Annotated in this window: 57 protein-coding genes and 1 riboswitch (2 of these 58 cut by a window edge); of the genes, 26 read left to right on the top strand and 31 right to left on the bottom strand. The window is 62.8% G+C overall.

The genetic code is table 11. The features are described 5' to 3' along the window. The 5 genes from PC358_RS26165 to PC358_RS26145 all read right to left on the bottom strand — a co-directional run. A protein-coding gene (locus tag PC358_RS26165; protein WP_014589498.1) for an OmpW/AlkL family protein crosses the window boundary here: on the bottom strand, positions 1 to 549 show its 5' portion. Its footprint begins 135 nt before the window's first position; 549 of the gene's 684 nt are visible here — the first part of the coding sequence; it begins with the start codon at positions 547 to 549; its stop codon lies off the left edge, out of view. A 109-nt stretch (positions 550 to 658) separates the two neighbouring features. Next, on the bottom strand, positions 659 to 1231 hold the full coding sequence (locus PC358_RS26160) for a DUF3299 domain-containing protein (protein WP_033703461.1): 573 nt from the start codon (positions 1229 to 1231) through the stop codon (positions 659 to 661). Positions 1232 to 1239: 8 nt separating this feature from the next. Beyond that, positions 1240 to 2505, bottom strand: coding sequence for an ABC transporter permease (locus tag PC358_RS26155; RefSeq protein ID WP_033703459.1), 1266 nt, complete (start codon positions 2503 to 2505; stop codon positions 1240 to 1242). Continuing rightward, complete coding sequence (locus PC358_RS26150; RefSeq protein WP_033703458.1) at positions 2505 to 3215, bottom strand: ATP-binding cassette domain-containing protein; 711 nt, start codon at positions 3213 to 3215, stop codon at positions 2505 to 2507. The genes PC358_RS26155 and PC358_RS26150 overlap by 1 nt, the downstream gene beginning before the upstream one ends. Next, complete coding sequence (locus PC358_RS26145) at positions 3216 to 3791, bottom strand: DUF2796 domain-containing protein (protein ID WP_033703457.1); 576 nt, start codon at positions 3789 to 3791, stop codon at positions 3216 to 3218. It lies immediately after the preceding gene. Between the two features lie 133 nt (positions 3792 to 3924). Between PC358_RS26145 and PC358_RS26140 the strand changes: the two genes are divergently transcribed. Continuing rightward, a complete protein-coding gene (locus tag PC358_RS26140; protein ID WP_033703455.1) occupies positions 3925 to 4269 on the top strand; it encodes a hypothetical protein in 345 nt (114 codons plus the stop codon). Between the two features lie 99 nt (positions 4270 to 4368). Beyond that, positions 4369 to 5919 (top strand): hypothetical protein, encoded by a 1551-nt coding sequence (locus PC358_RS26135; RefSeq protein WP_033703454.1) that lies wholly within the window; start codon positions 4369 to 4371, stop codon positions 5917 to 5919. 15 nt (positions 5920 to 5934) lie between these two features. Here PC358_RS26135 and trxA read toward each other — a convergent pair whose 3' ends face one another. Genes trxA through PC358_RS26120 form a run of 3 tightly spaced genes read right to left on the bottom strand, consistent with a single transcriptional unit; the run spans position 5935 to position 7951 of the window. Next, complete coding sequence (gene trxA / locus PC358_RS26130) at positions 5935 to 6807, bottom strand: thioredoxin (protein WP_033703453.1); 873 nt, start codon at positions 6805 to 6807, stop codon at positions 5935 to 5937. Positions 6808 to 6838: 31 nt separating this feature from the next. After that, a complete protein-coding gene (locus tag PC358_RS26125; RefSeq protein WP_033703452.1) occupies positions 6839 to 7498 on the bottom strand; it encodes a class I SAM-dependent methyltransferase in 660 nt (219 codons plus the stop codon). Continuing rightward, positions 7499 to 7951, bottom strand: a complete 453-nt coding sequence (locus tag PC358_RS26120) for a YbaY family lipoprotein (RefSeq protein ID WP_033703450.1) — start codon at positions 7949 to 7951, stop codon at positions 7499 to 7501. A 105-nt stretch (positions 7952 to 8056) separates the two neighbouring features. Here PC358_RS26120 and nrdR point away from each other — a divergent pair, with 105 nt between their 5' ends. The 12 genes from nrdR (at position 8057) to PC358_RS26060 (ending at position 16790) form a co-directional block, all read left to right on the top strand. After that, positions 8057 to 8521: a transcriptional regulator NrdR gene (nrdR, locus tag PC358_RS26115; protein WP_016393425.1), complete on the top strand. Its 465-nt coding sequence runs from the start codon at positions 8057 to 8059 to the stop codon at positions 8519 to 8521. 2 nt (positions 8522 to 8523) lie between these two features. Then, positions 8524 to 9654 (top strand): bifunctional diaminohydroxyphosphoribosylaminopyrimidine deaminase/5-amino-6-(5-phosphoribosylamino)uracil reductase RibD, encoded by a 1131-nt coding sequence (gene ribD, locus PC358_RS26110; protein ID WP_033703449.1) that lies wholly within the window; start codon positions 8524 to 8526, stop codon positions 9652 to 9654. Positions 9655 to 9696: 42 nt separating this feature from the next. Then, on the top strand, positions 9697 to 10362 hold the full coding sequence (locus PC358_RS26105) for a riboflavin synthase (protein ID WP_033703448.1): 666 nt from the start codon (positions 9697 to 9699) through the stop codon (positions 10360 to 10362). A gap of 18 nt (positions 10363 to 10380) precedes the next feature. Next, the gene (gene ribBA / locus PC358_RS26100) at positions 10381 to 11472 is read left to right on the top strand and encodes a bifunctional 3,4-dihydroxy-2-butanone-4-phosphate synthase/GTP cyclohydrolase II (protein WP_033703446.1); all 1092 of its coding nucleotides are present in this window, start codon (positions 10381 to 10383) and stop codon (positions 11470 to 11472) included. Between the two features lie 91 nt (positions 11473 to 11563). Then, complete coding sequence (gene ribH, locus PC358_RS26095) at positions 11564 to 12040, top strand: 6,7-dimethyl-8-ribityllumazine synthase (protein ID WP_003255395.1); 477 nt, start codon at positions 11564 to 11566, stop codon at positions 12038 to 12040. After that, positions 12037 to 12537: a transcription antitermination factor NusB gene (nusB, locus tag PC358_RS26090; protein ID WP_033703445.1), complete on the top strand. Its 501-nt coding sequence runs from the start codon at positions 12037 to 12039 to the stop codon at positions 12535 to 12537. Before ribH ends, nusB begins: the two co-directional genes overlap by 4 nt. 18 nt (positions 12538 to 12555) lie before the next feature. After that, on the top strand, positions 12556 to 13524 hold the full coding sequence (thiL, locus tag PC358_RS26085; RefSeq protein ID WP_033703444.1) for a thiamine-phosphate kinase: 969 nt from the start codon (positions 12556 to 12558) through the stop codon (positions 13522 to 13524). Continuing rightward, on the top strand, positions 13521 to 14024 hold the full coding sequence (locus tag PC358_RS26080; RefSeq protein WP_033703443.1) for a phosphatidylglycerophosphatase A family protein: 504 nt from the start codon (positions 13521 to 13523) through the stop codon (positions 14022 to 14024). The genes thiL and PC358_RS26080 overlap by 4 nt, the downstream gene beginning before the upstream one ends. Positions 14025 to 14040: 16 nt before the next feature. Then, a complete protein-coding gene (locus PC358_RS26075; RefSeq protein ID WP_033703442.1) occupies positions 14041 to 14784 on the top strand; it encodes a substrate-binding periplasmic protein in 744 nt (247 codons plus the stop codon). A gap of 160 nt (positions 14785 to 14944) precedes the next feature. Further along, positions 14945 to 15562 carry a GTP cyclohydrolase II gene (gene ribA / locus PC358_RS26070; RefSeq protein ID WP_033703440.1) on the top strand — a complete coding sequence of 206 codons (618 nt, stop codon included), beginning with the start codon at positions 14945 to 14947 and terminating at the stop codon, positions 15560 to 15562. Next, entirely contained in the window at positions 15559 to 15978 is a 420-nt protein-coding gene (locus tag PC358_RS26065; RefSeq protein ID WP_033703439.1) for a hypothetical protein, read from the top strand. The genes ribA and PC358_RS26065 overlap by 4 nt, the downstream gene beginning before the upstream one ends. Beyond that, positions 15978 to 16790, top strand: coding sequence for a cobalamin-binding protein (locus PC358_RS26060; protein WP_033703438.1), 813 nt, complete (start codon positions 15978 to 15980; stop codon positions 16788 to 16790). Before PC358_RS26065 ends, PC358_RS26060 begins: the two co-directional genes overlap by 1 nt. Here the strand turns inward: PC358_RS26060 and PC358_RS26055 are convergent. The 8 genes from PC358_RS26055 to PC358_RS26020 all read right to left on the bottom strand — a co-directional run bounded on the left by PC358_RS26055 (position 16768) and on the right by PC358_RS26020 (position 25431). Then, positions 16768 to 18642, bottom strand: coding sequence for a TonB-dependent receptor domain-containing protein (locus PC358_RS26055; RefSeq protein ID WP_033703437.1), 1875 nt, complete (start codon positions 18640 to 18642; stop codon positions 16768 to 16770). The two genes, PC358_RS26060 and PC358_RS26055, sit on opposite strands and share 23 nt — an antisense overlap. Before the next feature lie 124 nt (positions 18643 to 18766). Continuing rightward, entirely contained in the window at positions 18767 to 20662 is a 1896-nt protein-coding gene (gene dxs, locus PC358_RS26050) for a 1-deoxy-D-xylulose-5-phosphate synthase (RefSeq protein ID WP_033703435.1), read from the bottom strand. A gap of 96 nt (positions 20663 to 20758) precedes the next feature. Continuing rightward, on the bottom strand, positions 20759 to 21646 hold the full coding sequence (ispA, locus tag PC358_RS26045) for a (2E,6E)-farnesyl diphosphate synthase (protein ID WP_033703434.1): 888 nt from the start codon (positions 21644 to 21646) through the stop codon (positions 20759 to 20761). After that, on the bottom strand, positions 21643 to 21885 hold the full coding sequence (locus PC358_RS26040) for an exodeoxyribonuclease VII small subunit (RefSeq protein WP_033703432.1): 243 nt from the start codon (positions 21883 to 21885) through the stop codon (positions 21643 to 21645). The genes ispA and PC358_RS26040 overlap by 4 nt, the downstream gene beginning before the upstream one ends. Positions 21886 to 21999: 114 nt before the next feature. Next, a complete protein-coding gene (gene ribB, locus PC358_RS26035) occupies positions 22000 to 22650 on the bottom strand; it encodes a 3,4-dihydroxy-2-butanone-4-phosphate synthase (protein WP_033703431.1) in 651 nt (216 codons plus the stop codon). An 80-nt stretch (positions 22651 to 22730) separates the two neighbouring features. Continuing rightward, positions 22731 to 22872: riboswitch (FMN riboswitch) on the bottom strand. 161 nt (positions 22873 to 23033) lie between these two features. Next, positions 23034 to 23924 carry an alpha/beta hydrolase gene (locus PC358_RS26030; RefSeq protein WP_033703430.1) on the bottom strand — a complete coding sequence of 297 codons (891 nt, stop codon included), beginning with the start codon at positions 23922 to 23924 and terminating at the stop codon, positions 23034 to 23036. 30 nt (positions 23925 to 23954) lie between these two features. Continuing rightward, complete coding sequence (locus PC358_RS26025; RefSeq protein WP_033703429.1) at positions 23955 to 24899, bottom strand: FecR domain-containing protein; 945 nt, start codon at positions 24897 to 24899, stop codon at positions 23955 to 23957. Further along, positions 24892 to 25431, bottom strand: a complete 540-nt coding sequence (locus tag PC358_RS26020) for a sigma-70 family RNA polymerase sigma factor (protein ID WP_033703427.1) — start codon at positions 25429 to 25431, stop codon at positions 24892 to 24894. Before PC358_RS26020 ends, PC358_RS26025 begins: the two co-directional genes overlap by 8 nt. A 188-nt stretch (positions 25432 to 25619) precedes the next feature. On the opposite strand from PC358_RS26020, the gene PC358_RS26015 reads away from it, so the two are divergent. The 8 genes from PC358_RS26015 to PC358_RS27620 all read left to right on the top strand — a co-directional run bounded on the left by PC358_RS26015 (position 25620) and on the right by PC358_RS27620 (position 34017). Beyond that, positions 25620 to 28559 carry a TonB-dependent receptor gene (locus PC358_RS26015; protein WP_227696731.1) on the top strand — a complete coding sequence of 980 codons (2940 nt, stop codon included), beginning with the start codon at positions 25620 to 25622 and terminating at the stop codon, positions 28557 to 28559. A 248-nt stretch (positions 28560 to 28807) separates the two neighbouring features. Next, complete coding sequence (locus PC358_RS26010) at positions 28808 to 30025, top strand: tyrosine-type recombinase/integrase (RefSeq protein ID WP_033703424.1); 1218 nt, start codon at positions 28808 to 28810, stop codon at positions 30023 to 30025. A 680-nt stretch (positions 30026 to 30705) separates the two neighbouring features. Further along, positions 30706 to 30927 (top strand): hypothetical protein, encoded by a 222-nt coding sequence (locus PC358_RS27820; RefSeq protein WP_156056815.1) that lies wholly within the window; start codon positions 30706 to 30708, stop codon positions 30925 to 30927. 63 nt (positions 30928 to 30990) lie between these two features. Next, a complete protein-coding gene (locus tag PC358_RS27515; protein WP_077068787.1) occupies positions 30991 to 31257 on the top strand; it encodes an AlpA family transcriptional regulator in 267 nt (88 codons plus the stop codon). Next, the gene (locus PC358_RS26000) at positions 31254 to 31604 is read left to right on the top strand and encodes a recombinase family protein (protein ID WP_050506190.1); all 351 of its coding nucleotides are present in this window, start codon (positions 31254 to 31256) and stop codon (positions 31602 to 31604) included. Before PC358_RS27515 ends, PC358_RS26000 begins: the two co-directional genes overlap by 4 nt. Before the next feature lie 202 nt (positions 31605 to 31806). Next, positions 31807 to 32388, top strand: a complete 582-nt coding sequence (locus PC358_RS25995) for a recombinase family protein (RefSeq protein ID WP_033703422.1) — start codon at positions 31807 to 31809, stop codon at positions 32386 to 32388. A 2-nt stretch (positions 32389 to 32390) separates the two neighbouring features. Further along, complete coding sequence (locus PC358_RS25990; RefSeq protein ID WP_050506189.1) at positions 32391 to 33038, top strand: helix-turn-helix domain-containing protein; 648 nt, start codon at positions 32391 to 32393, stop codon at positions 33036 to 33038. A 118-nt stretch (positions 33039 to 33156) separates the two neighbouring features. Further along, on the top strand, positions 33157 to 34017 hold the full coding sequence (locus tag PC358_RS27620; protein ID WP_156056813.1) for a hypothetical protein: 861 nt from the start codon (positions 33157 to 33159) through the stop codon (positions 34015 to 34017). Between the two features lie 64 nt (positions 34018 to 34081). Here the strand turns inward: PC358_RS27620 and PC358_RS25980 are convergent, their stop codons facing one another. The 10 genes from PC358_RS25980 to exaC all read right to left on the bottom strand — a co-directional run bounded on the left by PC358_RS25980 (position 34082) and on the right by exaC (position 45731). After that, positions 34082 to 36121 (bottom strand): DUF262 domain-containing protein, encoded by a 2040-nt coding sequence (locus PC358_RS25980; RefSeq protein ID WP_033703421.1) that lies wholly within the window; start codon positions 36119 to 36121, stop codon positions 34082 to 34084. A gap of 466 nt (positions 36122 to 36587) precedes the next feature. Continuing rightward, positions 36588 to 37289: a LexA family transcriptional regulator gene (locus tag PC358_RS25975; RefSeq protein ID WP_033703420.1), complete on the bottom strand. Its 702-nt coding sequence runs from the start codon at positions 37287 to 37289 to the stop codon at positions 36588 to 36590. A 178-nt stretch (positions 37290 to 37467) separates the two neighbouring features. Then, positions 37468 to 37995: an inorganic diphosphatase gene (gene ppa / locus PC358_RS25970; protein WP_016497835.1), complete on the bottom strand. Its 528-nt coding sequence runs from the start codon at positions 37993 to 37995 to the stop codon at positions 37468 to 37470. Positions 37996 to 38087: 92 nt separating this feature from the next. After that, positions 38088 to 38903 (bottom strand): M90 family metallopeptidase, encoded by an 816-nt coding sequence (locus PC358_RS25965; RefSeq protein ID WP_033703418.1) that lies wholly within the window; start codon positions 38901 to 38903, stop codon positions 38088 to 38090. Positions 38904 to 38911: 8 nt separating this feature from the next. Next, the gene (locus PC358_RS25960) at positions 38912 to 39559 is read right to left on the bottom strand and encodes a DedA family protein (protein ID WP_033703417.1); all 648 of its coding nucleotides are present in this window, start codon (positions 39557 to 39559) and stop codon (positions 38912 to 38914) included. Between the two features lie 189 nt (positions 39560 to 39748). After that, positions 39749 to 40207, bottom strand: coding sequence for a GNAT family N-acetyltransferase (locus PC358_RS25955; RefSeq protein WP_033703415.1), 459 nt, complete (start codon positions 40205 to 40207; stop codon positions 39749 to 39751). Between the two features lie 108 nt (positions 40208 to 40315). Next, entirely contained in the window at positions 40316 to 41134 is an 819-nt protein-coding gene (gene eutC / locus PC358_RS25950) for an ethanolamine ammonia-lyase subunit EutC (RefSeq protein WP_033703509.1), read from the bottom strand. Positions 41135 to 41142: 8 nt separating this feature from the next. Continuing rightward, a complete protein-coding gene (locus tag PC358_RS25945; RefSeq protein ID WP_033703413.1) occupies positions 41143 to 42537 on the bottom strand; it encodes an ethanolamine ammonia-lyase subunit EutB in 1395 nt (464 codons plus the stop codon). A gap of 49 nt (positions 42538 to 42586) precedes the next feature. Then, positions 42587 to 44035 carry an ethanolamine permease gene (gene eat / locus PC358_RS25940; protein WP_033703412.1) on the bottom strand — a complete coding sequence of 483 codons (1449 nt, stop codon included), beginning with the start codon at positions 44033 to 44035 and terminating at the stop codon, positions 42587 to 42589. A gap of 175 nt (positions 44036 to 44210) precedes the next feature. Beyond that, positions 44211 to 45731, bottom strand: a complete 1521-nt coding sequence (exaC, locus tag PC358_RS25935) for an acetaldehyde dehydrogenase ExaC (RefSeq protein WP_033703411.1) — start codon at positions 45729 to 45731, stop codon at positions 44211 to 44213. Positions 45732 to 45987: 256 nt separating this feature from the next. On the opposite strand from exaC, the gene PC358_RS25930 reads away from it, so the two are divergent. From PC358_RS25930 to PC358_RS25915, 4 genes are all read left to right on the top strand, one after another. Beyond that, positions 45988 to 47910 carry a sigma-54-dependent Fis family transcriptional regulator gene (locus PC358_RS25930; protein WP_033703410.1) on the top strand — a complete coding sequence of 641 codons (1923 nt, stop codon included), beginning with the start codon at positions 45988 to 45990 and terminating at the stop codon, positions 47908 to 47910. 66 nt (positions 47911 to 47976) lie between these two features. Then, on the top strand, positions 47977 to 49326 hold the full coding sequence (mpl, locus tag PC358_RS25925; protein WP_033703409.1) for a UDP-N-acetylmuramate:L-alanyl-gamma-D-glutamyl-meso-diaminopimelate ligase: 1350 nt from the start codon (positions 47977 to 47979) through the stop codon (positions 49324 to 49326). After that, positions 49323 to 49952, top strand: coding sequence for a flavin prenyltransferase UbiX (ubiX, locus tag PC358_RS25920; RefSeq protein ID WP_033703408.1), 630 nt, complete (start codon positions 49323 to 49325; stop codon positions 49950 to 49952). Before mpl ends, ubiX begins: the two co-directional genes overlap by 4 nt. Next, on the top strand, positions 49949 to 50236 hold the full coding sequence (locus PC358_RS25915) for a YceK/YidQ family lipoprotein (RefSeq protein WP_033703407.1): 288 nt from the start codon (positions 49949 to 49951) through the stop codon (positions 50234 to 50236). Before ubiX ends, PC358_RS25915 begins: the two co-directional genes overlap by 4 nt. Before the next feature lie 9 nt (positions 50237 to 50245). On the opposite strand, the gene PC358_RS25910 is transcribed toward PC358_RS25915, so the two are convergent. The 5 genes from PC358_RS25910 to PC358_RS25890 form a co-directional block, all read right to left on the bottom strand. Further along, positions 50246 to 50890 (bottom strand): oxidoreductase, encoded by a 645-nt coding sequence (locus PC358_RS25910; RefSeq protein ID WP_033703405.1) that lies wholly within the window; start codon positions 50888 to 50890, stop codon positions 50246 to 50248. A gap of 27 nt (positions 50891 to 50917) precedes the next feature. Further along, entirely contained in the window at positions 50918 to 52651 is a 1734-nt protein-coding gene (locus PC358_RS25905) for a C13 family peptidase (RefSeq protein ID WP_033703404.1), read from the bottom strand. 129 nt (positions 52652 to 52780) lie between these two features. Next, complete coding sequence (locus PC358_RS25900; protein WP_227697288.1) at positions 52781 to 53845, bottom strand: 2,3-butanediol dehydrogenase; 1065 nt, start codon at positions 53843 to 53845, stop codon at positions 52781 to 52783. 54 nt (positions 53846 to 53899) lie between these two features. Beyond that, the gene (locus PC358_RS25895) at positions 53900 to 55006 is read right to left on the bottom strand and encodes an acetoin dehydrogenase dihydrolipoyllysine-residue acetyltransferase subunit (protein ID WP_033703402.1); all 1107 of its coding nucleotides are present in this window, start codon (positions 55004 to 55006) and stop codon (positions 53900 to 53902) included. Beyond that, positions 55003 to 55261: the end of an alpha-ketoacid dehydrogenase subunit beta gene (locus PC358_RS25890; protein ID WP_016497851.1), read on the bottom strand. It continues 764 nt past the right edge of the window; 259 of the gene's 1023 nt are visible here — the last part of the coding sequence; its start codon lies off the right edge, out of view; it ends in the stop codon at positions 55003 to 55005. The genes PC358_RS25895 and PC358_RS25890 overlap by 4 nt, the downstream gene beginning before the upstream one ends.

Here is a 55261-nt window from a genome sequence, read left to right as displayed (position 1 = left end):
GTTGACCAGCAGGTTGTCGGTCAGCATGTAGTCCATGCCCAACTGGCCAGCGATGCCCACCGAATCCTGCAGTTTCAGGTTGCTGAAGCCCTGTTGCTTGCGTGCGCTGCTCAGGTCTTCATCGAAGAACAGGGTGTAGTTGATGCCCACGCCGGCATACGGCTGGAACCTGGAGTTGGGTTCCATCGGGTAGTACTGCAGCGACAGAGTCGGTGGCAGTTGCTTGATGTCGGCCAGCTTGCCGTCCAGGCCGCCGCCCAGGCCCTTGACGCCGACGGTGTGCTTGAACGGGGTGGCCGCCAGCAACTCCAGGCCGATGTGGTCGGTGAGCATGTAGGCGAAGGTCAGGCCCAGCTGGGTGTCGCTGTCCAGGGTCGCCTTGGTGCCCGACACCTTGTTGCCATCGAACTTCAGGTCGCCGCTGCTTTCGTTCGGCGCGGTAGTGATGGCGCCGGCGCGCAGAATCATATCGCCCGCCTGGTAGGCGTGGGCGGCAGGGGCGGCAAGGGCGAGGGCCACAAGCGAGGCGCCAAGCAAGGACTTGTTCATGGAAGCTCCCAGAGGACATTAATAATCGAGTAGTCCAATGGTACGGAGGCGTCTAAACAGAAAGTTTGATCCAGCTCAAAGAAGCGTCGTAACGAATTCGAAACAGTTCTCACTTCAGCTCATAAGCGTATATTTTCTCGGCTTCCATCTGGTATCCGGCGTCGGCCAGCTCGCTGCTGGAGGCTCTGACCTGCAGTTTTCCCTCGATCCAGTAGGGCTGATAGAGGTCTTCGACGCGCACGCCCATCTCGCTGAAAATATGCACGATCTGATTCGACGGCGGCGGGGGCACGTGGATGCAGGCGCCGTAGTAGGGCACTAGCAGAAACTCGGTGGTGCGGCCTTCCTCGCTGACTTCCAGCGGCACGATGTAGCCGGGCAGTTTGATCTGCTGGCCGTCCAGGCTTTGCACCACCGGTGCATTCGGCGCCTGCTGGTGGGCGGCGGGGGCCGACTCGGCAGACAGGGCGTCGCTCAGTTGTGACAGGTCGTGCAGTGGCGCCAGCTGCGGCGGGATGACGGGTGCGCCTTCGGGGATCAATGCGGGCCAGTCGAGTTCGCGAGGGTCGGTGGCCCAGGCAGGTAACGCCAGCGTGAGCAGCACAAGCAGGACGATCTGCACGGCGTGCACTGGCCGCTTCGCGGGTATACCCGCGAAGCAGGCGGTGAGGTTTGAGGTCATGACGGTTCTCAAAGGTGAATCGACAAGCCATCGGCCAGCGACTGCCGGTAGGCACGCCAGGCCGGCACGCTGCCCATCAGCAATGCTGCGCCGAGGATGATAGCCAACAGCGTCCACTCGTGCGCACTGGGCATGGCCAGTGGCAGGAACAAGCCGTAGTTGGCCTGCACATAGCCCTGCGCCCCGGCGATGCCAGCGTACAACAGCCCCAGCCCGGCCACGGTCCCCACCACTGCCAGCGACAGCGCCTCGAGTACCAGCAGCCCTGCGATATGCCAGGGGCGGGCACCTACCGAACGCAAGATCGCCATCTCCCGACGGCGTTCGTTGAGGCTGGTAAGAATGGCCGTGAGCATGCCGATCAACCCGGTCAGCACCACGAACAGCGAAACCACGAACAGCGCCTGCTCTGCGGTACCCATCAGGCTCCACAGTTCTTGCAGGGCAACCCCGGGCAAAATCGCCAGCAAGGGTTCGTTGCGGTACTCGTTGATTTCCCGTTGCAGGCTGAAGGTGGCGATCTTGCTGTTCAGGCCGAGCATGAATGCGGTGATGGCGGCGGGTTGCAGGTCCATGGTACGGGCCTGTTCGGCGCTGATGCGCCCCGCGCCACGGGCCGGCACGCCGTTGTGCCAGTCGATGTGAATGGCCTCCATGCCGCCCAGGCTGATGTGCAGGGTGCGGTCGACCGGGGTGCCGGTGCGTTTCAGCACACCGACCACGGTGAAGGGTTTGTCGTCGTGTTTGACCAGGCTGATGGCCGCCACGCCATGCGCCAGCACCAGTTTGTCGCCGAGCCGGTAGTGCAGCGCCTCGGCGACCTCGGCGCCGAGCACCACTTCGAACGGGTCGTCGGCGAACGCACGGCCCTGGCTCAGTTCCAGGTGCTGCCTGCGGCCATACTGGTAATGGCTGAAATAGTCGCCGGTGGTGCCCATCACGCGATAGCCGCGGTGCGAGTCGCCGAGCGAAATGGGGATCGCCCACTTTACCCGTGGGTCCTGGGCATAGTGCTGGTAGCTGTCCCAACGGATGTTGTTGGTGGCGTTGCCGATACGAAACACCGAATACAACAGCAGGTTCACCGACCCCGAGCGGGCGCCGACAATCAGGTCGGTGCCGCTGATGGTGCTGGCGAAGCTGGCGCGGGCCTCGGTGCGTACCCGCTCCACGGCCAGCAACAGGCACACCGACAAGGCGATGGCGAACGCGGTAAGGAAGGCGGTGAAACGGCGGTTGGCCAGGCTGGCCAGGGCAAGACGAAGCAGGTACATCAGGCCTCCCGGGGCTTGGCGGCGCGGTTGAGTTCGGCCAGGGACAGGTGCCGGTCGAACAGGGGGGCCAGGCTCTGGTCATGGCTGACGAACAACAGGCTGGCGCCGGCCGCGCGGCACTCGTCGAACAACAGGCGGATGAACGCTTCGCGGGTGTCGGCATCAAGGGCCGAGGTCGGTTCGTCGGCGATCACCAGTTCGGGCTGGCCGATCAGCGCCCGTGCGGCGGCAACCCGTTGCTGCTGGCCGATCGACAGGCTGTCGGCGCGACGGGCGAGCAGGGCCGGGTCACCCAGGCCCAGATGGGCAAGCAGCGTGGCGGCAGCGTTATCGACGCTGCCATGGCGCTCGGCCGCCCGTGTGGCTCGGCTACGCGAGAAGCGGCAGGGCAGCTCGACGTTTTCGCGCACCGAAAGAAACGGCAGCAGGTTGAACTGCTGGAAGATGTAACCGGTGTGGTCGACCCGGAAGCGATCGCGCGCGCCCTGGCCGAGGCTGCCGAGGTCGTGGCCAAGCAGGCGAATGCTGCCCTGGTTAGGCAGGTTCACCCCGCCCAGCAGGCCCAGCAGGGTGGTCTTGCCACTGCCGCTTGGGCCTTTGAGAAACAGCGCCTCGCCGGCCGCCAGATGAAAGGCGGGAATATCCAGCAGGGCCGGCTGACCTGGCCAGGCGAAGACCAGGTCATGCAGTTCGATCAGCGGCTGGCCCATTCAGAACGCGACCGCAGCCTTGGCAGGCGTTGCTTCCACGCCTTTCTGGCCTGTTGGGCCGATCAGTTGTACGTTGATCTTCTGGGTTGCCGGGAAGGCTTTGAACAGGGGGGCGAGGTCGATCTGGGTGAGCGTGTCCGGGTTCGCGCAGGTCAGTTGATAATGCGCACCGATGTCGCTGTGTTGGTGGCCGTGCTCATGTTCGTCGCCATCGTCGTCGGCTTTCGGCGCGTCGCCGAACAGGGGGCTTTCCAGCGCTTGTGCATCGTCCTTGCAGCCGGCAGCCGCGGCCAGCCCGAACAGTTGCAAGGGGTGTTCGAGTTGCTGGCGCACGGCGGCCACCTTGGCCTTGTCGGCATCGCTGCTGGCGGCATGTTCAAAGCCGACCAGGTTCATGGCCGGGCTGTCCAGCTCCAGCTCCAGGGTATTGCCATCCAGCACGGCATTGAGCTTGGCCACGCCGTGCTCGTGGGCACCGAGGGTGCCATGGGCGTGATCATGGTCATGGTCATGGTGGGCATGCGCCATGGAAAGGGGCAGCAGGGCGAAGGGCAAGGCGAGCAGCAGGCGACGCATGGAAGGCTCCAGGAGCAGGCTGGGAATGATTTGGTAATGTTATAACAACTTTTCTCTGCGCCGCCAGCCTGTGTGGTGCAGGTTTCATGTTGCTGTAGCATGGCCACATTGACCTGTGCTCAAGGAAAAGATCGTGCGAATTCGCGGAAAGATTGGAGATTGGCCGGTGGATTTGTCCATCGAGTTGGAGCCGGCAGAATGGGCGCAGTTGGGCGGACAGCTCGCAGTGCCAGCGGTGCCCCGAGAAACGCCTGACGAAGTGACGGGCGCGCCGCGCCAGGACGACCGCATCTGGGCCGCAGCGCAAGCGTTGCTGCGCCAGGCGGGGCAACTCAATGGCCCGCAACTGCTGGACCGTCTTGAAGCACTGGGCGAAAGCCCGGCGCAGGCCAAACGGCTGTTGGTCCGTCTGCGCCATTGCGCGCAGGTCAAGGTGACGAGTGGTGCAGATGCCCCCGTGTTTACCTGGCTTGGTTAGCCCGCAGCTCGACCCGCCTCGGACCTGGTAAATCTGCCAGTAGTTGCATCGCTGCTTGTGTTCTTAGAATAGGCCTCGCCCGTTCAGGAGCATCGGCAGATGAGCGATGAAATGCGGTCTCAGTACGATTTGTTCGGCTGGAAAGTACGGCTTGATTTCTACTCCAGGCCAGTCAATTACAGTTATGCGGTGTGGCATCAAGGCGTGGGTGACACGCGCCCTGAAGACACCGAAGCCTTTGACTTCGAGCGCGTCATCAGCCCGGGTACAAGCTGGGAGCATTGCACGGGATTGCTCGGCCTGCCTTGGCTCGAGTTTCAACCCTATCCTCATGAACGGCCCATCCTCATTCGCCGGAGGCTGGCCAGGTTCGTGCGTACTTCCATACGCAGGGATCTTGGCGAAGTCATCCGCAAAGTCAGCGAGCTCATAGCCGTAGAGGCGGGCGAACCCTACTATTTGCATCAGCAGTTCCACTTCGATGCGTTTGTCGGCACGCTGGATGCCGAGAAGGTCCTCAGGCTCCAGGTGGCCAAGGGATCGACTTTTGCTTTGGGTTATCTCGACTCCTTGAAGCGCGACGAAGAAGCCGCAGAGGGTTTTCGCGCGCGATTTGAAGCGTTACCGGACGAGCGTCGGGTCATCAGGATGCGCCGGCTGTCCATCGAACCTGGGAGTGACTGGCTGATCAAGCCACTGTATTTTGCCATTCGCATGGTGCCTGAACGGAGCCGATGGGACCCCTTCACCATGGCCTGCAACCTCTATATGACCTACCAGGCAGAGCCTGGCGGCCGCATTCCGGTGGACGGTGCCTGGGTGCTCGGCGAAGAGGGTCATGTTGCCCAGGCACTCGTGGATGACCGTATCATCCCCAGCGTCGCACCGCCCAGCCGGCACTTCATGGGGCTTGCCAGCCTGCTCTACCCGGAAGGCGGGATCAGAAGTCTCAGCGTTGGCAGGTCCGCGCCCGTGAGCTTCGTTTGGTACAAGGACCGGTTTTTCAGTCCACCAGCGGCCGTCAACTCGGAGGGCATGTATCACGCCGAGCCGTTGATCAAAGTCGTGGATGGTGTGCGCAGCCGGACCCATGTGGCGCTGACGCCGCAAACGCTGCCCGGTGTGTCATGGCAGCTTGGCGAATCTTCCAAGGGGCGTTACGAGCCTGATCGTTCGGGCTGCTGGTACTGCCCGCCGGCAGATCCTCAACCTGAATACGATCAGGATGGCAAGACGCAGAAACCCTGTGCACTCAAAGCCAGTCTTGGCGAGCTATTGACCATCGATGTGCTGGAAAGCCGTTACTACGGGCGTGTTTTTCAATCCACCTTCGTGATTGTCAACGCGTTCCCTACGCATTTTTTCAGGGTGCGCAACCACAACGGGCGTGTATCGCTAAGGTTGTACTACATCGGCATCGGGGGCGCTCAGGTAGAGGTCGACCCCCAGGTGATAGAGTGGCAAGTGGTCGCCGGGGATGGTCGCATGGCCCAGGATGGGACGTTCACCCCAGGCCACAGCAGTACATTCTCGGTGGTTCAGGCCATTGAGCCGGATGAACGACAGCGTTACTGGTATTGGGCTTTCATCGTGATCCCTGTCCCACTGATGGATGTCGACACCTTCGTCGCCATGAGCGACTCACGATAGCAGTGGCTTGTCGCTTCAATACATCGCGGCGAAAAGCTTGCGCCGATACGCACCGACCAAGGGGTGATCACCGCCCAGTAATTCGAACACCTGCAGCAGCGTCTTGTGTGGCAGACCATTCTCGTACCCGCGGTTGCGCTGGAACAGCTTGAGCAGGCTTTCCAATGCTGGCTCGTACTGCTGACGCGCCAGCTGTTGAATGCACAGTTGGTAAGTGGCTTCATCATCCAGCGGATTCTGCGCCAGGCGGCTCTTGAGGTCGGCAACTTCTGGCAGGCTGGCGGCCTGGCGCAGGAAGGTCAGTTGCGCCTTGGCACCGGCCAGGGCAGCCTTGTGCTCGTCGGTCTTGACCGCATCCAGCACGACCTCGGCTTCACCCAACTCACCGCGTTCGGCCAGGCAACGGGCGTACAGGATCAGCGCCTCGGCATTGCTGTTGTCTTCGCCAAGCAGCGCCTGCAGCAGCGCTTCGGCTTCGGCAAAACGGCTCTCGGCGAACAGCGCCTTGGCCTGTTCCAGTGGCGAAGCGGTAGGGGCGGCCGGCATTTGCACGTGCGGTTCGAGCAGTGCGCGGATCGCCGACTCCGGCTGCGCACCGGCAAAACCATCGACCGGCTGGCCGTCCTTGAACAGCACCACGGTCGGCAGGCTGCGGATGCCGAACTGGGCGACCACCTGCTGTTCTACGTCGCAGTTGATCTTGGCCAGCAGCAGCTCGCCCTGGTAACCCTCGGCGATCTTCGCCAGCAAGGGCATCAGCGCCTTGCACGGGGCGCACCACTCGGCCCAGAAGTCCACCAGCACCGGCTTGTGGAAAGAGTTCTCGATGACCAGTTGCTGGAAGGTGGCATCGGTGGCGTCGAAAATGTACGGCGTGTCTTGGCTCATCGCGACTCTCGCAAACTCGTGAATGGCACCACTATAAAGGCTCGCGGCTAGCGTGGTACAGGCTGACCCGGCGGAATTCGTGGGGCTCGGCCAGGTCTGGGAGGGTCAGTGCCTCGAGCACGCCCAATTGCCGGTACAGCGGGTGGCAGAAGTCGCGAACCCGTGAGTCCGCCACCAGGGCCTGGCGACCACGGCCGAGGAAGGCGTCGAGCAGGGGCAGGTTGGCGCGGTCATACAGCACATCGGCGACCAGGATCAAGTCGAAGCGGTCGTCCTCGGCGAAGAAATCGCTGCTGTAACCCAGCGCCACCCCGTTCAGCGCGGCGTTGGCGCGGCAGGCGTCGAGGGCCAGCGGGTCGAGGTCGCAGGCCACCACTTCCAGGGCGCCAGCGCGGGCTGCGGCAATGCCGACGATACCGCTGCCGGCGCCAAAATCGAGCACGCGCTTGCCGGCCACCCAGTGCGGGTGTGCAGCCAAGTAACGGGCCATGGCCAGGCCGCTGGCCCAGCAGAAGCTCCAGTAGGGTGGCTCTTCGAGGATGCGCCGGGTTTCTTCGCTGCTGAATGCGCGGTCCATGTTCTGGTCGTCGATCAGCCAGAGCTTCAGTTCGCATTCAGGCAGCTCGCTGGCCACCAGGCGCGCTTCGCCGATCAGGCCGCTGAGGGCCTGTTGCAGTGCCAGGGGTGCCACTTACGGTGCCTTCTCGAAGCGCAGCGGCCCGGTGGCCTGGGTCTGTGCCTGGGTAATGCGTACCGGCGGAAGGTGCATGATCAGCTGGCCAGAGCGGCTGGCACGGCCACGCAGCTCTACCCGGGCACCGGCCGGAAAAGCCTCGGGGTTGAAGCGCAACTGGTAAGGCAGCGCCTGCCCGGTGCCGCTCAGGTTGCTGCTGGCCAGCAGGCGTTGCGGGCGGTCGCGTTCGTCGATGACCAGCAGGGCCAGCTCCACATCGGCCCCGGCCGGGACTTCCAGCAAGGTACCGCTCAGTTCGCGCTGGTAGGCGGGCAGCGGGCCAAGGGGCTGGGTTTTCTTGGCCGATTTTGCTGGCGCGGGCGCCTGGGCCTGTTCGGGCTTGGGCCGGTCGCTACCGCAAGCGGCAAGCAAGGCGGCGCAGCACAGCACGACGAGCGCTCGATGGTGCATTGGGTCATCCTTCAGGGGCAGATTTCCCTGGATGTTAACCCCTTTGGCTTGTCTTGCCAGTGGGATGCGCTACCATGGCCCTCCCTTTTTTTGTTGCCTGCCACCATGCACTGTCCCTTTTGCGGTGCCAACGACACCAAGGTCATCGACTCTCGTCTTGTCGCCGAGGGCGAGCAAGTGCGCCGCCGTCGCGAGTGCGTCGCCTGCGGCGAACGTTTCACCACCTTCGAAACTGCCGAACTGGTGCTGCCGCGGCTGATCAAGCAAGACGGCACGCGCCAGCCCTTCGACGAAGACAAGTTGCGTGCAGGCATGCAACGGGCACTGGAAAAACGCCCGGTCAGCGTCGAACGCCTGGAAGCGGCGCTGGCGCACATCAAGAGCCGCCTGCGCGCCACCGGCGAGCGCGAGGTCAAGTCGCTGGTGGTGGGTGAACTGGTGATGGCCGAGCTGCGCAAACTCGACGAAGTGGCGTATATCCGCTTTGCCTCGGTGTACCGACGCTTCCAGGACCTCGACGAATTCCGCGAAGAAATCGACCGCCTGGCCCGTGAGCCAGCCAAAGAGTGAGCATGCCCAGCCAGACCGCGATTCTCGACGCCCACTACATGGCCCGTGCCCTGGAACTGGCTCGCAAGGGTGTCTACAGCACCCACCCCAACCCGCGCGTGGGCTGTGTGATCGTGCGCGATGGCGAGGTGGTGGGCGAGGGCTGGCACGTGCGCGCCGGTGAGCCGCATGCCGAGGTGCATGCCCTGCGCCAGGCCGGTGAGCGTGCCCGCGGCGCCTGCGCCTATGTCACCCTCGAACCCTGCAGCCACCATGGCCGCACGCCGCCGTGCGCCGAAGCTCTGGTCAAGGCCGGCGTGGCCCGCGTGGTGGCGGCGATGCAGGACCCCAACCCACAGGTAGCGGGGCAGGGGCTGCGGCGCCTGGCAGCGGTGGGTATCGAGGTCCACAGCGGCGTGCTCGAAGCCGAGGCTCGGGCCCTCAATCCAGGCTTTCTCAAGCGCATGGAGCACGGCCTGCCGTTCGTCAGGGCCAAGCTGGCCATGAGCCTGGACGGCCGCACCGCCATGGCCAGCGGCGAAAGCCAATGGATCACCGGCCCCGCCGCCCGTGCTGCGGTGCAGCGCCTGCGCGCCCGTTCAAGTGTGGTGCTCACCAGCGCCGCCAGCGTGCTGACCGATAACGCACGCATGACCGTGCGTGGCGCAGAGCTTGGCCTGGATGATGAAACCCGTGCCCTGGCATTGAGCCGCCCACCGCTGCGCGTGCTGATCGATGGCCGCCTGCGGTTGGCGCTGGATGCGCCGTTCTTCCTGGCTGGCCCGGCCCTGGTGGTGACGGCTGCCGCAGCAGATGCGCGGTACGCCGAGGCGGGCCACGAGCTGCTGAGCCTGCCAGGCGCCGATGGCCAGGTCGACCTGCCCGCGTTGATGCGTGTGCTGGCCCAGCGTGGCGTCAACGAAATTCTGCTGGAAGCCGGCGCAGGCCTTGCCGGTGCGTTCGCCCGGCAAGGCCTGATCGACGAGTACCAGTTGTTCGTCGCCGGTACCTTCCTGGGCTCCCAGGCCCGCCCGCTGCTGGAGTGGCCCCTGGCAACGATGAGCGAAGCGCCGCGACTGAAAATTACCGAAATGCGCGCTGTGGGCGATGACTGGCGGGTCACGGCCATCCCCCTGCCGGCGTCCGGCGTATAATGCCAGGCTTGCCCTGCGCAACCCGTTCTTGAGGAAGACCCCATGTTCACCGGCATCATCGAATCCATCGGCACTGTCCGCAGCCTGACCCCCAAAGGTGGTGACGTGCGCGTCTACGTCGAGACCGGCAAGCTCGACCTGGGTGACGTCAAGCTCGGCGACAGCATCGCCGTCAACGGCGTATGCCTGACCGCCGTCGAACTGCCGGGCGATGGCTTCTGGGCCGACGTCAGCGTCGAAACCCTCAAGCGCACCGCCTTCATCGACCTCAAGAGCGGCAGCAAGGTCAACCTGGAAAAGGCCCTGACCCCCACCACCCGCCTGGGCGGCCACCTGGTCAGCGGCCACGTCGACGGTGTCGGCGAAATCATCTCGCGCAGCGATAACGCCCGCGCTATCCAGTTCCGCGTGCGTGCACCCAAGGAGCTGGCCAAGTACATCGCCCACAAGGGTTCGATCACCGTCGACGGCACCAGCCTGACGGTCAATGAGGTCAATGGCGCCGAGTTCGAGCTGACCATTGTCCCGCACACCCTGTCCGAAACCATCATGGCCGACTACCGCGCAGGGCGTCGGGTAAACCTTGAGGTCGACCTGCTGGCCCGTTACCTGGAGCGTCTGCTGCTGGGCGACAAGGCTGGCGAACCGAGCAAGGGCAGTGGCATTACCGAAAGCTTCCTGGCCGCCAACGGCTTCTTGAAATCCTGATTGAGAAGGGGGTGCCGAGTGGCGCTCAACAGCATCGAAGAACTGGTCGAAGACATCCGCCAGGGCAAAATGGTCATCCTCATGGATGACGAAGACCGCGAGAACGAAGGCGACATCATCATGGCGGCCGAGTGCTGCCTGCCTGAGCACATCAACTTCATGGCCAAGCATGCCCGTGGCCTGATCTGCATGCCGATGACCCGCGAGCGCTGCGAAACGCTCAAGCTGCCGCTGATGGCGCCGCGTAACGGGTCCGGCTTCGGCACCAAGTTCACCGTGTCGATCGAGGCTGCCGAAGGTGTCACCACCGGCATTTCCGCTGCCGACCGCGCACGTACCGTGCAAGCTGCCGCTGCCAAGGACGCCAAGGCCGAGGACATCGTCAGCCCGGGCCACATCTTCCCGCTGATGGCCCAGCCGGGCGGCACCCTGGCCCGCGCCGGCCACACCGAGGCCGCTTGCGACCTGGCGCGCATGGCCGGCTTCGAGCCGAGCGGCGTGATCTGCGAAGTGATGAACGATGACGGCACCATGTCGCGCCGCGCCGAGCTGGAAGTGTTCGCCGCCGAGCACGGCCTGAAGATCGGCACCATCGCCGACCTGATCCACTACCGCATGATCCACGAGCGCACCGTACAACGCGTCTCCGAGCAGCCGGTGGAGAGCGAGCTGGGCGAGTTCAACCTGGTCACCTACCGCGATGCGGTGGAAGGCGACGTGCACATGGCCCTGACCCTGGGCAATATCTGCGCCGAAGAGCCGACCCTGGTGCGCGTGCACAACATGGACCCGCTGCGCGACCTGCTGCTGGTCAAGCAACCGGGCCGCTGGAGCCTGCGCGCCGCCATGGCTGCCGTGGCCGAAGCTGGCAGCGGCGTGGTACTGCTGCTGGGCCACCCGCTGGACGGCGACGTGCTGCTGGCGCACATCCGCGAAAGCGCGGGCGATGCACCGACCAAGGTACCGACCACCTACAGCACCGTGGGTGCCGGTTCGCAGATCCTGCGCGACCTCGGTGTGCGCAAGATGCGCCTGATGAGTTCGCCGATGAAGTTCAATGCGATATCCGGATTCGATCTGGAAGTTGTAGAATACGTGCCCTCCGAGTGACTTGAGGCGGCATTGACGCCCTCTACTCGAGTCCAGACCCCTGCCGAGGCCGCTTGTATGCGGCCTCGCTCTTGAACATGAGAACATCGGAATGACCCTGAAGACCATCGAAGGTACCTTCATCGCCCCCAAAGGTCGCTATGCTTTGGTGGTTGGCCGCTTCAACAGCTTCGTCGTCGAAAGCCTGGTAAGCGGTGCCGTTGATGCCCTGGTACGCCACGGTGTCAGCGAAAGCGACATCACCATCATCCGTGCCCCGGGCGCGTTCGAAATCCCGCTGGTAGCACAGAAGGTCGCCCAGCAAGGCGCGTACGACGCGATCATCGCCCTGGGCGCCGTGATCCGCGGTGGTACCCCGCACTTCGAGTACGTGGCGGGCGAATGCACCAAGGGCCTGGCCCAGGTGTCCATGGAGTTCGGTGTTCCGGTGGCCTTCGGCGTTCTGACCGTCGACTCCATCGAACAGGCCATCGAGCGTTCCGGCACCAAGGCTGGCAACAAAGGTGCTGAAGCTGCCCTGTCCGCTCTGGAAATGGTCAGCCTGCTGGCGCAGTTGGAGGCCAAGTGATTAGCGACGAAAGCGATCGTTTCAACCCGCGCGATCCAAAACCTGCGGATGCCGGCAAGCCCTCGAAAAGCGCCAAGCGCCGCGAAGCCCGTAAGCTCGCGACTCAGGCGCTGTACCAGTGGCACATGGCGCGTCAGTCGGTAAACGAGATCGAAGCGCAGTTCCGGGTCGATAACGATTTCACCGATGTCGATGGCGCCTACTTCCGCGAGATCCTGCATGGGGTCCCGGCCAAGAAGGACGAGATCGACGCGGCCCTGAAGCCTTGCCTGGCGCTGGCGCTGGAAGAGCTCGACCCTGTCGAACTGGCTGTGCTGCGGTTGTCCACCTGGGAACTGATGATGCGCGTCGATGTACCGTATCGCGTGGTGATCAACGAAGGTATCGAGCTGGCCAAGGTCTTCGGTGCCACCGACGGCCACAAGTTCGTCAACGGCGTGCTGGACAAGCTCGCCCCTTCGCTGCGCGAAGCGGAAGCCAAGGCGAACAAGCGCTGATCCCGGCGCTGGCCGACCATGGGTGAGTTCGAGCTGATCAGCCATTACTTCGCCGCCGCGCCCTGTGCGCAAGGTGGTGAAGGTGTGGCCCTGGGCATCGGTGACGATTGCGCGCTGCTGGATTTGCCTGCGGGCGAGCAACTGGCGGTGTCCACCGACACCCTGGTGGCCGGCGTGCACTTCCCTGCGGTCTGCGACCCCTTGTTGCTTGGCCAGCGCTCGCTGGCCGTGGCCGCCAGTGACCTGGCGGCGATGGGCGCCACCCCCATCGGCTTCACCCTTGCCCTGACCTTGCCCGATGTCAGCGCCGACTGGCTGCAAGCCTACGCTGACGGCCTTAACCGTATGGCCCGGCGTTGCCAGCTGAGCCTGATTGGCGGTGACACCACCCGCGGCCCCTTGAGTATCACCATGACCGTGTTTGGCCGCGTGCCGGCCGGGCAGGCGTTGCGCCGTGGTGGTGCTCGCCCGGGTGACCTTCTGTGCGTGGGGGGGGAGCTGGGCAACGCCGCCGGCGCCTTGCCGTTGGTCCTGGGCCAGCGCCAGGCCGAGGCCGCACTCGCCCAGCCGCTGCTCGATCACTACTGGTCGCCTTCGCCGCAGTTCGCCCTGGGGCAGCTGTTGCGCGGGCGAGCCAGCGCGGCACTGGACATCTCCGACGGCCTGCTGGCCGACTGCGGGCATATTGCCAAGGCTTCCCGCGTGGCGCTCGAGGTGAACCTGGAGCAGGTGCCGATGTCATCCGCTCTGCAGGGTTTGCTCGGCCATGAGGCCGCCGTGCAGGCGGCCCTGACCGGTGGCGACGACTATGTGCTGGCGTTCACTTTGCCGCCGGCGCAGCTTTTATCCCTGCAGGCGCAAGGCCTGGCGGCGTTTCATGTCATCGGGCGCGTGCTCGAGGGCCAAGGCGTCAGCCTGCGTGACCGGCAGGGCCAGGACATCACCCCGCGGCAACGCGGCTATCAACATTTTAGGGAGACACCGTGACCGATCACCCCAATCAGGTGCCTGCGGAGTTCGTTCCGCCCTCGGTCTGGCGCAACCCCTGGCACTTCATCGCCTTCGGCTTCGGCTCCGGCACCTTGCCCAAGGCGCCGGGCACCTGGGGCTCGCTGGTGGCCATACCGTTCATTCCGCTGTGGCAGATGCTGCCAGACTGGGGTTACTGGCTGCTGCTGGGCGTGACCATGCTTTTCGGCTTCTGGTTGTGTGGCAAAGTCGCCAATGACTTGCGCGTGCATGACCATGAGGGCATTGTCTGGGACGAGATGGTGGGCATGTGGATCACCCTCTGGCTGGTGCCGGAAGGCTGGCAATGGTTGCTGGCGGGGTTCCTGATGTTCCGCTTCTTCGACATCCTCAAACCATGGCCGATTCGCTGGATCGACCGCCATGTGCATGGCGGGGTCGGGATCATGCTCGACGATGTCCTGGCCGGCGTGTTCGCCTGGCTGGGTATGCAGGTTCTGGTGTGGGCGGTTGCCTGAGACAGGGAGCGCGTAGATGGCCATAAGGACTGTGCTGTTGGCAATGCTGCTGGGCTTTGCTCCCTGGGTGGGGGCGGCCGAAGGTGTGCCGAAGCAGGTCCATCTGGTCAGCGAAGAATGGCTCGACTACACCAACGCCGACGGTAGCGGGGTTGCCTGGGATGTACTGCGCAAGGTGTTCGAGCCTGCCGGGGTCAAGGTCGTTACCCAGAGCGCGCCTTACAGCCGTGCGGTGGGGCTGGTCAAACGGGGCGAGGCCGATGCCTGGGTCGGCTCCTACAAGGACGAGGCTGACGACAACCTCTACCCGCGTTGGCACTTCGACATGGACCATATCTACGCCCTGGGGCTGGTCGCCAAGCCTGTGCCCACACCCAGCACGGTCGGCCGGTATCGCCTGGCCTGGGTGCGCGGCTACGACTACGCCAGCTATCTGCCCAATGCGCACAACTTCCGCGAAATCCAGCGCCGCGAGGGCATTCTGCCGATGCTCGAACATGACCGAGTGGACTTCTACATCGATGCGCTGACCGAAGTCGACTACGTGCTGGGCCAGGCTTCCGAGCCTGCGCGTTTTCGTAAAACCCATGTCGCCGAGCTACCGCTGTACCTGGCATTTGCCCACAACGAAAAGTCCAAGGCGCTGCGCGACCTGTTCGACAAGCGCATGGCCGAGCTGGTGCGCAGCGGTGAATTGAAGCCGATTTTCGAGCACTGGAAACAGCCGTATCCGTTCACCACCGACAGCCAGCCGCAGTGAGCGCTACCCGCTCCCATACAGGTTCGGCGTCTTGAGGGCGGGCCTCTGCTAAGCATCGAACTTTTCGATCTTAAGCGACGGTATTCAGCCAGCGCACAGGTGCCGACCTGCTGATACAATCGCCGCAACAGAAATTTCCTACTTATGCCAGGAGCACAACGTGCCCGTCGTCTTTGTTGCCGCCTCTAAACTCCCGACGCCCTTTGCGACCTTCACCATGCATGGCTTTCTCGACGAAGCCACCGGCCGTGAGCATGTGGTGCTCAGCCTGGGTGATATCGCGGACGGCGAGCCGGTGCTGGGGCGCCTGCATTCCGAGTGCCTGACCGGCGATGCCCTGTTCAGCCAGCGCTGTGACTGCGGCTCGCAACTGGAAGCTGCCCTGCAGGCTATCGCCCGTGAAGGCCGTGGCGTGCTGCTGTACCTGCGCCAGGAAGGCCGCGGCATTGGCCTGTTGAACAAGATCCGCGCCTACGAACTGCAGGACGGCGGCGCCGATACCGTCGAAGCCAACGAACGCCTGGGCTTTGCCGCCGACCAGCGCGACTATGCCATCTGCCTGCCGATGCTCGAGCACCTGGGGGTGAAGGCCCTGCGCCTGATGACCAACAACCCGCGCAAGGTCAAGGCCCTGACCGACATGAACATCGTCGTCGCTGAACGTGTGCCGCTGCATACCGGGCACAACCCGCACAACCGTTACTACCTGGCCACCAAGGCCGGCAAGCTCGGCCACATGCTGGGCAACGAACACCAGGGCGAGGTGCCCCAGGCGTGACCCGCGCCGAGGTCAAGCGGCGCCTGGCCCTGGCCTGGTGGCAATACCTGGCGATAGGCCTAATGCCGCTGCCGGTGATGGCCTGGGCTTTTGGTGGCGGTGATCCATTGATCCCGGTGCTGGCCATGCCGTTGTTCATCGCCGGTGCGGCGACCATGTTCCTCAGCCTGCCGCGCTTTGGCGCTTACAAGCGTGCCTTGATCAGTACCGCCAAGGTGCTCGGCAGCAGCGAGGAGCCGGCAGCCTGGATCGAGCTGGCGCGGGTGCGGCGCCTGGCCATGCTGTATGCCTGCTTCCCTGCCTGGGTCGCCGCGCTGTCGGTGCTGGTGGGGCTGGAGGCGGTGCCGCAGATTCTTCTGGCACTGTCCACGGTGGTCGTGCTCTACCTGTACCGCATTCCTCGTCAGCTGGGCTGATGCGCGTCTTCCTCTGGCTGCTGGCGCTGTGCGCCTGTGCCGCCAGCGCGGCTGAGCCGCTGCGGGTGGTCAGCCTGGCGCCTTCGATGAGCGAGATCATGCTCGAGCTGCAGGCCGATGACCTGTTGGTCGGCATGCTCGACGGCGGCGAGCGCCCGCCAGCGCTGCAGGATGTGCCTTCTGTGGGCCGTCTGGGGCAACTGAACATGGAGCGCCTGCTCAGCTTGAAGCCTGACTTGCTGCTGCTGTGGCCGGGCAGTGTCGCGCCAGCGCAGCGTGATCAGCTCAAGCGCCTGGGCATCGCCGCGTTCAGCGCCGAGCCCCATAGCATTGACCAATTGATCGATCAGATCGAAGCCATCGCCCAGCGCGTCGGCCGTGACCAGCAGGGCCGGCATTATGCGCAAACCTTGCGCGACAGGCTGCGGCACCTGCGTCAGCAGTATCGGCGTGAGCAGCCGCTGCGGGTGTTCTATCAAGTCTGGGACAAGCCGTTGTACACCCTGGGTGGCCGGCAGGTGGTCAGCGATGCCCTGGCCGTGTGCGGCGCACGCAATGTTTTCGCCGATCTGAGCCAGCCGGCGCCCCAGGTGAGCGTGGAATCTGTATTGCAGCAGGACCCCCAGGTGATTCTGGCGGGTGACCAGGCGCAGCTGGCAAGTTGGGAGGCTTGGCCACGTCTGAGTGCTGTGGCTGGGGATCGTCTGTTGGTGGTGCCGGACAAGGGCTTGGAGCGGCCCAGCGGGCAGATGATCGAGGCCACCGCGCGCCTGTGTGCGTTGCTCGACGCTAGAGCGCCGGCGTCCAGGTGACGCTCAGCAACACGGTGCGGCCTTCCTCGCGGTAACCGTGGCTGGCGCCCTCGTAGCTGTACCGGGCACGGCTGTGGCTGTGGTCCAGCAGGTTGTCCAGCTTCGCTTCCAGTTTCAGCTCATCCGTTGCTGCCCAGCTACCCCGCAGGCCGAGCAGGCCGAAGCCGGCGAGCTGGTTGCGGTTGGCTTCGTCATCGTAGCTGCTGCTGACGGCTTGCCAGCTCCCGCCCACGCTGAACGGCCCGAATGCGCGGTCCAGGTCCAGGCTCACGGTACGGCGGGCACGGCGGGCGAGGGTATGGCCGCTGTCGCGGTCACGTGGGTCGATCAGCGCCAGCCCCAGCTGGCTGCGCCACGCGCCCCATTGCTGATCGAGTGACAGTTCAAACCCGTTGACCCGCGCCGAGGCGACATTGCGTGGGATCGAGTCCTGGCCAAAGATGATCGCATCGCGCAGGTCGGTGCGGTACAGCGAGGTCTCCAGCCGGCTGTCGGCGGCAAGCTGGCTGCGCCATTGCAACTCGTAGCTTCGGGAATGCTCCGGGTTCAGGTCGGGGTTGCTGAACTGTGGGTAATACAGGTCATTGAATGTCGGTGCCCGGAAGCCTTCGCTGTAGGACAGCAGCACATCATTGTGCGCGTTCAAGGGCACGGTAAGGCTACCGCTCCAGGTGGTCTGGCCGCCGAACTGCTGGTTCTGGTCGCGGCGCACCCCCAGTTCGGTGGAGAACCGCTCGCCCTTGTACCGATGCTGAATGAAGGCGGCGCGGTTCCAGCGACTGTCCTTGTTGAAATCGGTGTTGGCGTGCACGCGGTCTTCGTACCAATCGCCGCCGATCAACAGGTTGTGCTGCTCACCCAGGGCCAGGTCGTTTTGCCAGGTAACCTGATCGCGATAGGTGTTGAACACGGAGTGCTCATCGCTGAGCTTGTCGCGTTTGTCGTCACGGTTTTCGCTGTGGGCAAGCTCCAGGCGTGAATGCCAGGTGTTGTTGAGCTGGGCGTCGAAGTAAGTGCCCAGGCTGCTGACGCTGAAGTCGGTGTAGGGTTTTTGCTCATAAGAGAGGTTAGTGGTTTGATCAAAGCGTCCGTACGGATTGTCGTATTCACTGCGCCCGCGGCTGTCGAGCAGGTTCAGGCCGGCCTCGAAGCGTTCGCCGAAGGTGTGGCTGAGGCTCAGGTTGAGTGACTTGTTGCGGTACGCATCATGATCGCCGTCGCTGGCAAAGGAGGGGCCGGTGGCGTCAATGCCGGCAGTCTCGTCCAGGCTGGCGCCCAGGTTGAAACGGGTGGCGTCGTCGCCACCGGACAGGCCCAGGCTGCGCTGCCAGGTCTGGTTGCTGCCGGCGGCCAGGCGCAGGCGTGGCTGCAGCCCGGGGCCGCTACTGCGGCGGGTGAAGATCTGGATCACGCCACCCATGGCGTCGCTGCCGTATACCGCCGAGCGGGAGCCGCGCAGCACCTCGACACGCTCTATCTGGTCAACGTCGAGAAACTGCAGGCCACTGTCGCCAGAGGTGGCGTTGGCGATGCGCACGCCATCCACCAGTACCAGGCTCTGCGCCGCCTTGGTGCCGCGGATGAAAATGCCGGGCACGCTGCCGCGCCCGCCGGTGGGGGCCACTTGCACGCCTGGGACACGGGCCAGCAGGTCGGTGACGCTGGTGGGTTGCAGGCGGTCGATGTCGGCGCGGGTGAAGATGGTATTGGCGGCGCTGGTGGCGGTGCGAGACTCGACCTGGCGGTTGGCGCTGATCAGGACGTCGGGCAGTTTCAGGGCGTTGTCGCGTTCAGCGGCCAGGAGCGGAAGTGGCAGGCACAGGAGGGTGGCGGTGAAGCTCGGGATTTTCATGGGCAGTTCCAGACTATTCGCGGGACAAGCCCGCTCCCACAGGTTTGTCACTGTTCTCGAGAAGAGTGATGTACTTGTGGGAGCGGGCTTGTCCCGCGAATGGGCCGCAAAGCGGCCCCAAGGATTACAGCCCGAGCTTGGCCATCCGAGCCTTGACCGAAGCCTCGATCCCAGCCACATCCAGCCCACACTCAGCCAGCATCTGCGCAGGCTTGGCATGCTCGACATAAAGGTCTGGCAGCCCCAGGTGCAGCAGCGGCTTGGTCACCGCCTGGCTGGCCAGGAACTCGCCCACGGCAGCCCCCGCACCGCCCATGATGGCGTTCTCTTCGATGGTTACCAGCAGCTCATGGTTGGCAGCCAGTTCGAGTACCAGTGCCTCGTCCAGCGGCTTGACGAAGCGCATGTCGACCACTGTGGCATTGATCTGCTCGGCAGCCTGCAAGGCCTCGCTCAGTTGCACGCCGAACACCAGCAAGGCGACCTTCTCACCCTGGCGGCGGATGACGCCCTTGCCGATCTCCAAGGGTTCAAGGTCGCTGCTGATCGGCGCGTTGGGGCCCGTACCGCGTGGGTAGCGCACCGCCGCCGGGCCGTTGTACAGATGGCCGGTGGTGAGCATCTTGCGCAGCTCGTTCTCGTCGCTCGGGGTCATCACCAGCATGCCGGGGATGCAGCGCAGGTACGACAGGTCGTAGCTGCCGGCGTGGGTCGGGCCGTCTTCGCCGACCAGGCCGGCGCGGTCGATGGCGAACAGCACATCGAGGTTCTGCACCGCCACGTCGTGGATCAACTGGTCATAGGCGCGCTGCAGGAACGTCGAATAGATCGCCACCACCGGCTTGCTGCCTTCGCAGGCCATGCCTGCAGCCAGGGTCACCGCGTGCTGCTCGGCAATTGCCACGTCGAAGTAGCGCTCCGGGTAGCGTTCGCTGAAGTCGACCAGGTCAGAGCCTTCCTTCATCGCCGGGGTGATGCCGACCAGGCGCTTGTCGCTGGCGGCCATGTCGCACAGCCACTGGCCGAACACAGCGGAATACTTGGGCCCGCTGGGCTTCTTCGGCGCGGCGGGCTTGTCGGCAGGTTCGAGCTTGGTGATGGCGTGGTAGCCGATCGGGTCGACTTCGGCCGGGGCGAAGCCCTTGCCCTTTTTGGTCACCACGTGCAGGAACTGCGGGCCCTTGAGGTCACGCATGTTGCGCAGGGTGGCGATCATGGTCGGCAGGTCGTGGCCGTCGATCGGGCCGATGTAGTTCCAGCCCAGTTCTTCGAACAGGGTGCCTGGGACCAGCATGCCTTTTGCGTATTCCTCGGTGCGGCGGGCGATTTCCCAGGCGCCAGGCAGGCGCGAGAGCACCTTCTTGCTGCCCTCGCGCATGCTTGCGTAGGTGCGGCTGGAGAGGATCTTGGCCAGGTAGTTGGACAGGCCGCCGACATTGCGCGAAATCGACATGTCGTTGTCGTTGAGGATCACCAGCATGTCGGCGTTGACTTCCTGGGCGTGGTTCAACGCCTCGAAAGCCATGCCGGCGGTCAGGGCGCCGTCGCCGATCACCGCGATCGACTTGCGTGCACTGTTCTGCAGGCGGGCGGCGATGGCCATGCCCAGCGCTGCGCTGATCGAGGTGCTGGAGTGGCCGACGCCGAAGGTGTCGTATTCACTCTCGCTGCGACGCGGGAAGGCGGCGATGCCGTCCTTCTGGCGCAGGCTGAGCATGCGCTGGCGGCGGCCGGTGAGGATCTTGTGCGGGTAGGCCTGGTGGCCGACGTCCCATACCAGCCGGTCGTCCGGGGTGTCGAAGACGTAGTGCAGGGCGATCGTCAGCTCGATGACGCCCAGGCCGGCGCCAAAATGCCCACCGGTCTGACCCACGGTGTAGAGCAGTTCCTGGCGCAACTCGTCGGCCAGGGTCTCCAGGTCGGCTTCGGCCAGCCGGCGCAGGCCGGCAGGCGTGTCAGCGCGGTCGAGCAACGGCGTGACCGGGCGTTCGCGGGGGATCTCTTGAAACGTCGTGGGCATCAGGCGAGTCGTTATAGGTGTGAAGACGCGGCAGTTTACCCCATTGTGGGAAAAGTGCCCATTCGACCACGGGTTGTGCGGGATTGGCGTCGGTGCTTAGTTGCGGCGTTCGACGATATAGCGTGCCAGCGCCCGCAGGGGCTCGGCATTTTCCCCAAACCCTTGCAATGCGACCAGCGCCTGGTCGCGCAGTTCGATGGCATAGGCCTTGGCGGCTTCCAGGCCCAACAGGGCCGGGTAGGTCGGTTTGTCACGTGCGATGTCGGCGCCCTGGCGCTTGCCCAGGGTGGCTGTGTCGCTTTCTACGTCGAGGATGTCGTCCTGCACCTGGAACGCCAGGCCGATGGCCTGTGCGTAGGTCTGCAAGGCATCCAGTTGCGCCTGTTCGGCGCGGGCGCTGGCCAGGGCGCCGAGGCGCACGCTGGCTTCGATCAGCGCACCGGTCTTGTGCCGGTGCATGAATTCCAGGGCTTGCTGGTCCAGTTTGATACCCACCGACCCCAGGTCGATGGCCTGGCCGCCGACCATGCCCGCCGGGCCGGCAGCCTTGGCCAGGGCCTGGACCATGGCCAGGCGCAGGGTGTCGGACTGCGGGCTGAGGCGCGTGTCGAGCAGGGCGCTGAAGGCCAGGCTCTGCAGGCCATCACCGGCCAGGATGGCGCAGGCTTCGTCGAAGGCTTTGTGGGTGGTGGGCTGGCCGCGGCGCAGGTCGTCGTCGTCCATCGCCGGCAGGTCGTCATGCACCAGCGAGTACGCGTGAATCAGCTCGACCGCGCAGGCCGCGCCATTGGCCTGTTCGGCAGGCGCACCCAACGCTTCGCAGGCCGCGTAGGCGAGCAGCGGGCGCACACGCTTGCCGCCGTTCATCACGCTGTAGCGCATGGCGGCATAGAGCCGCTCGAGCTCTTTGGTTGGCGCTTCGAACAGGGGTTCGAGGGCGGCGTCGACGCGGGCCTGGCAGTTGGCCTGGTAGCTGTTGATCATGCTTGCGGCTCGGCGTCGAAGGGTTGGGCTGCCAGCTCGCCGTCGCGTTCCAGAAGAATCTGCACCTTCTGTTCGGCCTGAGCCAGTGCGCCCTGGCAATCGCGGGTCAGGGCGATACCTTGCTCGAAGGCGGCCAGCGAATCTTCCAGCGACAACTCGCCGTTCTCCAGGCGCTCGACCAGGGCTTGCAGGTCTGCGAGGGATTGCTCGAAATCGAGGGAGGCTTTTTTGCGGGCCATGGCGGCTGTCTCGGTGGCGTTCTTAACGGCGCGACACTAGCAGAGCAGGGCAAGGGGAGCAAACTTGTGAACGTCAGTCAGGCTTTGGGGCCGCAGCGCGGCCCCGCCGGTTTATCAGGCAATCTCGGCTTCGCGGGCCACCATCGCCTCGCGATACTGCGCCAGCTCTTCAATGGTCAGCACCGGCAAATTGTACTGCCGCGCATACACCGCCACCTGCTTCCCGCGGGCCATGCTGCCATCGGGGTTCATCAGCTCGCACAGCACCGCTGCCGGCCGCAGCCCGGCCAGGCGCGCCAGGTCTACCGAACCCTCGGTATGGCCACGACGGGTCAGCACCCCGCCGTTGCGCGCACGCAGCGGGAACACGTGGCCAGGGCTGACGATATGGCGTTGCTCGGCTGTCGAGCTCAGCGCCGCCGCGATGGTGGTAATCCGGTCGTGCGCCGAAACGCCGGTGGTGATGCCTTCGGCCGCTTCGATGGTGACGGTGAAGCCGGTGCCGTGGCGCGCCTGGTTGTTCTGCACCATCGGCGCCAGCTGCAGTGCGTCCACGGTGGCTTCGTCCAGGCACAGGCAGACGATGCCGCTGCAGTCGCGAATCATCATGGCCATGGTTTGCAACGAGATGTTTTCGGCGGCGGCGATGATGTCCGCTTCGTCCTCGCGGTCGTCGTCGTCCAGCAGCAGCACGGGGCGCCCGGCCTGGAAGGCGGCGATGGCGGCAGAAAGGTTGGGGAATTGCTTTTGCAGCATAGGTGACATGAAACGCTCCTCGTGAATGATCGATGAACGTCTCGGGGCGAACAAAACGCGCGCGCAGAGGCGCCCGAATGGCCCCTGCCTGACGCCTTCTTTCATCCGGACTATGACCGTCGGCTCTGGAGTCTCACCAGATCTGCTGACCCCCGGCATGGCCGGGGCGCTCGCGGGCTCATCTTTCGATTTACCGCCGGTGGGGACTTGCACCCCGCCCTGAAGACCGGCCAAGCATACAGCACAGTGCCACCCTGCTGGCAACCCGCGCGACTAAGACCTTAGGCGACCTTCGGCGGTGAAACTGAAGCAACAGAAGGGCTCCATTGCCCTCAGAGCCCGTGGTGATCCTCTAGGCGAGGGCTTGCCCCGCGAAGGAGGCCGGAACAAGTTTACCGAGACATCTCGTCGATCAATTTCTTCAGCGAGGCCGGCAACATCGGCCCATGCCCCAATCCGTCAAACCGTTCGAACCGCACCTGCAAACCCTGCACGTCGGCCAGGTCCGCTGCCAGCGCCTGCGCCGGCTGCTCCCCATCGCTTTTCATAGATGCACGCGGGCTCGAAGGCTCGTCGCCACCACGCATCAGCAGCAACCTCGGGCGGTGATCACCCAAGCGCTGTTGCAGCCCCTGGGCTTCGCCAACAATCACCCCATCACGCCACCACAACGACGGGCTGGCCGCTGCATAGTCACTGAACTCGGCCGGCCGGGTAAACAGCGCATGCAGCACCGCCAGGCCACCATAGGAATGCCCCCACAATGTTTGCCGCTGCAGGTCGATCGGCGCCACGGCGGCCACCCTCGGCCGCATGCGCTGGCTCAGCAGGTCGAAGAATGCATCCACGCCGCCGCTGGGCTGGCCGGTCAGCGGGTCACGCTGCTGCACCTGCCCGGGTACCGACGGGGTGTAGTCATAGGTCCGCCCAGCTCGGTCGATACGCTGATCGGTCTGGTAACCCACGGCCACCAGCAACGGCGCCTGGCCGGCGGCGAGCTTGCTCAGCTGTGCGCTGTCCAGCGCGCCCAGCGCGGCATTGCCGTCGAGCATCCACAGCACCGGGTAGCCTGCGGCGGGGGCTGGGCGGTCCGGTTTGCCGACCCACAGGCGGTAATGGCGCTGGCCGTCGGCCGAGTCCAGGTCCAGCTGGCTGAAGCGGTAGGCCAGGTCCTGGCGCTGCAGCAGTGAAGTGTCCATCTTCTGCTCGCGTTCCGGCTTCGCCAAAGCGGCGGGCGCAGCCAGGGCCAGCGCCATGGCCAGGTACAGGGGCATCTTGCTCATCGGGGAATCTCGCTCGGTCGTATAGGGTGGTCAACGGCTGATAAACACCTGCCGGCCGGTCTGGCGAACCTGCAGCCTGTAGGTTTGCGCCAGCATGGCCAAGGCCAGTGGCAAGTCATCGACCGGGAACGTGCCAGACACCCGCAGCTCGCCCAGGGCAGGGTCGCATTCAAGGTGCTGGTCGGTGTAGCGCGTCAGTTCTTGCGTCCACTGGCGCAGCGGCATGTCGTCGGCCACCAGCAGCCCGTTACGCCAAGCCAGGGTGGTTTCCCGCACCGCCTCGATGCTGCCCAGGTGCTCACGGCTGAAGCGCACTTGTTGCCCGGCCTGGATGATGTGCTCGCCTGGCGCCACGCTGGCGCGCTCAGGGCGTACCTGCACAGCACCTTCATAAACGGCGACCACGGTTTCATCGGCCAGTTGGCGCACGCTGAACCGCGTGCCCAGGGCAAGCAACTGGCCCTGTTGGGTTCGCGCCAGGAGTGGGCGGGGGTCGGCAGCGGTAACGATGTACAGCTCGCCCCGGCGCAGGTGCAGCAAGCGTTGCGCGCTATCGAACAGCACGTCCACCGCGCTGTCGCTGTTGAGGGTGATCTGCGTGCCGTCGGCCAGCCGTGCGTGCTGGCGCTCGCCCAGCGACGTCCGGTAGTCGCCGGCCTGCGAGCGCCATGCCCACCAACTGAGGGGGGCGGCGCCCATCAGCAGGAGCAGCCCGCGCAGCACGGCGCGCCTGCCCGTCGGGCGGTCCAAGGTCTGCTTGGCCAGCGTGGGCGGCACGCTGCCCAGGCGCGTGAGCAGGTGCTGCGCCCGTTTCCACGCGCGCTCGTGGTCGGCACTGGCAAGCCGCCAGCGCTCCAGCTCGCGCTGTTGGGCCGGCAGCAACGGCCCCTCCTGCATCAGCATCAGCCAGGAGGCCGCCTGGGCAAGCACCTGCTGGGGGATGGCAGCGTCAAGCGTGGTAGTGCCGCTATTCATCGGGCATCTGCGTCAGGCAGGTGAGGTAGGCCTCGTGGATGTACTTCTTGACGGTCGGCAATGCGATGTTCAGGGCTACGGCGATGTCCTTCTGCTTCATGCCGTCCAGCGTCGCCATCAGAAACGCCTGCCTGACCCGTGGGCGCAAGGTGTCGAGCAGCGCATCGATCTCGTGCAAGGTTTCCAGGATCACGCTTTGCAGCTCAGGCGAAGGGTGCTCGGGTTCTGGCAGCAGCAGCAGGGCTTCGAGCCAGGCGCGTTCCAGCGACTGCCGGCGGCGCCAACTGACCAGTACGCAATTGGCGATGCGGGTCAGGTAGGCGCGTGGCTGGCGGATCGGTTCGGCCCGCGCGCCCTCTCGGCTGGTCAGCACCCGCAAGAAGATATCGTGCGCCAGATCATCGGCCACGCCGCGCCCCCACGACCTCAGCCGGTAGGCGAGCCAGTTGCGTAACCAGGCGTGATTCTCGATGTACAGCGTCTCGACGCTGCACGGCTCGGTACTGTTCGGCGGGGAAAAGGGCGCATTCATCGTCGGTTGAATCGGTACATGACGGTCGCAAATGAAAACCATTATCACTAGAATTGCTCAGATCACAAGGCCGAATCGGTAAATTCAGCCGGTGCTCATGCCCCCATATCCTTTTTTCGATCTCGTGCGACAGAGGAGGTAACAGCCCGCAGCCAGTGGTGGGCGCAAACCCTACGAGCGAGATAAGCATGCTCCCAGTACGTTGTCCTTCACCTGCTCCGCGCCCTCGACTTTGCCTGGCGCCCATCACGTTTGCCCTGCGTTGCACGATGATCGGCTGCTGCGGCGCCGGCCTGTTGAACAGCAGCCTGGCCCTGGCACAGAACACCGGCACGGCTGCGCTCGCCGCCACCCGCCTGGACGATGCCACACCGCGTGATTACAACATTGCCCCGGGCCCGCTGGGCGCAGCCCTGGGCAGCTTCACCAGCCAGTCCGGGCTACTGCTGTCCTACGACCCTGAGTTGACCCGTGGGCGTACGGCTCCGGCCTTGAAGGGCCGGTATACAGTCAGCGAGGGTATCCAGCGGTTGCTGGCCAACGCCGGGTTGCAACTGGTGCCGAGCTCGACCGGGAGCTACGTGCTGATCGCCCAGCGTGCTGCGCCGAATGCGGCGGCCGAGTTATCGCCGACGATGGTCGAGGCCGCCGCCCAGGGGCCAGAGGCGGATACCTACAGGGCGCCACGCTCTTCGGTGCACCTGAACAGCGAACAGATCGACCGCTTCGGCCGTGTTTCCGCAGGCGATCTGCTCAACGGCGTGCCCGGCGTGCAGGTCGGTGATACGCGCAATGGCGGTGCCCTGGACGTCAACATCCGCGGTATCCAGGGGCAGAGCCGGGTGGCAGTCAAGGTCGATGGTTCGGAGCAGGCCCTGGACGTCTATCGCGGTTATGGCGGCACCCAGCAACGCAGTTACATCGACCCCGACCTGATCAGCAGCCTGACCGTGAACAAAGGCCCGTCGACCAAGTCTGGGGCGATTGGCGGCACGGTTGAAATGCAGACCATCGGCGTGCAGGACATTCTGGTCGACGGCAACCAGGTCGGCGTGCGCCTCAAGGGCGACCTCTGGGACAACGGCGTAGCCCCCGCTCATCGCAGCGCCAGCGCCAAGGATGAAAACCTCACCGCGCCACCCCGCGACAACCGCGCCAGCCTGTTCGGCTCCGAGGCTGAATCTGGCAGTGCCGCGTTTGCCTTCACCAGCGAGCGCCTGGACGTGGTGGCGGCATATGCGCACCGCAATCAAGGTAACTATTTCTCCGGCAAGAAGGGCCAGGATCGCTACCGCATCTATAACCAGTACGGCAGTGAACAGCCCAGCGTGGCGAGCACCTACAACGCGGGCGAGGAAGTGCTCAACTCTTCCTCGAAAACCGACTCGTACCTGCTCAAGGCCACCTGGCGCATCGCCGACGATCACACCTTGGACTTGGGCTACCGCCGCTACGATGGGCGCAGCGCCGAAATCATGCCTTCTGACATCTACCGCTACGGTACTGCGGGTATCTACCAGTTCCCCCTGGGCGAGGTGAAGATCGATACCTACACCGCGCGCTATCACTACCTGCCTGCCGGCAACCCGTGGGTCGACCTGACCAGCAACCTGTGGATGACCGACGCCAAGACCAGCACGTTGAGTTCGTCATGGACTGCACCGGTTTCCCAGCTGTTTCGTACGGACCGCAGCTGGACACGCCAGGACAACCGCCGTATCGGCGGCGACCTGAACAACGTCTCCAAATTCCAGACCGCCCATGGCGACTTCACACTGGACCTGGGCGGCGCGTTCCAGCTTGAAGACCTGCAACCGCAGAAGAATGTGCTGATCACCCAGCACGACATCGATGCCAACCGCACCCTGCGCGATGCATCCAGGCAGGCGTTCAGCTTCAACGGCAAGCTCGAGTACCAGCCGATCGAGCAACTGACCCTGTGGGGTGGTGGCCGGTACAGCCACTTCCGCACCAAGGACAACACCGTGCTGGCCAGCGCCCGGCGTGAGGATCGCGAGGTGCGCTATATCTCGGCGAGCGGCCCCAAGGGCTGGGGCAGCATGACCTGGTTCCCCGACCAGAACGGCCAGTACACCGACGCCACCGACCCGCGCCTGAACAACGGCATCGTCTTCGGCAACAGCAACGAGCCGTTCAACGGCGTGCGCTTCAACGACTTCGGTGCGACCCGCGTGGAGGTCAACCCAGAAGGCATCAGCAGCGTGGTCACAGGCTACGACCACACCCCGCAGGGCAGCAGTAGCGGCGGCGGCTTCGCGCCGGCTTTCGGCATCAATGTCGAGCTGATACCCGACACGTTCTTCTACGTCACCTACACCCAAGGCCTGCGCCTGCCTTCACTGTTCGAGACCAGCCAGGGCACCCAGCAAGTCACCCCCGGCAAAAGCCTCAAGCCCGAGCGCTCGCAGAGCTGGGAAATCGGCGTCAGCGCCTTGCGCGACAACCTCTTTACCGCGCACGACTCGGCGGCGATCAAACTGGCCTTCTTCGACAACCACATCAAGAATTACATCACCCGCTACTACGACCCAAGCCCAGGTTTGTGGGGCCAGATGACCTTCAGCAACACCGACAGCTTCAGCACCCGTGGCCTTGAGCTGCAATCGCACTACGATGCCGGCCGCGTGTTCACCGACCTGTCGGCCACTTACTACCTCAAGACCGAAACCTGCGACGCGGCGTTTGCCAGCAAATTGCGCGCCACGGCCAACCCCTACCAGAAGACCCAGGACACGCCCAACTGCACCCCGGGCAGCTTCATGGGCTCCTACACCAACACCCAAAACCCGCCGCGCTTCTCAGGCAACCTGACCACCGGCCTGCGCTTCTTCGACGAGGCGTTGACGCTGGGCGGGCGCGTGACCTACACCTCCGGCCCCACCAGCACCCTCGACAAACCCTGGCAGTCCGGCGCCACCACGCCGCAGGTCGAGTACCGCTCGGTGGCACTGTTCGATCTGTTCCTCAAGTACAAGTTGCTGGAGAACACCGAGGTGAATGTTTCGCTGCAGAACCTGACCGATCGCTATTACCTGGATCCGCTGGCGCAGAGCTTCATGCCGGCACCGGGGCGCACGGTGCGGATGGGGATGGTGGCGCGGTTCTGAAGGAAGGTGAGGGCGATGGCGCAGCGGGTTTTGCCATCGTCCTGCATTTTCTGCAGGCATTAAAAAGCCGGCTTGTGGGCGGCTTTCCCTGCGTCCAATAAAGTCCGGGCTCGTCTAAGGGTATCGAGGGATAGGCCTATATATATTGGGTATGACGCTATCTGGTGTCTATTGCTTGCCAGCGCCCGCCAACATCATCTACCGTTTCGGGTATGGGCCTGAGTATGGGCTGTAATTTTGGTAGGTATATGGTCAAGCTGACAGTGAAGGGAATTTCCGGGCTGCTGAAGTCTGGTAAACGAGGCTACGCCGGTGACGGAGGAAACCTGTATTTCAAGTACAGCGCGGATGGGAAAGGAAGCTGGATTTTTCGCTACAAATGGAATGGGAAGTCCCGTGATATGGGGCTGGGCGCGTACCCAGACATCGGTCTGTCTGACGCTCGTACGGATGCCCTAGGGGCTCGCCGGATGTTGAATGCGGGTGTAGATCCTCTTTCGGAGCGAGAAGCTGCCCGCGAAGCTCAGAGAGCTTTAGAACTAGCAGCTGAAGCCAAGCGTCACTCGTTCAAAAGCCTCGCCCTTGAGTACCACCTAGCTCATAGCGGCAAGCACTCTGAGAAGTGGCGAAAGGGTTGGGTGCGAAAAATGGAGAAGTATGCGTTTCCATTGATCGGTGACCTCCCTGCTGAGTCAGTCGACGTTGACCATGTGCAAAAGATTTTGAACCCCATATGGGGCGAGAAAACTCGCACAGCGGACGAGGTTCGGGGGCAAATCGAACAGGTGCTCGATGCTGCAAAAGCACGAGGCTTGCGAGAGGGTGAGAATCCAGCGCGTTGGCGGGGGAACTTGGAGCATCTCCTCTCCAGAGATGCGAAGAAAGCGGCCCGACAGCGCCAGCATTTTGCGGCTATGAAGTGGTCTGAGTTACCTGCATTGATGGCGAATCTTAGAAAGGATGACACTCTCCCGTCGTTTGCTGCTCAGCTATTGATCTTGACTGGCGCACGGGCTCACATGGCCCGGTTCGCATGCTGGGAAGAGTTCGATTTTGATTCCAAGATCTGGGTGCTATCGGCTGAACGTATGAAGGCGCGGAAGGCGTTTGCAATACCACTTTCCGAGCAGGTCATAGACCTGTTAGCCAAAATCCCACGCATTGAGGGGTGCTCATTCCTATTTCCTGGGCGAGGAAAGAGCGGGGTGATGCATGCGAATGCCGTGCGTACACTTCTGCATGGGATGAAGCATGCTGAGATTACCCGTCACGGGTTTCGATCAACATTCCGGGATTGGGCTGCGGAAAATACGGGTCATTCTCGGGAGGTCTGTGAGATGGCGCTTGCACATGATGACCGTGATCAAACCGAGGGGGCCTATTCCCGGACAGACTTTCTCGAGAAGCGTCGGCCACTAATGCAAGAGTGGGCGGATTTTGCACTGGCCTCGAATCTTTCAGCGTAAGTACCGTAAGCTTCTCTAAAGATTGGCATTCGATGAGGTAATCTAATATGCGGGCAGCTTTGATTGGTTTGAAGTGGTTCAGCGTGGAACAAGCGCTACTTTGGTTGAAGGATGAGGCAGGCGTCGAGCTGTTCGAAAACGATTTGCTAGCGCAGTGCGATGCTGGACAGTGCGCCGTATACCTCAACGTCGATAACCTGGAGGGCGTTTGCTTTGAAGGGCTCAGGGATGAGCAGGATGTACGATTTCACACCGTCTACGGCGTGGGCAAAGGTCAAGTCATTAATCCTCGAGTATTCATTGAAGCAGCGGGTACGGTCGAGGTAAAGCTGCACATCTCTGGCGAGGTCTGTCAACTCCAGGTCGCAGAGGCGGATAGCTACCCCAATACGGAGTGGGTTGCATCCCTCCCACGGGACCGCTGCCACCCGCTTTTCAAGCCTACTGATTTAAAGGAGTTGGCAGAGGTTATTAGCGGTGCGGTTGCAGCTCCAGCTCCAGCTCCAGCTCCAGCTCCAGCTCTAGTCCCAGCTCCACCTGCAACTCCAGTTCCAGTCCCATCTACGCCTACGCCTACGCCTACACCTACAGCTGTAACTCCAGCTCCACTCCCAGCCCCCTCTGCACCTTCAGCCCCAGCCCCTCCCAAGCCATCGCAGTTACTTGCGATCTCAGCCCTCATGGAGCTGCTAAGAGAGAAATGTGGCGCTTCGTACAACAGCCAAAAAATCGTCGGCTTGATTGATGGTCGTTATGGGCCAGACTCGCCCCTTCCACTCAGGGGTTTAGGGGATAGTAACCTTGAAAAAATGTTTGCTGATGCTTCGACCAGCATGAAGGAAGCGAAGGAAAATTCATCAAAACGATTGCAAATGCAAAACAGAAAATTGCAATTGAAATGACTTCCTTGGCGCTGGCGGATTGAATGGTTTCCATCACTCCACAACGCACCAAGGAAATCCACGATGCAAAACACTACTTCAAATCATTCGCTCCCGGCCACCTCCGGCTATTCAGGCCGTCGCATACTCAGACTGCCAAATGTCGAGCTTCTAACCGGCTTCAAACGCGCTCACATTTACAGTCTCATGACTCAAGGACGATTTCCGAAATCCGTTCGTCTGGGCACGAGGGCTGTCGGCTGGGACTCTACTGCTATCGAAAAATGGGTCGAAGATCGCATCTCCGGTGACGCTACCTGTCGCTCCAATGCAGTAGGAGAAGGCCTATGACCATGCTCGCCTATTTCCTTGTTGGCGCTGATGGCCAAGAGGCCAAGCCTCAGCTTGGAGCGATTGAGCAGGCGCACGAGGTGTGTCATTGGTTCGCCGATATGGCGTCCAGCAGATCGACCCCAACTCTAGAGCGTTCCGGCTTCGGTGAGCTACACCGGTTTGCAAAAAAGGGGGATGTCATAGTCGTTTCGTCGCTCGACTGCTTAGGTGCAAGCGTCACGGAGTTGATTGAGGTTTTCCAGGCGCTCAATGAGAAGGGTGTAGCGGTGATCTCAACACAAGAAAACCTCCATTTGTCTATATACCAAGGAACGGCAGATCAAGCGCTGTTGGGAAAGCTGTGACGTACGGATTGTGCTTCGAGCGAACCGGCTTACAAATCGTCATGAAATTTACTGGCTCAAAGGGTGTACCTTTTGAGCTATCAAAAATTACCTTCTACGTCGACGCAAACGCTGGCGCTTCATGTGGCTCATAACTGTTGATTTGTTTTGAGCTACAAGCTACATTATGAGCTATATTTTTGAGCCATAGGATGAGCATGCCATGTCGACGATTGCATACCTCAGGGTCAGCACTGATGACCAGAGCACAGAGGCTCAGCGACACGCAATCGAACAGCTCCACAACATCGAACATTGGTACGTGGATGAGGCCACCAGCGGCACGACCAAAGCCCTTCAGCGGGAGGGTTTTGGAGAGCTTTTTAAGTTTGTTCGTAAAGGCGACACGGTGGTCATCTTTGCAATCGACCGGCTTGGCCGAGACACTATCGATGTGCTCGAAACCGTGAAAGCACTGAAGGGAAAGGGAGTCGCGATCATTTCGGTCCGAGAAGGCTTCGACCTTTCCAATGATTACGGGACAGTGATACTCAGCGTCCTCGCTTCTCTCGCAGAACTGGAAAGATCCAACATCAAGGCCAGGCAGTTGGCCGGTATTGCTCGCGCTCGCGCCACTGGGCGAAAGCTCGGCGCCCCCAAAAAAATTGACGACCACGCTGTTAGCGCGTGGCGTACAGCTAACTCAGCAACCATTCAGGAAACAGCTACTCAATTCGGTATATCGATTGCGACTGTCAAGCGAGCTTGCGCCAGCAATGCTTCAGTCAACGAGCAAGGAGAGTGATTGTGGCTGGTAAACAGACAACACCGGATCAAGCTGCCCAAGCAGTGATACTCCGTGAGGCAGGATGGACCGTCTCAGCAATTGCACAGCGCCTGTGTATCAGTATCAGCACAACGCAACGCCTGCTCAAAAAACACAATGCCGTTGCTGGCGCCGGAACTCAGGCGCTGATCGAGAAAGCCAGGGAGGAGCTGCTCACAGCGGCATTCTCATTGGACGCAGTGCAACAAACAGCGGCTTCACTGGTGGTTGAGGAGCTGGCGCTGAACCAGCAGATCAGGACTAAGCTAGCGAACGCTCTTGAGATTCTTGATCCGGCTCACCCTATTGCTTTCAGAGGCCTTGCAGCGGCATCCACCACACTCAAGCTGACGCAGGATGTCACGCGACGAGCCCTCCCCCTAGAAAAGCTGAATCAGGCACTCGACTTTGAAGAGCTCCCGGAGCTGAAGGTTCACATCATGACTGACCGCGATGTCACAGAGATGCGAGCACAGCAACGTCTGGAAGAGGCCGAACGCGACGGAAACCTTGAAGGTGTTGAAGACGAGCTAGAAACACTGCGCTGGCTGGATAGCAGACGTATGGCGCAGCTAGAGCAGCAGGACGACATCGTTTGTGAAGGCTTTGACTCTAACTTGCCAGGATGATGACCGGTCAATCGTCAAACCCTTAGAAATCAGTAGAAGTATCGAACACCCTGGCGCCATCCAGGGCATGCCAAAAATGAAAATCCGGCCCCATCCTATATGGGTATCCGAGGCTGTTATGCCCATCAAAAATCAGAGTTCACTCACGGACACACTTTGTCCACAGCATGAGATTTCAGGTCAAGCGAGCCATGCCGGAGCTGGAGTAAATGCAAAAATAGGCTGCTCGAAACAGGGTGGGCGCCCGCTCTCAACGCCAGCTAGAGCTGGGGTTGTAGCAAATTTCCACTTAAGCCATGCAGAACGTGTTGTAGCTATAGGTGAATTACACATAGACCTTGATAGAGATCAGCTAGAAGCACTACTGAGCACGGATGCCTTCATACTGAAGCTGATGCAAAGCTACCAGGGAACTGGAGAACTACCGGACTGGGCTAAGTTCGTCAGTCCGGCAATGAAGCAATATTTTCGTCTCCATCTCCTGTGTACCAAGCCTGATGCGAAAACGGTAACGATCCGGCTTGATCACAACTCGGCTGAGGCGGCGCTGGCGGCGCAGCGAGGGCCAGCAAATCACCTCGCAGAGATAATCAAGCGAACCCTGAAAAAACTGGGGATCGAGACTGACTTGGCCTTTAACTTGGAATTCAACCATACCGGCAGCACGGAGAATCATCCTCTCCACATTCACGGAGCGTTCTGCATTCCGGATGTTAGGGTCGCAGAGGTCTCAGAGGCTCTCAGGAGGGCGCTGGCGCTGGGTTACAGGCAGCGTTATACCAACCTTGCTGTGCATATAGAGAAGCCCCGGAGCGCTCACTGGTGGGCGGCCTACTGCGTAAAGGAGTACACAGTCACCGCCAGTAGGCTCGAAGCTGAGCGAAGGCAAAAAAAACGTCCTGACTATTCTCTTCAATCACTTACACAAGAGGCAAAAGCCTTCTATGAGGAGATTAGTGCCTGGTTAAACATCAAATAGGTAGGAGAGGACGTATGGCCAATTGCCTGCGTTCAGCCCGGGGCTCAAGTCGAACGGCGTACCTTCAGTACCCTGCCAAAGCTGATGCGACTTTATCAGGCGCGGCCTCTACCTCGGCTGGCCGTGGCCACACAAGCTCAGCGGCCTTCAGCATAGCTCGAGAACGCCTAGCTATAGCCGCCTCATCCCACACTGCACATGCAGGCTGCTGGAAATATGTATTGATCAAGAGGGCACTCTGTCCTAGCTGTGAACGTTTTCCCGGTAGTTTTGAAATACCATCATCCACCTCTACAAACGGCCCGTTACTGACGATGCTATTAAGTGGCTGGGTCAACAGAGTCAGATTGCCAAAGCCGTGTACCGCTGCCTCCCGAATGTGCTGCATCGAATCCTCAACTTGGTAACTAAAAACGTTTCTCCAGCTCTGAGGCATGACATGCTCAACGGTCAGGTCGCCCTGCTCAGGCACATGATTGCTCGCTTGCTGAGGTCCTCGAGCGGCGTACTCCAAAGCCCGCAAGATGCCGCAAGTCTTTGCAGGCCGGAGAGTCAGGTATGCTTGGCAAGAGCGCCAGCATTCGCTGAATCTCTCATCATCCGGCCAGATTTCACTCGAGTTCGTTGTTGCGAGAAGAGTTTGTCGAAGAGCTTCATGGGGCTCGAGGGTGCCAGCCGTTATCGCCTGAACTACGCGCAGAAAAAAATGGCCATAGCTTTTGCTGCTAAGTCCACATATCGCACGCCTAGTCAGATATGACGCTAGATCTCTCAAAGCGTGTTTCAGATGCGGGCTATCCGGCTCGAGTCGCTCTCGAAGGGCGAGGTAGACCGGGCCAACCGTACCGACATCCAGGGATTTGATCAACCGAGCGAACTCTGCTAGATACCCGGTTCCCGATGGCGAGACGAGCTCTTCGAAATGCCTACTTGCACTGACAATCCGACCGAGTTCATCGGCAAGGCTTCGTGGGTGGCCTTTTTGCCACCATCCCTTGAAAGACTGGAACACGTGGCTTGTGAGAACACTCTCCTCGCTGCGGAGGATCGTATAGTTGTAGAAGAATAGATCTAGTCGGGGCGAGGCTAGGCGGCCTAGCCGTTCTTTCTCTCTCCAGTATGCATTCGCTCCATTCGATTTACCGTCGCCAGCGATGTCGAAAGGACTCCAATATTTCGCATACAGCTCTTGAACGGATTGCTCTTGCCGGGCGGCTTCGAGGAAAACGAAGTTTCGGATTAAATCTGATGCTAGAAGCGGTTCCCCACGTGCGTTCAAAGTCTCGAAGATAACCTGAGGATCGTCGTCGGCTTCCAGAGTCAAAGTCATTATCTGAACCTGATCCTGCAACGCCATGTATAGAGCTTCAGCTCTCGCAGGGTCCAGTGGAAGCGTATCGAGTACCATCGGTACCTCGTTACTACGCCGGATGCTTCCGATGAGGGCGCTGCCATGCGTGCTTCCATTGCCGCCCGCAATCTCATCATCTAAGTCAACCCCACGCATGAAACTCAAGCAGGCGTGATAAAGGTACAGGAAGGTCTGGACCATCAAAGGACGGTCAATTTTTCTTCGTCCGTCTTTCGCAGGGTAGCGAGCGCAGAGATCTTCGATGGTTTGTTCTGCGTCATATAACCGTCGTATCTCATCCTGACCAGCTTGAGTTGGCCATACCTTGTAATAGTCCTCGTCTCGCGAGTATGAGCCTCGATTCCTTACAAGATACTCCAGCATCTTAGGGATCGGGCTATCGGCGAGCTTAGACGAAGCCTGGCGCAGTGCTAGCAGTAGCAGTTGCAACGTAGTGGAGCGTTGCTGGCCATCGATAACCTCAAACGCACCTACCCGCCCGAACGTGCTTGGTACCGGGGTCATCACGATAGAGCCCAAAAAATGCTTGGGGGCGGGCTTCACGTTTTTTGAAGGGTTGACAGTTGAGGCTGCCTTTCGAGCCAGTACCGCCTCAGCCTGGTCATGAATATCAGTCCAGAGTGGGCCAACTTGTTTCTCGAGCGTCCACACATACCCGCGCTGGAAGATGGGAATTTGGTACTGAAAGTCAGAATTAAAGAGGCCAATGACTGTTGTCTTGCTGGGCTGCATACGATGTCCTATGTATCCGGATAATCCTTCATTTCAATCATGCACCCGAGGCAGTGCCTGAGTACTGGATAGTCATGACCGGTTAAGCGTGCTGGCGCAGATCGTAGCATCACAGTGCCATTTGCCACAAAACGATGCTGAAGAGCTGGCGGCATCAGCTATCGCAAAGGTATGGGCTAGAGTATGGGCTGGGGATGGGGGAGTAACACGCAGGGTTGATTTGCGGGTCTTTGAGGCATTAAAAAGCCGGCTTGTGGCCGGCTTCTCGGGGACGCTTCCGACTAATTTATGGTAAGCCGCAACCGCCTTAACTGTGTGGTCACAAGGACCTGATAGAGATGGCAAACGCCCGTATGGGGTGTCGCCGAGCCCTCTGGACCGCGGCTTGCGCCGGGCGGGGCTAAATGTGCCGCGTAGCATACAAGGGCTCGCGCAGGATGCCCAGCAAAAAATGGCACAGTGTGTTTCAGCCGGGGCGCTGCCGGCGGAAATGCGACCAGTGGAAGACCCAGCCGATAATCTCCAGGCCCTGTGCCTGGCGTTGGGCGCGGGTGTAGCGCTCGACGGCGTAGTTGCGCCGGTCGTGGCTGTGCAGGTACAGGGTGCCATGCTGGCCGAGGCTGAGGTTGTTTACCCTGAGCGTGCCATTGTGCAGCAGGGCGTAGGTTTCGCCCTCGATCACCTTGGTCATGCCCAGGTCCACAGCCAAGGTAGCCTCCTGCGGGATCAGCGGGGCCATGTTGGCGGCAGGCATGGCCAGGCAGATCGCCTGGTCTGCAGCAACGCCCAAGGTCTTCAGTGCCTTGCAGGGCAGGCGCAGGTGTTTGCTGGCAACCGGGGCAAGCCGGCCGTTATGCAATTCATGCAGGGGCACTTGCAGCATCCGGCCGCCGTGGGCCGACAGCGGGGAGGGCGGGGTGTCGTGGGTGGGCGGAGGTGGGCCGCTGCGCAAGATCGGGTTGGGGTGCTTGGGGCCTTCACCACTGCGCAGCCAGCGGCGGTGTACACAAAACAGGTCGGCCATTTCGTCGAGACGCGCCAACGGAACACCGCGCTTGAACCAGTTGTTGACGTGCTGGGGTGTGACGCTGCGCTGGGCGGCGAAATCGGAAGGGGTCAAGCCACATTCGTGAAGCAGGGCTTTGAGGCGGTCACCGGATGTGTTCATGGCCGCGAGTGTAGCGGCCGTGTGCCAGTGCGGATATGAACCGGGTGTTGATGCGCTTTGTGCGAAAAGTGCTTGGTTGTAGGGCGTTGGAGTAGGGCGGCGTAGGACTTTTTACTGGTCGGGCCATCGTGAGCGCATAAAAAAACCCCGCCTGGGCGGGGTTTTTCAGCAATCGGTATCAGCCCTTGTAGGCAGCAACCGATTTGGTGATCGCGGCGCGGGCGGCGTCGGCGCCATCCCAGCCTTCGATCTTGACCCACTTGCCCTTCTCGAGATCTTTGTAGTTCGCGAAGAAGTGCTCGATCTGCTGGATCAGCAGGGCCGGCAGGTCGGTGTATTCCTTGACGTCGACATACAGCTGGGACAGCTTGTCGTGCGGAACAGCGATGACCTTGGCGTCGCCGCCGCCGTCGTCGGTCATGTTCAGAATGCCGACCGGGCGGGCGCGGATGACCGAACCTGGGGCAACCGGGTACGGGGTCACGACCAGCACGTCCAGCGGATCACCGTCGTCGGCCAGGGTGTTCGGGATAAAGCCATAGTTGGCTGGGTAGAACATCGGGGTAGCCATGAAACGGTCGACGAACAGGGTGTCGCTGTCCTTGTCGATTTCGTATTTGATCGGCGCGTGGTTGGCCGGGATCTCGATGGCGACGTAGATGTCGTTCGGCAGGTCTTTGCCCGCCGGAATCTTGCTGTAGCTCATTGGGCAGTGCCCCCGTGTTTGACCAAAAAGTGGCGGCGATTATAGGCACATTCCGCCAGGGCATGCCACGCCTGCCCTGATGTGCGGCCGCGTCAGGCGTGGCTTTCGCGGTAAGCGGGGTGTTCGGCCTGCAACCGGCCAAGACGCGCCAAAGGGTCCTGGCGGTAGAACAGCGACAGTTGCTGGTACACCTGTGGGTAGGCCTGCTGCAGCAGGTCGGGGGCGCTGAAGAAATATTCGCTGGTGACGGCAAAGAATTCCGCCGGGTTTTCCGCCGCGTACGGGTCGATGGCGGTTTCGGCGTCGGGGTTGAGATCCAGCTGGCGATTGAGGTCGTCATAGGCCTGTTGCATGGCACTCGCCCATTCATCCACCGGCATGCCGCTGTGCAGCGGCGGCAGGCCGTTGGCATCGCCGTTGAGCATGTCGAGCTTGTGCGCCAGCTCATGGATGACCAGGTTGTAGGCCTCCCACCCACCGCTGGCCAGCACACCGTTCCAGGCCAGAATCACCGGGCCCTGTTGCCAGGCTTCGCCGCTGTGCTCGCCGTCCCACACGTGCTCCACGCCGCTGGCGTCGCGGTGGCGCTGGGGGCTTTTGAAGTCGTCGGGGTAGAGAATGATCTCGTGAAAGCCCTGGTACCAGTTCAGCTCGCCCAGGTGCAGCAAAGGCAACTGGGCCTGGGCCGCCAGGAACAGGCGCTGCTCGTCGCTTGGCTCGACACCGGGCAGGGTGGTCAGGTGCTTTTCGTGCAGAAACAGGATGCAGGCTTCGCGCAACCAGTGGTCTTCTTCAGCACTGATGCCGTCGAGTAACGGCAAGTGCTCGCGAACGGCCTGCCATTGCTCGGGGGCGATCGGGTAGCGCGCCAGGGTACGCTGGCGCCGCCAGGCGCTGAAAGACCACATGGCGTTGGTCAGTGCGCCTTGGCTGTACGGCCCAGGCGACCGCGCAGCAGGCCGAGCACCATCGGTACCAGCGACAGGAAGATGATGCCGACCACCATCAACGACAGATGCTGCTTGATGAACGGCACGTTGCCGAAGAAGTAACCCAAGGTCACCAGGCCACCTACCCACAGCAGCGAACCGGCGACGCTGAAGCCCAGGAAACGCGGGTAGTGCATGTGGGCGATGCCGGCGACGAACGGCGCGAAGGTGCGCAAGATCGGCAGGAAGCGCGCCAGGGTCACGGTCTTGCCGCCATGGCGCTCATAGAATTCGTGGGTGCGCTGCAGGTAGTCGCGGCGGAATATTTTCGAGTTAGGGTTGTTGAACAACCGCTCGCCGGCCGTTCGGCCAATCACGTAATTGGTACTGTCACCCAGGATTGCCGCGGCCATCAGCAGGCCCGCCAGCAGCACCGGGTCCATGCCGCCACCGGCCGCCACGGCGCCGGCGATGAACAGCAGCGAATCGCCCGGCAGGAACGGCATCACCACCAGGCCGGTTTCGCAGAAGATCACGGTGAACAGGATGGCGTAGATCCAGGGACCGTAATTGGTGACCAGCAGATCGAGGTAAGCATCGAGATGCAGGATAAGGTCCAGCGGGTTGAAATCCATGTACAGCACCTGTGTTCTTGGGCGTAGGCTCAGTTACCTGGGGATGGGTAAACTTTCACACATGACAAGTGGGCCATTATACGGCGAAGTGAGGATCATGCCCGGGGAGTTTGTAGCGGGGGGTTACCGGAGGCGGCATGGCCTGCACTGACCGCTTCGCGGCTGAACCCGCGAAGCGGCCGGAACAGGTCAATCCGGCTGGATCGGCAGGATGTAGCTCTCGAACTCGGTGTCCTTGCGAAACCCGATGGACGCGTAGGTCTTGCGCGCCGCCTCGTTATTGGCGCTGGTCGAAACCCGCATGCGTACGGCATTGGTCTGTTTGGCCATCTTCTTCGCTTCGCGCATCAGGTGATCGGCCACCAACATGCGCCGCGAGTCCTCGGCCACGTAGATGTCGTTGAGGATCCACACGCGCTTGAGCGACAGCGACGAAAAGCTCGGGTACAGCTGGCAGAAGCCCAGCAGCTTGCTATCGTCGTCATCGGGCAGTGCCAGATAGATCACCGACTCATCGCGTCTCAGGCGTTTTTCCAGAAAGCTGCGCGAGCTGTCCGGGTAGGGCAATTGCCCATAGAACTCGCGGTATTTGACGAACAGCGGGGTCAGCAGGTCGAGGTGTTCCAGGGTTGCCTTGATGATACGCATGTGCGGCCCTCAGGATCCATTTGGGGAAACAGCGGTTTGCAAGTCGCGCTCGACAGCATGCTGCCCAATGCGGGCGAGAAGCGCAATCCGCCTTCCGTGACATGATTTTTACTCTTTTCCGAGTAGGAAGTTTCCTTTTTGGCTGGCGGGGGTATCGCTGTCGAGGCTATGGACCTCGGCTTCGTCCTTCAGATTCACCCCGGAAAGCTGCCGGCGACAGGCCTCACGCATCAAATACAGCAGGCGGTGGGCCGCCATGCCGTAGCTCAGGCCTTCCAGGCGCACGTTGGAGATGCAATTGCGGTAGGCGTCAGTCAGGCCGACCCGTGGTGCGTAGGTGAAATACAGGCCGAGGCTGTCGGGCGAGCTCAACCCCGGGCGTTCGCCGATCAGCATCACGGTCATGCGTGCGCCGAGCAACTCGCCCACCTCGTCCGCCACCGCCACCCGGCCCTGCTCCACCAGCACCACCGGGGCGCTGGTCCAGCCGTCGGCTGCGGCCTGTTCCTCGAAGCGGGTCAAAAAAGGCAAGGTGTGACGGTGCACGGCCAGGGCCGAGAGGCCGTCGGCGACCACGATGGCCAGGTCGACACCGCCCGGGTTGGCCTCGGCATGCTGACGCAGGGCCGCAATCGAGTCTTCGTTCAGCCGTCGCCCCAGGTCGGGGCGTTGCAGGTACTGGTCGCGGTCGCTCGCGGCGCTGTGCACCACCAGGCTGTCGCGCCCGCGCTCAGTAAGTTGGGCCGTCAGCCCCGCATGGTCGAACGGCAGGTGCACGGCATCGCGGGCTTGGGCGTGGGCGAACTGGAAGTCCAGTTGTGCACCGGTCGGCAGGCTGGTGCCGGCGCGGCCCAGGGCGATACGGGCCGGGGTCAGCGTGCGCAGGGCCAGCCAGGGGTTGTCGGGGGTTGCTGTGCGATGGTCCATGGTCATCCCTATGCAAGCTGTGCCAAGGCCTGGCGGAATGCCGGCGGCAGGTTTTCACCGAAGCGCACCCGGCCATCGGCCTGGGTGAAGATGCCGGTACGCGCCAGCCACGCCTCGAATTCCGGGCCGGGCTTGAGGCCCAGGGTCTGGCGCGCATACAGCGCGTCATGGAACGAGGTGGTCTGGTAATTGAGCATGATGTCGTCAGAGCCTGGGATGCCCATGATGAAGTTGATACCGGCCACGCCCAGCAGGGTCAGCAGGGTGTCCATGTCGTCCTGGTCGGCTTCGGCGTGGTTGGTGTAGCAGATGTCGCAGCCCATGGGCACGCCAAGCAGCTTGCCGCAGAAATGGTCCTCGAGGCCGGCACGGATGATCTGCTTGCCGTTGTACAGGTACTCAGGGCCGATGAAGCCGACCACGGTGTTGACCAGAAACGGCTTGAAATGCCGGGCCACGGCGTAGGCGCGGGTTTCGCAGGTCTGTTGGTCGACGCCATGGTGGGCGTTGGCCGACAGGGCGCTGCCCTGGCCGGTTTCGAAGTACATGAGGTTTTGCCCGAGGGTGCCGCGCTTGAGCGACAGGCCCGCTTCGTAGCCTTCCTGCAACACGTTGAGGTTGATGCCAAAGCCGGCGTTGGCTGCTTCGGTGCCGGCGATCGACTGGAACACCAGGTCCAGCGGTACGCCCCGGTTGATCGCTTCGATCGAGGTGGTGACGTGGGTCAGCACGCAGGCCTGGGTGGGGATGTCGTAGCGCTGGATGATGGCGTCGAGCATCTCCAGCAGGGCGCAGATCGAGGCGATGCTGTCGGTGGCCGGGTTGATGCCGATCATGGCGTCGCCGTTGCCGTACAACAGGCCGTCGAGAATGCTGGCGGCAATCCCGGCTGGCTCGTCGGTTGGGTGATTGGGCTGCAGGCGGGTCGACAGGCGCCCACGCAGGCCCATGGTGCCGCGAAAACGAGTGACCACGCGGATTTTCTGCGCCACCAGGATCAGGTCCTGAACGCGCATGATCTTCGACACCGCCGCCGCCATCTCCGGTGTCAGGCCCGGTGCCAGCGCACGCAGGCTGTCTTCGTCGGCCTCCTCGCTGAGCAGCCAGTCGCGCAGGCCGCCTACGGTCAGGTGGCTGACCGGCGCGAAGGCCTGGGCGTCGTGGGTGTCGATGATCAGGCGGGTGACCTCGTCCGCTTCGTAGGGGATCAGCGCCTCGTTCAGAAAGTGCGTGAGCGGGATGTTGGCCAAGGCCATCTGCGCGGCGACCCGCTCGCCGTCATTGCTGGCGGCGACACCCGCGAGGAAATCCCCCGAACGTGCGGGGCTGGCCTTGGCCATCACGTCCTTGAGGCTGTCGAAGCGGTAGACCAGGTGGCCTACCGTGTGTACGAAACTTGCCATACAGATTCTCCAGAGCGCCGCGGGGCTGGCCCGCGGCGGGTGTCGGCGATCAGTGCAGGGCCTCTTCGGCCTTCTGGATCGCGGCGAATTCCTCTTCCGGTGTGCCCGCTACCAGGTGGTGGCGGCTGTAGAAAGCAAAGTAGGCAATTAATACTCCATAGATCACCGCAGCGCCAATCACAACCCGTGGGTCGACCAGGAAGCCCGCCACCACGGCGATGCACGCCAATACCAGGGCGACGCCGGAGGTGAAGATGCCGCCCGGCGTGCGATACGGCCGTTCCATTTTCGGCCGGCGGATACGCAGGGTGATGTGCGCAGCCATCATCAGTACGTAGGACAGCGTCGCGCCGAACACCGCGACCAGGATCAACAGGTCACCCTGGCCGGTCAGCGACAGGCCGAAACCGATGAGGCCGGGGATGATCAGCGCCAGTACCGGCGCCTTGCTCTTGTTGGTTTGGGAGAGCTTGCGCGGCAGGTAGCCCGCACGGGACAGCGCGAAGATCTGCCGTGAATAGGCATAGATGATCGAGAAGAAGCTGGCGATCAGGCCTGCCAGGCCCACCAGGTTGACGAAGCTGCCCATCCAGGTGGAGCCGCCATAGGCTTTGGACAGTGCCTCGACCAGCGGGTTGCCCGAGGCCTTGAGTGCTTCGGAACCCGCAGCGCCAGGGCCGACCACCAGAATCAGCAGGGCGAAGGCCAGCAATACCAGCATCGCGCCGATCAGGCCGCGTGGCAGGTCGCGTTTCGGGTTCTTGGTCTCTTCGGCGGCCAGTGGTACACCTTCGACAGCGAGGAAGAACCAGATCGCATAGGGGATCGCGGCCCACACGCCGACATAGCCGAACGGCAGGAAGCTGCTGGCGCCTGCGGCGTCCGTCTTGGCGATGTCGAACAGGTTGGCTGCATCAAAATGGGGCACCATGCTCACCAGGAACACGGCCAGGGCAATGGCGGCGATGGCGGTGATGATGAACATCAGTTTCAGCGCTTCACCCACCCCGAAGATGTGGATGCCGATGAACACGATGTAAAAGGCCAGGTAGATGACCCAGCCGCCGATGCCGAACAGCGATTCACAATAGGCGCCGATGAACACGGCGATCGCTGCAGGGGCAATGGCGTATTCGATGAGGATGGCCGTACCGGTGAGAAACCCGCCCCAAGGGCCGAAGGCGCTGCGGGCGAAGCCGTAGCCACCGCCTGCGGTGGGGATCATCGACGACAGTTCGGCCAGCGAGAAGCACATGCACAGGTACATGGTGGCCATCAGCAGGGTGGCGAGGAACATGCCGCCCCAGCCGCCTTGGGCCAGGCCGAAGTTCCACCCGGCGTAGTCGCCGGAGATCACATAGGCGACCCCAAGGCCGACCAGCAACACCCAGCCGGCGGCGCCTTTTTTCAGTTCACGTTGCTGGAAATAGTCTGAACCGACTTTTTCGAAGTCGACGGAAGAGCCTGCCGGCGCATTGCCGGAATGATCGCTGGGCATAGTTTCACCTGTTGTTTTTCTTGGTGGCCGGAGGGGTTCCGGCCGATGGTGATGGGTACTGCAGAAAGCGAGCCATGGAGCTACAAGCCGCAAGCTACAAGCCTCAAGAAAAAGCAGTTGGGTGCTGTACCCGCTGTTTCTTGCAGCTTGTAGCTTGCAACTTGAAGCTGTTTTTCTAGAAGAAGCCCAGCGGGTTGATGTCGTAGCTCACCAGCAGGTTCTTGGTCTGCTGGTAGTGATCGAGCATCATCTTGTGGGTCTCGCGGCCAACGCCGGACTTCTTGTAACCGCCGAACGCGGCATGCGCCGGGTACAGGTGGTAGCAGTTGGTCCACACGCGGCCGGCCTTGATGCCGCGGCCCATGCGGTAGGCGCGGTTGATGTCGCGGGTCCACACGCCGGCACCGAGGCCGAACTCGGTGTCGTTGGCAATCGCCAGTGCTTCGGCTTCGTCCTTGAAGGTGGTGACGCTGACCACCGGGCCGAAGATTTCCTCCTGGAACACCCGCATGCGGTTGTTGCCCTTGAGCAGGGTCGGCTGGATGTAGTAACCAGTCGATAGCGCGCCTTCGAGTTTTTCCACCTTGCCGCCGGTCAGCAGCTCGGCGCCTTCTTCCTTGGCGATTTCCAGGTACGACAGGATCTTCTCGAACTGTTGCTGCGATGCCTGGGCGCCGACCATGGTGTCGGTGTCCAGCGGGTCGCCGCGCTTGATCTGCAGGACCTTCTTCATCACCACTTCCATGAACTGCGGGTAGATCGACTCCTGCACCAGCGCACGCGACGGGCAGGTGCACACTTCGCCCTGGTTGAAGAACGCCAGCACCATGCCCTCGGCGGCCTTGTCGATGAAGCTTGGCTCGGCCTGCATGATGTCTTCGAAGTACACGTTAGGCGACTTGCCGCCCAGTTCGACGGTGGACGGGATGATGTTCTCGGCAGCGCATTTCATGATGTGCGAGCCGACCGGGGTCGAGCCGGTAAAGGCGATTTTGGCGATACGTTTGCTGGTAGCCAACGCTTCGCCCGCTTCGCGGCCATAACCCTGGACCACGTTGAGCACGCCTTTGGGCAGCAGGTCGCCGATCAGTTCCATCAGTACGGTGATACCCAGCGGCGTCTGCTCGGCGGGTTTGAGCACCACGCAGTTGCCTGCGGCCAGGGCCGGGGCGAGTTTCCAGGCGGCCATCAGCAGCGGGAAGTTCCACGGGATGATCTGCCCGACCACGCCCAGTGGCTCGTGAATGTGATAGGAGACAGTGCCTTCGTTGATCTCGGCGGCGCCGCCTTCTTGGGCGCGGATGCAGCCGGCGAAGTAACGGAAGTGATCGACCGCCAGCGGGATGTCGGCATTGAGGGTTTCGCGGACCGGCTTGCCGTTGTCCCAGGTTTCGGTAATGGCCAGCACTTCAAGGTTCTGTTCGATGCGGTCGGCGATCTTCAGCAGAACATTGGAACGGTCCTGGACCGAGGTGCGGCCCCAGGCGTCGGCGGCGGCGTGGGCGGCATCCAGGGCCTTGTCGATGTCTTCGGCAGTGGAGCGGGGAAACTCTGCGATCAGCTTGCCATTCACCGGGGAGGTGTTTTCGAAGTACTGCCCCTTGACTGGTGCTACGAACTCACCACCGATGTAGTTGCCGTAGCGGCTCTTGAAGGAAACCTTCGCGCCTTCGGTACCGGGATGTGCGTAACGCATGGTGTGTCTCCTGGCTATTGTGTTTGTTAGGGAGTTGAGAAGCGTAGAGCAAAGGTTGGGCCAGTGTTTTGAGGACCATCAAAATCAACCACTTGGGGCGGTTTTGTGAAACACGCCGGCCACCCGCTGCGCCAGGGCTGGCACGGCCCGGGTGACACTTTGTACCGTTTGCGACACGCAGCGGTACGCTGCATTGCAAAGCCCCGCCGGGTGGAGGATGCTGGCTGAACGCTCTATCTGCGGAGAACGACAACAAATGCAGAGCAACCACCTGAGTCGCCATGCCCAGCAAGTGCACACCATTGCCCATGGTGAAGCTGGGGAGGGCGGCAGTGACCCGGCCATCGCGCGTTCCTGGCTGCGCTGTCTTGAGGAGCACCACCTCGACCCGACGCTGATCGAAGCCCCTGTGGTGCTCGAGCACGGGCGCCTGCTGGAAAGCCGCGAGCGCCTGCGCCAGGTGCTGAAAATTGCCGACAGCGAGATGAACAGCCTGCATCAGCAGCTCTCTGGCGCCGGCCATGCGGTGCTGCTGACCGATGCCCGCGGGGTGATCCTCAACTGTGTCAGCGCACCCACCGAGCGGCGTATCTTCGAGCGGGCGGGGTTGTGGCTGGGCGCAGATTGGAGCGAGGCGCGCGAAGGCACCAACGGCATCGGTACCTGCCTGGTCGAGCGCCAGGCACTGACCATTCATCAGCACGAGCATTTTCGTGGCCGCCACACTGGCCTGACCTGCTCGGCAAGCCCCGTGTTCGACCCGCATGGCGATCTGTTGGCGGTGCTCGACGTGTCGTCGGCGCGGCCAGATGTCTCGCGTCAGAGCCAGTTCCACACCATGGCCCTGGTCAACCTGTCGGCCAAGATGATCGAGAGCTGTTACTTCCTGCGTCATTTCGAACAGCAATGGTTGCTGCGTTTTCATCTGCACGCCGAGTCGGTCGGCTTGTTCAGCGAGGGCTTGCTGGCCTTCGAGGCTGATGGGCGAATCTGCGCGGCCAACCAGAGCGCGCTCAACCTGCTGGGTACCGTGCGCGGGGGCGTGCTGGGCAAACCGGTGGAGCGTTTTTTTGCCTGCAGCCATGACGAACTGTTCAGCCGCGCCGTACCCGGCGGCAGTACCGTCTGGCCGTTGCACACGCGTGACGGCCGCCAGGTGTTCGCCAGCCTGCGTGGCCAGGCGCGCACGCCGGTGTGGTCGGTGCCGCGCGGCCAACCTCGGCCCCCGCGCGAAGCAGAACCCGGCATCTGCCTGCTCGACCCTGCGCTGCAAAACGACTTTCGCCGCTGTGTGCGGGTGTTCGAACGTGATGTGCCGCTGCTGCTGCGCGGCGAGACCGGTTGCGGCAAGGAGGCGTTCGCGCAGGCGGTGCACCAGGCCAGCCAGCGATGCGGCAAACCGTTCGTGGCGGTCAACTGCGCCTCTATTCCGGAGAGCCTGATCGAGAGCGAGCTGTTCGGTTATCGCGGTGGCAGCTTTACCGGCGCGCGCAAGGAAGGCATGCGCGGCAAGCTGTTGCAGGCCGATGGCGGCACGTTGCTGCTGGACGAGATCGGTGACATGCCGCTGGCCTTGCAGACGCGGCTGTTGCGGGTACTGGAAGAGCGCCAGGTGGTACCGATTGGCGGCGAGCCCCAGGCCGTGGACGTGCGCATCGTCAGTGCGACCCACCGCGACCTGCTGGAGCGGGTGGCGCAGGGCACGTTCCGCGAGGACCTGTATTACCGCCTCAATGGCCTGGAAGTGGCCCTGCCGGCGGTGCGCGAGCGCAGTGACAAGGGCCAGTTGCTGGACTTTCTGCTGCATCAGGAAGCGCAGGGGCAGCCCGTGCAGCTCGAGCCTGATGCACGGCACGCGTTGCTGCAGTTCCCGTGGCCCGGCAACGTGCGGCAGATGCGCAACACACTGCGCACCCTGGTAGCGCTCTGCGACAACGGTCGCATCGAATCTGCCGACCTACCGACCATCTTCCACAACACCGCCCCCCCATCTTCCGCGACTACTGCATACCCCGATCGCAACCCAAGCCCGCCGCTACAAGACGCCGAGCGCCAAGCCCTGCTGACGGTACTGGAGGCAAACCGCTGGCACTTGACCCGCGTCGCCGAGCATCTGGGCATCAGCCGCAATACCTTGTATCGAAAACTGCGCAAACACGGCATAGCACGGGCCGGCTGAGCGAAACAGCGGGTGCGATTTCCTGCGCCCTGGGCTACCCTGCCTCGATGTTTTGCGAGGTCGACCATGCATATTCACATTCTCGGTATTTGCGGCACGTTCATGGGTTCCCTGGCGGTGCTGGCCAAAGCGCTTGGCCACCGCGTCACCGGCTCCGACGCCAATGTCTATCCCCCGATGAGCACCCAGCTCGAAGCCCAGGGCATCGAGCTGACCCAAGGCTATGACCCGGCTCAGCTAGACCCGGCACCCGACCTGGTAGTGGTCGGCAACGCCATGTCGCGGGGCAACCCGGCGGTGGAGTACGTGCTGAACAAGGGCCTGCCCTACGTCTCTGGCCCGCAGTGGCTGGCCGACCACGTGCTGCAGGGCCGCTGGGTACTGGCCGTTGCCGGTACCCATGGCAAGACCACCACCAGCAGCATGCTGGCCTGGGTGCTGGAGCACGCCGGCATGAGCCCGGGGTTCCTGATTGGCGGTGTGCCGCAGAACTTCTCGGTGTCGGCGCGCCTGGGCGACACCCCGTTCTTCGTGGTCGAGGCCGATGAGTACGACAGTGCGTTCTTCGATAAACGTTCGAAGTTCGTCCACTACCACCCGCGCACGGCCATCCTCAACAACCTTGAGTTCGATCACGCAGACATCTTCCCTGACCTTGCGTCCATCGAGCGGCAGTTCCACCACCTTGTGCGCACTATCCCGAGTGAAGGCCTGGTGATTCACCCCACCACCGAGCAGGCGCTGGAACGCGTCATCGGCATGGGCTGCTGGACCCCGGTACAAACCACCGGTGAAGGCGGGCAGTGGCAGGCGCGCCTGCTCAGTGCCGATGGTTCGCGCTTTGAAGTGTTGTTCGAGGGCGAGGCCCAGGGCGTGGTCGATTGGCCATTGACCGGGCAGCACAACGTCGCCAACGCCTTGGCCACCCTGGCCGCCGCGCGCCATGTAGGTGTGGTGCCAGCCATGGGCATCGCCGGGCTGAGCGCCTTCAAGAGCGTCAAGCGGCGCATGGAGACGGTCGCCGAGGTGCAGGGCGTGACCATCTATGACGATTTCGCCCACCACCCGACCGCCATCGCCACCACCCTCGACGGCCTGCGCAAGCGTGTGGGCGAAGCGCCGGTGATCGCGGTGATCGAGCCGCGCTCCAACTCGATGAAGCTGGGCGCCCACCGTGACGGCCTGCCGGAAAGCGTCAACGACGCCGACCAGGTGATCTGGTACGCCACGGCCAACCTGGGCTGGGACCTGGCCGCCACGGCAGCGCAGTGCAAGGTGCCGAGCGTGGTTGCCGACAGCCTGGAGGCGATCATCGAGCGCATCAAAGGCCAGGCCCGCCCCGGCACCCACGTGGTGATCATGAGCAACGGCGGCTTCGGCGGCCTGCACGGCAAGTTGGCCGAGGCGCTCAAATGAGCGGGCCGCAGCGCATCACCCTGGCCATGACGGGCGCCTCTGGCGCTCAATATGGCCTGCGCCTGCTCGACTGCCTGGTGCGTGAGGACCGCGAGGTGCACTTTCTCATTTCCAAGGCCGCGCAATTGGTGATGTCTACCGAAACCGACGTGTTGCTGCCGCCCAAGCCCCAGGCGATGCAGGCGTTTCTGACCGAGTACACCGGCGCTGCCGATGGGCAGATCCGCGTGTATGGCAAGGAAGACTGGATGTCGCCGGTGGCTTCGGGCTCCGGCGCGCCGGCGGCGATGGTTGTGGTGCCATGCTCTACCGGCACCTTGTCGGCGATTGCCACCGGTGCTTGCAACAACCTGATCGAGCGTGCCGCCGACGTCACCCTCAAAGAGCGCCGTCAGTTGATTCTGGTACCGCGCGAGGCGCCGTTCTCGACCATTCACCTGGAGAACATGCTGAAGCTCTCGCAGATGGGCGCGGTCATTCTGCCGGCGGCCCCGGGCTTCTACCATCAGCCACAGACCATCGACGACCTGATCGATTTCGTCGTAGCGCGCATTCTCAACCTGCTGGACATCCCCCAGGACATGCTGCCGCGTTGGGGCGAGCATCACTTTGGGGCGGATGATTGAAACGCGCACTCTCTGGGCTGGTGGCGCTGACGCTGCTGAGTGGATGTGCCACGGTGCGCACGCTGGATGCCAACAAGCCGGGCGCACCGGTGGTGTACGCCGGCACCCGGCTGGACCTGTATGTGATGAATGGCGGGTGCTGCCCGAAGGATCACTTCGGGGCTGAGGCCCCGGGATACCCAGGGTTGGACCTGCCCGGCAGTATGTTGCTGGACACCCTGCTGCTGCCGTTATCACTGCTGACGGCAGCGGGGGTCGGCTTCCAGGCTACCGGCGGCCTTTGATTGCCTACGCTATATCTTGCCCAGCCGGCGCAGTTCATCCGACTCGATGACCCGCACCCCGTCTTCTTCTTCCAGCGCCAAGCGCCATAGCGCCCGTGCCAGTGTGCAAGCCTCGATACCCCGGTACTTGCCAGGTATCAGCTTGGAAAACGGCGAAATCAGCTGTTCGCCGAGCCGAGGCTCGATGCGGTCCCCTAGCAGCAGCGAGGGCCGGACGATGGTCAGTTGCGGCCAGTCCTGGGCCTTGAGCGCTTCTTCCATTTCGCCCTTGACCCGGTTATAGAAGATCGATGACTTAGGGTCGGCGCCGAGTGCGCTGACCACCAGCAGATGCCGCGCACCCAGCTCGCGGGCACGTTTGCTGAAGGCCACTACCATGTCCAGGTCCACGGCGCGGAACGCCGACTCGGAGCCAGCCTGCTTGAGTGTGGTCCCCAGGCAGCAATAAGCGATATCCACCCGCCCCGCCAGCTGCGGTAGGAACACCGCCGGGTCACCCACTGGGTTTTCCAGGTGTGGGTGTTCGGCCAGTGGCCGGCGCGTAGGCGCCAGTACCCGGCTGATGGTCGGCTCGTTGAGCAGGCGGTCGAGCAGGTGTTCACCCGTCAGACCCGTGGCACCGGCAAGCAGGACATGCTGAGGCGTCAAATACATGATGTCTCTCCCTTGTTACACACAAGCTTAGTGGTTGGCCGGCTTTTTTGCCTGCTCCTCCACGGTGGCCTGTGCAGCATTGCGTAACGCTTCTTCGGCCTGTTGCCGTCTTAGGTGCTGCCAGTGTGCCAGTACGGCTGGCGGCGCCCAAAGCTGCGGTTCCGAGGCCTCGAAACCTTCCTTTTGTTCTCTTTCGGCAACGCTGGCGCGCGCCAGTTCAAACGCTTGTTTCAGGTCGTCGGTCTGGTTCAGCGCTTCGGCGAACAGGGCATCACCAAAGTAGGTGAAATCCGCTTCTTCCGAGCAGCCGAAAGACACCCGGTCGGCGCGGGCGGCGGTGATGATCACCGTGCGATCATCCTTGAGCGGGGCGATATAGCCCCCTGAATAGCAGGCGGAAATGACGATTATCTTGTCGCGATCTTTCAGCGGTGCCAGGGCACTGGCCAGCTCGTCGGCGGGCAGGTCGGCCAGTTGCAGGCGCGGCTGGTCGAGCACCAGTTGGTGGTCCTGGCTGCCGTGGCTGGTGAGGTAGATGAACACCAGGTCCTCGGGGCCGCTGCGCTCGGCCAAGGTGCGGGCGGCGCGGGTGAGGTTCTCGCGGGTGGCCATGGGGCGGCTGGCCATATGGTCGCGGTGGTTGACCAGCGTGACCTGGCCGCGGGCGCCAAAGCGGACCTTGAGCATGTTGCTGACATAGTCGGCTTCGCGCAGAAACACGCTTTGCTGGCCGTCGCCGGCCACTACCAGGCTGTACAACTGGATCGCCGGCGCGGTGTGCGGTACCCGCGCCAGCGCGTCTTCGAGCAGGTGGCCCTGGTTGAGCAGGGCCAGGTCCAGCGGGTCGGGCAACAGCGCGCCCTTTTCGTCGCGCACGCGTACGCCGTTGACCCAGGTGCCGCCCTCGACTTTGCCGTTGGCCAGGGTCAGTCGGCCGTAGCCGTGGTAGGCATCGTTTTCGAAGCCACCGGTGTACTTGCTGCCGTCAGCCAGCTGCAGGCTGCCCTGGCCAGACAGGTGCCAGTCGACGAAACCGCCCTTGTAGTGGCTGCCATCACTGCCGAGCAGTTCGCCCTCGCCAATCAATGAGCCGTCCTTGAACGCGCCGATCCAGACGTCACCGTCGGCGCTTTCATAGCGCCCGCGGCCTTCCAGGCGGTTGTCCTTGAACTCGCCGATGTACTGTTCGCCGTCGACGCTGTCGTAGGTGCCGCTGCCTTGCAGCAGGCCATCGACGAAACGGCCGCTGAACTGGTTGCCGCTGGCATCGCTGCGCACCCCGGCACCGTTCGGTTTGCCTTTGGCGAAAAGGCCCTGGTAGCGGCTGCCGTCGGCCAGCTCCAGCTCGCCCGCGCCTTCGTACTGATCGTCCTTGAACTGGCCGCGGTAGGTCTGGTCGGCTTGCTTGAGGGTGCCTTCACCGTCGCGCCGGCCGTGCTTGAAAGTACCGGCATAGTGGCTGCCCGGCGTGGTCAGGTCACCCAGGCCCTGGAACAGGCCCTCGGCGAACTGGCCCCGGTAGACTTCACCGTTCTGGCCGTGCCACTCGCCCTGGCCATGCCACTGGCCATCCTTGAAGCCGCCGGCGTACCAGCTGCCGTTGGGGTAGTCGATGCGCCCCTCGCCCTGCAGCAAGCCGTCAACCACCTCACCTCGGTAGCGCCCGCCGTCGGGCAGGCGTGCGTCCGGAGGCAATAGCGATTCGCCATCTCCGCACGCGGCTAGCAACAGGACCAAGGTGATGGGGAGCAATGGACGCATGGTGGAGACCGGGCAATAGGTCTGCCGAGTATGACGCAGAATCTGGGGGTGAGACAGACACACATGCCCTGTGGGCGCGGGTAAACCCGCTCCCACAAGGGTGTGCAACAGGCTTTCTGCGTGGGGAGATCAGCGCCCGCCCGGCGACACGATGATCTTCACGTTCTCCTCCTTGTTGTTGACCAGTTCTTCAAAGCCCAGCTCGACGATCTGCTCCAGCCCGATCCGGCCCGTCACCAGCGGTCGGATATCCAGCCTGCCGTCAGCGATAAAGGCGATGACATCGGCAAACTCCCCGTTGTAAGCCAGAGCCCCGAGCACCTGCTTCTCGGTGGACACCAGCTCGAAGAAGTTGAACTCGCTGGGCTCTTCGAAAATCCCCACCAGCACGCATTTGCCCGCCTTGCGCAGGGTGTCGATGGCCAGTTTTGCGGTGTGCTTGTTGCCGATGCACTCGAAGCTCACATCCGCGCCAAGCCCGGCAGTCAGTGTGCGGATTTCTGCCAGGGCATCGCACTGGCTAGGGTCCAGCACGACGCTGGCGCCCACTTCGAGAGCCTTGGCCTTGCGCGCCGAAGACATCTCCAGGGCGATGACCTTCGCCGCGCCTGCGGCCTTGGCGCACATGATGGTGCACAGGCCGATGGTGCCCGCGCCAACCACCACCACGGTTTGCCCAAGCAGGCTGCCGGCTTTTTTCACGGCGTGCATGCCGACCGCCAACGGTTCGATCAGCGCGCCGGCTTCTGGCGGGAAGCCCTGTGGCAGTCGGTACAGCAAGTTGGCAGGGACGTTGACGCGTTCTGCGAATGCGCCGTTGTTCATCAGGCCGGTAAAGGCCAGGCGCTCGCAGATGTTGTACAGCCCATGGGTGCAGTAATAGCACGTGCCGCAGTGCTGGCAGGCGTCCGCCGCCACCGGGTCGCCGACAGCAAAGCCCTCGACGCCTTCGCCGAGTTTGGCGATTTCGCCGCAAAATTCGTGGCCGAGGATGCATTGCCCCTGAATGCCGGTCAGCGGGTGGGGCGCGTCCACCGGAATGAACACCGGGCCGGCGAGGTATTCGTGCAGGTCGGAACCGCAGATGCCGCACCAGTCCACTTTGATCTGCACCCAGCCAGGCGCGGGGTCGGCAGGCAAGGGCACCTGTTCGACGCGGATATCGTGACGGCCATGCCAGACGGCAGCGCGCATGTGGGTGTGGCTCAGGTCATTCATTTTTGTTGTCTCCAGGCTCACGCGTAAGGTTCAGTGCTTGCGCAGGAAGGCGAGCAACTGCTGGTTGACCTGTTCGGCCGCCTCCATCTGCACCATGTGGCCAGCATCTGGCAGCACCAGTACTTCGGCCTCCAGCCCGTCGGCATGGCTGGCCGGGATGATCGCGTCCTTCCCGCCCCAGATCACCAGCGCCGGGTGCTGCCCCAGCACGCCCCGCAGGTCGTGGCGCTGCTGGTCGCCTTCGGCAATGGCCGACCCCAGTTGGCATAACGCCGCGTCGACGCCCTCTAGCCGCTTGAACTTGAGCATGTCCTCCAGCAACTGCCGGGTAACCAGCGCCGGGTCGGCAAACAGCTGCACCATCTGCGGCTTGAGTGCATTGCGGTTGGCAGCGGCCACGAAGCCTTGCAGGTACTGGCCGTTGATCGCTGTGCCCAGCCCGGCACTGGCCACCAGGCTCAGGCTTGCCACCCGCTGCGGCGCCAGGCGTGCCACGTTGAGGCTGACTGCGCCGCCCATCGAATGCCCGGCCAGGTGGGCCCGGGGGATCTCCAGGTGGTCGAGCAGTGCCAGTACCGCTTCGCTAAGTTCATCCAGGTCCCCGCGTTGCAGCGCCTTGGCCGACTCGCCATGCCCGGGCAGGTCGAGCGCGATGACGCGGCGTTCGGCGGCCAGCGCCGGGTGGTTGAACAGCCAGTTGTTCAAGTCACCGCCAAAGCCGTGCACCAGCACCAGCGGCGTACCGCCTTCGCCCAGTTCGAACCAGCGCAACAGGCGGCCGCCCACTTCGGCTTTTTGCGGTGCTGGGCCCTGCGCCTGCTCTGCGCCACCTTCGGCGACGAACTCGGCCTGGAAGCGCTGCACCACGGCGTCGATCTCGGCCTCGTCGGCTTCGCCTTCGACCACCACCGCCAGCAGCGCACCGACCGGCAGGGTTTCATCCGGCTTGGCCACCAGGCGGCGCAGTACACCGCTGAAGGGCGCCTCGACGCTGCTGCTGATCTTGTCGGTCTCGACGTCCAGCACTTCGTCGCCCTTGCTGATGGCGTCACCTTCCTGCTTGAGCCAGGTATCCACCCGGCCCTCGGTCATCGACAAGCCCCACTTGGGCATGGTCAGCGTATGGATCTGGCTCATGCGGCGCTCCTTGCGGCTTCGATTACCTTGCGCACGGCGGCCTCGATTTTCGCCGCGTCGGGGATGTACAGGTCTTCCAGGGCGTCGGAGAACGGCACCGGCGTATGCGGCGCGGTGACCATCTCGATCGGGCCCTTGAGGGCGCCGAAGGCTTTTTGCGCCACCAGTGCACTGATGTCGGTGGCCATCGAGCAGCGCGGGTTGGCTTCGTCGATCACCACCAGGCGGCCGGTCTTCTCGACGCTTTCGAGAATG

Origin of the sequence: Pseudomonas capeferrum (assembly GCF_000731675.1) — a bacterium.
GTDB lineage: Bacteria > Pseudomonadota > Gammaproteobacteria > Pseudomonadales > Pseudomonadaceae > Aquipseudomonas > Aquipseudomonas capeferrum.
The sequence above is the reverse complement of the archived record's forward strand: the minus strand, read 5'-3'. Positions and strand labels throughout refer to the sequence as shown.

What these genes read in the sequence shown, in the direction of transcription:
- PC358_RS26135 (WP_033703454.1), top strand. Translation starts at nt 4,369, where the DNA reads ATGAGCGATGAAATGCGGTCTCAGTACGATTTGTTCGGCTGGAAAGTA.
- ppa (WP_016497835.1), bottom strand. Translation starts at nt 37,995, where the DNA reads ATGAGCTACAGCAAGATTCCGGCGGGCAAAGACCTGCCGAACGACATC.
- PC358_RS25955 (WP_033703415.1), bottom strand. Translation starts at nt 40,207, where the DNA reads ATGCGTATCATCAAGGCAACCCTGGAACACCTCGACCTGCTGACCCCG.
- PC358_RS26145 (WP_033703457.1), bottom strand. Translation starts at nt 3,791, where the DNA reads ATGCGTCGCCTGCTGCTCGCCTTGCCCTTCGCCCTGCTGCCCCTTTCC.
- PC358_RS26150 (WP_033703458.1), bottom strand. Translation starts at nt 3,215, where the DNA reads ATGGGCCAGCCGCTGATCGAACTGCATGACCTGGTCTTCGCCTGGCCA.
- PC358_RS26015 (WP_227696731.1), top strand. Translation starts at nt 25,620, where the DNA reads ATGCTCCCAGTACGTTGTCCTTCACCTGCTCCGCGCCCTCGACTTTGC.
- PC358_RS27820 (WP_156056815.1), top strand. Translation starts at nt 30,706, where the DNA reads ATGGAGCTGCTAAGAGAGAAATGTGGCGCTTCGTACAACAGCCAAAAA.
- ribD (WP_033703449.1), top strand. Translation starts at nt 8,524, where the DNA reads ATGCCCAGCCAGACCGCGATTCTCGACGCCCACTACATGGCCCGTGCC.
- ribH (WP_003255395.1), top strand. Translation starts at nt 11,564, where the DNA reads ATGACCCTGAAGACCATCGAAGGTACCTTCATCGCCCCCAAAGGTCGC.
- PC358_RS25900 (WP_227697288.1), bottom strand. Translation starts at nt 53,845, where the DNA reads ATGCGCGCTGCCGTCTGGCATGGCCGTCACGATATCCGCGTCGAACAG.
- PC358_RS25965 (WP_033703418.1), bottom strand. Translation starts at nt 38,903, where the DNA reads ATGTGGTCTTTCAGCGCCTGGCGGCGCCAGCGTACCCTGGCGCGCTAC.
- PC358_RS25975 (WP_033703420.1), bottom strand. Translation starts at nt 37,289, where the DNA reads ATGAACACATCCGGTGACCGCCTCAAAGCCCTGCTTCACGAATGTGGC.
- PC358_RS26055 (WP_033703437.1), bottom strand. Translation starts at nt 18,642, where the DNA reads ATGAAAATCCCGAGCTTCACCGCCACCCTCCTGTGCCTGCCACTTCCG.
- PC358_RS25980 (WP_033703421.1), bottom strand. Translation starts at nt 36,121, where the DNA reads ATGCAGCCCAGCAAGACAACAGTCATTGGCCTCTTTAATTCTGACTTT.
- PC358_RS26020 (WP_033703427.1), bottom strand. Translation starts at nt 25,431, where the DNA reads ATGAATGCGCCCTTTTCCCCGCCGAACAGTACCGAGCCGTGCAGCGTC.
- PC358_RS25945 (WP_033703413.1), bottom strand. Translation starts at nt 42,537, where the DNA reads ATGGCAAGTTTCGTACACACGGTAGGCCACCTGGTCTACCGCTTCGAC.
- eutC (WP_033703509.1), bottom strand. Translation starts at nt 41,134, where the DNA reads ATGGACCATCGCACAGCAACCCCCGACAACCCCTGGCTGGCCCTGCGC.
- PC358_RS26000 (WP_050506190.1), top strand. Translation starts at nt 31,254, where the DNA reads ATGACCATGCTCGCCTATTTCCTTGTTGGCGCTGATGGCCAAGAGGCC.
- PC358_RS25930 (WP_033703410.1), top strand. Translation starts at nt 45,988, where the DNA reads ATGCAGAGCAACCACCTGAGTCGCCATGCCCAGCAAGTGCACACCATT.
- PC358_RS25960 (WP_033703417.1), bottom strand. Translation starts at nt 39,559, where the DNA reads ATGGATTTCAACCCGCTGGACCTTATCCTGCATCTCGATGCTTACCTC.
- PC358_RS26160 (WP_033703461.1), bottom strand. Translation starts at nt 1,231, where the DNA reads ATGACCTCAAACCTCACCGCCTGCTTCGCGGGTATACCCGCGAAGCGG.
- dxs (WP_033703435.1), bottom strand. Translation starts at nt 20,662, where the DNA reads ATGCCCACGACGTTTCAAGAGATCCCCCGCGAACGCCCGGTCACGCCG.
- nrdR (WP_016393425.1), top strand. Translation starts at nt 8,057, where the DNA reads ATGCACTGTCCCTTTTGCGGTGCCAACGACACCAAGGTCATCGACTCT.
- PC358_RS25910 (WP_033703405.1), bottom strand. Translation starts at nt 50,890, where the DNA reads ATGTATTTGACGCCTCAGCATGTCCTGCTTGCCGGTGCCACGGGTCTG.
- PC358_RS25995 (WP_033703422.1), top strand. Translation starts at nt 31,807, where the DNA reads ATGTCGACGATTGCATACCTCAGGGTCAGCACTGATGACCAGAGCACA.
- ubiX (WP_033703408.1), top strand. Translation starts at nt 49,323, where the DNA reads ATGAGCGGGCCGCAGCGCATCACCCTGGCCATGACGGGCGCCTCTGGC.
- exaC (WP_033703411.1), bottom strand. Translation starts at nt 45,731, where the DNA reads ATGCGTTACGCACATCCCGGTACCGAAGGCGCGAAGGTTTCCTTCAAG.
- ispA (WP_033703434.1), bottom strand. Translation starts at nt 21,646, where the DNA reads ATGATCAACAGCTACCAGGCCAACTGCCAGGCCCGCGTCGACGCCGCC.
- PC358_RS26030 (WP_033703430.1), bottom strand. Translation starts at nt 23,924, where the DNA reads ATGAGCAAGATGCCCCTGTACCTGGCCATGGCGCTGGCCCTGGCTGCG.
- trxA (WP_033703453.1), bottom strand. Translation starts at nt 6,807, where the DNA reads ATGAGCCAAGACACGCCGTACATTTTCGACGCCACCGATGCCACCTTC.
- PC358_RS26075 (WP_033703442.1), top strand. Translation starts at nt 14,041, where the DNA reads ATGGCCATAAGGACTGTGCTGTTGGCAATGCTGCTGGGCTTTGCTCCC.
- thiL (WP_033703444.1), top strand. Translation starts at nt 12,556, where the DNA reads ATGGGTGAGTTCGAGCTGATCAGCCATTACTTCGCCGCCGCGCCCTGT.
- mpl (WP_033703409.1), top strand. Translation starts at nt 47,977, where the DNA reads ATGCATATTCACATTCTCGGTATTTGCGGCACGTTCATGGGTTCCCTG.
- PC358_RS26120 (WP_033703450.1), bottom strand. Translation starts at nt 7,951, where the DNA reads ATGCACCATCGAGCGCTCGTCGTGCTGTGCTGCGCCGCCTTGCTTGCC.
- PC358_RS27620 (WP_156056813.1), top strand. Translation starts at nt 33,157, where the DNA reads ATGCCCATCAAAAATCAGAGTTCACTCACGGACACACTTTGTCCACAG.
- eat (WP_033703412.1), bottom strand. Translation starts at nt 44,035, where the DNA reads ATGCCCAGCGATCATTCCGGCAATGCGCCGGCAGGCTCTTCCGTCGAC.
- PC358_RS25895 (WP_033703402.1), bottom strand. Translation starts at nt 55,006, where the DNA reads ATGAGCCAGATCCATACGCTGACCATGCCCAAGTGGGGCTTGTCGATG.
- PC358_RS26010 (WP_033703424.1), top strand. Translation starts at nt 28,808, where the DNA reads ATGGTCAAGCTGACAGTGAAGGGAATTTCCGGGCTGCTGAAGTCTGGT.
- PC358_RS26105 (WP_033703448.1), top strand. Translation starts at nt 9,697, where the DNA reads ATGTTCACCGGCATCATCGAATCCATCGGCACTGTCCGCAGCCTGACC.
- PC358_RS26025 (WP_033703429.1), bottom strand. Translation starts at nt 24,899, where the DNA reads ATGAATAGCGGCACTACCACGCTTGACGCTGCCATCCCCCAGCAGGTG.
- PC358_RS25905 (WP_033703404.1), bottom strand. Translation starts at nt 52,651, where the DNA reads ATGCGTCCATTGCTCCCCATCACCTTGGTCCTGTTGCTAGCCGCGTGC.
- ribB (WP_033703431.1), bottom strand. Translation starts at nt 22,650, where the DNA reads ATGTCACCTATGCTGCAAAAGCAATTCCCCAACCTTTCTGCCGCCATC.
- PC358_RS26040 (WP_033703432.1), bottom strand. Translation starts at nt 21,885, where the DNA reads ATGGCCCGCAAAAAAGCCTCCCTCGATTTCGAGCAATCCCTCGCAGAC.
- PC358_RS26060 (WP_033703438.1), top strand. Translation starts at nt 15,978, where the DNA reads ATGCGCGTCTTCCTCTGGCTGCTGGCGCTGTGCGCCTGTGCCGCCAGC.
- PC358_RS26155 (WP_033703459.1), bottom strand. Translation starts at nt 2,505, where the DNA reads ATGTACCTGCTTCGTCTTGCCCTGGCCAGCCTGGCCAACCGCCGTTTC.
- PC358_RS27515 (WP_077068787.1), top strand. Translation starts at nt 30,991, where the DNA reads ATGCAAAACACTACTTCAAATCATTCGCTCCCGGCCACCTCCGGCTAT.